Here is a 57,671-nt window from a genome sequence, read left to right on the forward strand (position 1 = left end):
TCGTCGCGGGCAGGAACCTGGTTCCAAGACCGGCAACAGGGAAAATCGCTTTGGTTACTTTACGGGACATAAAAAATCCTTCGAACTACACATTTATCAAAAAAGAAGCTGACTTTCAAAAACTGCGGGTCTGTTCCGGGAGCTGCTTTGGGGCGGCGGTTTTGGCTCCCTACCCGCGTCGGAAGATATTGCCAATGGTCTGGAACACTAAATCAAAATCGTAACACATATTCTGATGGCGCTGATAGATCAGGTCCAGCCGCGCCTTGGCCGGGATGCAGATGCGGGAATAGACCGCATCGGTCTCTTCCGGGGTCTGGCAGCGCGCCAGCAGGGACGCTTCGTGCCTGTGATAGCTGATCGAGGCCAGGCCCGTCACACCGGGGCGCGATTTCAGCACCTCTTTGTAGATTTCCGGATAGGTCTCAACATATTGGCGCAGCGGCGGGCGCGGTCCCACAAAGGACAGATCTCCCTTGAGGATATTCCACAGCTGTGGGAATTCATCCAGCCGTTTGGCCCGCAGCCAGGCGCCAGTCGGAGTGATCCGCGCGGTTTTGTCGCCGCCCGAAACACCAGTGTCCTCGTCCACCACCGTCATGGTGCGCAGTTTCCACAGCCGGAAGCTGCGGGTCGGGGTGGTCATCCGCTCGGCCAGATAAAACACCGGACGACCCTCTTTCAGCAACAGCCAGAGCAGCAGCAGCAGCAGGATCGGCCCCAGAATGACGAGCAGAAGGGTGACAAAGAACAGATCAAAAAGGCGTTTGCGCCAGGTCATGATTGGGGGGATTCCTTGGTGTTGAGAGAGGCGACAGCAGGCTCTGATCTGGCCCATTCGGTCAACATCCGGGCAGGATCAGCAGGAGGCAGAAGAGCTGCCGCACTGTCCGACAGGCACTGCCGCAGCTCTGTCAGATCCAGGTCGACCTCGGCAATCGCGGTCTGCGGCGCCGGGCGCCAGGCAAAGTCGCGCCCGGCCGCACGCAGCAGGGCCGCCATTTCCACCGGCCCGGGCTGGGCCAGGTTGAGCACCGCAGGCAGGTGCGGCCTGGCTACCAGAGCTGCGAGGACCCCGGCCAATGTCCGGACCCCGATATAGCTGCGGCGCGGGCTGCGCCCATCGCTGAACTGATCCAGGCTGAACCCGCTGCGCCAGCCGCCCAGAATGGCATCCAGCCCGGCAATATTGCCAATCCGCAGCACGGTGACAGGCACGCCAAGCGCGTGCGCTAGGGCCAGACTGCGCTGCTCCATGTCAACCTTGGCCCTGCCATAGGCATTTGTGGGCTGCAGTGGGGCATCTTCGCGCAGCAGTCCCGGTTGCGCACCGTAAACGGCCGCCGATGACGCCAACAGCACCCGCGTCGGCGGCCTTGCCTCCTCTGCTGCGGCCACAGCAGCGGCCCGGACAACCGCCTCGCCCAGGCGCCAGTTGTCGGCCAGATCGCTGTCGGCGCCTAATGTGGGCCGCCCGGGAACGACCCCCGCAAGGCACAGCACCACATCGGCACCGTGCAGCAGACGGGTGAGCGCCTGCGGCTGTTCCAGCGGGTCCAGAATTGTCCAGTTTTCCGCCGTAGCACTGGTCTCTGGTTCCGGGAGCTGCGCTGGCCGTCGCCTTGCCTGCCAGCGCAGGGGCGCTGCGGTGGGCAGCTGTTGCGACCAGCACTGGCGCAGCACCGTGCCGATCCGACCTGACGCTCCCAAAACCACTGTGACCGGAAAACCCATCTGCTGCCTCTGTTGCTGGCCGTCGCGCCCTGTTATTGACGCCTTGCCCAAGCGCAGTATCTTGCGGTGACTAAAAATCAAGCCCATTCCTGAAAAGAGCTTCCATGCGCCTATTGCTTTCCCTGATCGCCGCGACCAGCCTGATCCTGCTTCCGGTTGCCTGCAGTCGCCTGCCAGGCGGTGCCCCGGCCAGCGAGGAAATCATCAGGCAATCCGGCGAATCGGATGCTGATTTCGCGCTCTACACGGTCAATCGCGCCTTTCTGCCCACCGTCGCGCAATGGCCCGGTACCGGCACACAGGAGCATCTCAGCTGGCTTGGCGCCAGCCATGGGGCCAAAACCCAGATCATCCAGCCCGGTGACAAGCTGACGCTGCGGATCTGGGACAGCAGCGACAACTCGCTGCTGACCTCGTCGGAACAGAAAGCAGTGCAGCTGCAGGATGTGCGCGTGGCGGCAAATGGCACCATTTTCATGCCCTATGTCGGCAGCGTGAATGTGCTGGGGTTGACCCCGGATCTGGCCCGCGAAGAACTGCAGGTTGAGCTCGAAGCCATCGTGCCCTCAGCGCAGCTGCAGCTGGATATGCTGGAAGGGCGCAACAATTCGGTCGATCTGGTCTCGGGCGTGGCCCAGCCGGGCACCTACCCGATGCCAAACCGTAATTATTCGGTGATGGGGCTGATTTCAGCCGGCGGCGGCATCAGTTCCAATCTGAATAATCCGCAGATCCGTCTGGTGCGGGGCCGCAGTATCTACGGCACCTCGGTGGATGCGCTGCTGAACGATCCGAACAAGGACAGCCTGCTGCGTGGCGGCGACCGGGTCTTTGTCGAAGAAGACGAGCGCTACTTCCTGTCCTTTGGCGCCACCGGCACTGAAGATCTGCATATCTTCAGCAAGGATTCAGTTTCTGCCATGGATGCGATGTCGATCGCCGGTGGGTTTCAGGACAGCCGCGCAGATCCGCAGGGTCTGCTGATCCTGCGCGAATATGAGCCTTCTGCCGTGGCGCCCGGAGTGCGGGGGCCGCGCCAGACGCGAGTGGTCTTTACCCTTGATCTGACCTCGGCGGACGGGCTGTTTTCAGCCCGCAATTTCGAGATCAATCCCGGAGATCTGGTGATGGCAACCGAATCGCCGATCAATGATGCGCTGACCATCTCCAACCTGATCGGCAACTTCTTTGGCGTCTTCAGCCGGGCAGGTGTTCTTTAAAAGGCGCGGTCGCCTTTGACCTTTGGTGTCCCGAAAAACTTGCGGGGAAAAACGTGCCGGGATTAAAAAATACTTAAGGTTTTTCCCATTTGCCTCTACCGTGACGCGAAACAGGCAACGGCCTTGCTGAGATGACTTGCCTGGACCTTGCCAGATGTGCCTGTTTTTGTTCCGCAAAGGCGCACTGACGATGACAGAGACAAGAACCGAGACGAGAGACAAGACGATGACAAAAACATTGAGACCCCTTGCTCTGAAGAAACTGGTCCCGGCCTTTACCTTGGCCTTTACCCTGATCACCGCCATGACCGGTGCGGCCGCCGCGCTGACGGCTGATCCGGTACAGCAGTATAACTCCAATGCAGTCTGGTTCGAAAACTGGACTGGCCTGAGCAATGCCACCCTGGTGGTGGCGGCGCCCAACGGCAAGGTCATCGAGGTGTTTGCCGCCTCCGGCACACCGGTTTTTGAACTCTCGCGCGATCAGGTGCAGGACGGCATCTACCGATACGAGCTGAAGGCCGCCACCGACGAGGCGGTCGAAATCGTCAACCCCATCGACAATGGCCGCACCGAGGTGACCAGTTCCCGCGCCAAACCCTTCTATATGAACGGCTCTTTTGTGGTGTCCCGCGGGGTGATCACCATCCCCGAAGAGATCCGCGAAGATTGATCCAAAAGATAGATAACACTGACAGGCCCGGCAGGCAGGACTGCAGGGTTTCACAGAAAAGGAATTTTCCATGAGCATGAATATTCAACGCGGCCTGATCGCAGGCATCAGCACACTGGGCCTGATGACGGGCGCGGCGCAGGCCGATCAAGTCATCAACGATGATCTGATCGTCAACCAGAGCCTCTGTGTCGGCAATGATTGCGTCAATGGTGAGGCCTTTGGCTTTGACACCATTCGCATGAAGGAAAACAACGTACGCATCGGCATCAACGATACCTCCAATTCCGCCAGCTTCCCCCAGAATGACTGGCAGCTGACCTTCAATGACAGCGGCAATGGCGGGCAGAACAAGTTCTCCGTCGATGATATCTCCGCGGGCCGCACCCCCTTCACCATCGAAGCCGGTTCCCCGTCGCATGCGCTTTATGTCGATGACGGTGGCCGTATTGGCCTACGGACTGCGACTCCGGTTGTTGAAATGCACATGGTCAGTGGTGACAGCCCGACCATGCGTCTGGAGCAGGATGGATCGTCCGGCTTTACCCCGCAGACCTGGGATATGGCCGGCAACGAGACCAACTTCTTTGTCCGTGACGCCACCAATGGCAGCCGTATCCCGTTCAAGATCCGCCCCTCGGCGCCCACCAATTCGATCTATGTCGACACCGATGGCGATATTGGTCTGGGTACCGCCAGCCCGGATGCCGGGCTGCATGTAACCCGGGGGTCTTTGCTTGTTGAAGAGGGTGACAGCGGCGCGCCGGAAGCCATAGTGCATGTCAGACGGACGGGTGGCGGCGCGGGCCTTGATATCCTGAAACTGCAATCGGATAACTCTTTCGAGGTTCTGTTTCAGAACGATGCACCCTCAGCGGTTGTGGATGTCTTCAAAATCGCACACACCGGGAGCGAATTTCGCATCCTGAACCAAGACACGGCCGGCACCACCGAATTCTCCCTGGATGCCGATGGCAATCTGTCTTTGCTGGGCAATCTGACCGTCAACACCGGCGGAACCTCCGCCAGCTTCCCGGATTATGTGTTTGACCCGGAGTATGAGCTGATGCCTCTGGCCCAGGTCGAGGCCTTCATCCAGACCAACGGTCATCTGCCCAAAGTGCCCTCGGCGGAACAGGTGTCACAAGAAGGGATCAATGTCAGCGCTCTGCAGATTACCCTGCTGGAAAAGGTCGAAGAGCTGACACTCTACACGCTGGCCCAGCAGAAATTGATCGAAGAACTGACCAGCCGTCAGTAAGATCGACCCCGTAACACAAAACAGACTGCCTCCAGATCCTTGGAAGCAGTCTGTTTATCAAGGGCTTGTTGAAACATGATACCCCCGATTGCCATTGGCGCCGTAGGTGGCAGCGGCACCCGCGTCATCGCAGATTTCCTCATCAAGGCCGGCATCCACATGGGCCAGGAGCTGAATAGTGCCAATGATAATCTCTGGTTTACTTTTCTGTTCAAACGGCCGCGCTGGTTTGCCAGTTTTCCCGAGGCCGCCGAGATCCACAGCGCCATGGCCTTGTTTCAAAAGGCCTCAACAGTCGGCTTGCGGGGGACCATAACGGCCAGCGAAGAGGCCCTGCTGCAGCAGATCGCAGCAGAGTTGCGCAGCACGTCCCGCCCCATTGGTATCGGTGCAGACTGCATCGAAAGGCTGTTGGCGTCGCAGCGTGTGTCGGCCAAACCAGATGAGGCCTGGGGCTGGAAGGAGCCCAATACGCAGATATTTTTGCCCGAGCTGGCCCGTTGTGTGCCAGGTTTTCGCTACATCCATGTGCTGCGCAATGGGTTTGACATGGCGTTCAGCCGCAACACACAACAGGCCCGTAACTGGAGCGGGTCCCTGTTCGAAAGCCCCCTTGCAGGCGAGGCCATTTCGCAAGAACAGATCCTGGACTATTGGATCGCCGCCAACCGCCGCACCCTGTCCCAGGGGCAGAGCTTGCTGGGGTCACGTTTTTTCGTGCTCTGCTATGAGGCGCTCTGCGATCACCCGGAGCGGGAGATTCAACGCCTGTTCGATTTTCTCGACCGCCCAATCCCCAAGACGGTTCACCCCGATCAAATCAAACCCCGAAGCCGGGGGCGATATCTGGAGCAGGACCTGAGCCGGTTTACACCAGCCCAGAAAGATGCCGTTGCAGAGATCATGACGGCAGCTGAGACCTCGTAGAAACCGGGCAAAATTGGCCTCTCGGCTTCACATAGGTGAGCGCAATCTTTCAATTGTGCCACTCCTCTTCAACACAAGACGCTAAAGCGGCAGTCATGAAACCTTTTATTCTCCACAGTCGGTACTGGCATTTCTGTATTGCCTGCATGTTGGTGATGATCCTTGCTGTTCTGTTCTGGACCGGGTCGCGGTATCCGGCGCTGAATGAAAAGCTGATGATGTCGGGTGCTTTGCAGCTGGAAGATCCGCTCAGCTTTGAGGCGCGCTTTGCGATCTCTGCCTCAATGGGTACCGCAGAGCGGGTGTTTTATTCAACGATCAACTGGCTTTATACCAATAAACAAGGGATGACCTTCGGCATCCTTTTTGCCGCCGCCTTTATGACGGCGCTGTCCTATCTGCGTCAGCGCAGCTTTGCCAGCCCGCTGGCCAATTCCCTTTTGGGGCTGTTTTTGGGCGCGCCTCTGGGGGTCTGCGCCAATTGTGCCGCCCCCATCGGCAAGGGGCTTTATGCCTCGGGGATGCGGGCTGAAACGGCACTCGCCGCCATGGTGGCCTCGCCCAGCCTCAATTTTGTGGTGCTGACCATGCTGTTCAGTCTGGTGCCCATTTACATGGTGCTGGCCAAGATCGCGCTGAGCCTGCTGGTGATCCTGGTGCTGGTGCCACTGGTCTGCCGCAGCCTGTCCCCGGAACAGATACCCGTTCAGATACCCGCTCAGATACAGGCACAGATCACCTTCCCCGCAGAGGCCCCACAGCCCTGGAGTGCTGCGGAACTGGCCGCCAGCGCCCCGGAAACAGAAGGGCTGATCCGGGCCGTCCTTGGGGTCGGGCGCGCCTATCTGGGCAATCTGTGGTATATCATCCGTCTCACCGTGCCGCTGATGCTGGCGGCGGGGTTTCTGGGTGCGCTGGTGGCCACCCTGCTGCCGCCTGCCCTGATCACCGATCTGCCCTTTGGTCTGGCCGCGCTGGTCCTTATCGCCCTGGTGGGATTGTTCCTGCCGGTGCCCATGGGGTTTGACGTGGTGCTTTGCGGGGTGCTGATCGCCAGCGGGCTGGCGCAGGGCTATGTCATGGCGTTGCTGATCACCCTGGGCAGTTTTTCGATCTATTCCTTCTTTATCATCCATCAGATGCTGGGGCTGCGGCTGGCGGCGCGAATGGCGGGCGGCATTGCCCTGCTGGGTATCCTCGCGGGGGCCTGCGCCCAAGGCTATCACAGCTGGCAAAGCCAGCGTGCTCTGGACATGCTGCTGCACAGCAGTCTGGCGCCCTCTGCCGCATCCAACAGCTCGGCGCACACCCTGTTCTGGGGCGCAGCTCAGGCCGCCACGCTGGAGGATCCTGCCCGACCGCGGGTGATCAGCCCCGATGCGGGCCAGATCGAAATCATATCAACCCCCTTTGCGCCCCGCTCGGCCGCCGCCGACACTCTGTTTCAACGCACCGAGGCGAGCACCATTGGCATCGACAAGCCGCTGGAGTTTTCCATGCGCGACATGTGGCCGCCCTTCTGGGAGGGCCGCAGCCTGTCCTCGGGCGATATCGACGGCGATGGCGATATCGATCTGGCTGTCGCCTCGACCAAAGCCGGGCTGTATCTTTATGAAAACGATGGCAGCGGCCAGTTTTCCCGCGTCATTCTGGATCCCGGCGCGCTGAACAAACTGGCGGATCTGCAGATCTTCAATGCGGTGCTGGTCGATATCGACAATGACGGCTGGCTGGATCTGTTTTTCGCCAGCTACCTCAAAGGCAATTTCTGGTGGCGCAATGAGGCCGGGCGCTTTGGCACAGAGCCGCTGCTCCCGGTCAGAAACCGCGCCGATGCACCGCTGTCGATGGCACTCAGCTTTGCCGATCTGGATCGCGACGGCTATCTCGATCTGGCGCTGGGGAACTGGGCTGCGGGCTGGTATCGCCGCATTCCGGGCGAGGAGGCGCGCAACCGGGTGGTGTTCAACCCAGATGGCCGCCTTGATGGCGAAACATATCGCGACCTGCCCGGCATCCCCGGTGAAACACTGTCGGTGCTGTTCAGTGATTTCGACGGCGATGGCGCCCAGGATCTGATCATTGGCAATGATTTTGACATCCCCGATTATTTCTATCGTGGCGACGGCAGCGGCGGGCTTGCGATGATCACCCAGCCCGAAGGGCTGATCCCGCATACCACCACCACCACCATGGCGGTGAATGTGGCGGATCTGTTCAATGATGGTAGCCCCGAGATCTATCTGGCGCAGATCGCCGGGCGCTCTTCCGGGGTGTCGGACCGGCTGAAAATGCAGCCTCTGGCGCAGTATTGCGACGTGATCCGCGACCCGGCGGCCAAGGCGACCTGCCAGCAGAATATGGCGATCAAGCGCTGGTACAAATCCGGCAACCGCTTTGATCCCTCTTATGCGGCCAGATGTCAGGCGCTGAGCAAGGCGCAGGACGGGTCTCTGGCGGCCGAATGCAAGGCGATGCTGATCAAGGATCTGGCCATTCAGAAACGTGACCCTTCGATCTGTGGCCTGATCCCCGCCGACCAGCCGGTGCCGCGCGCCTATTGCGATCTGCATTTCAAACCCGGTCGCCAGCCACAGGCGGCGGAAATCGCCCTGACCCACCCGCAGATCCTGCGGGCCAATGTGCTGCTGGAATGGCAGGGGAAAGCCTATGCCGACAGGGCAGAGGCGCGCGGCCTCGAGGTGGGCGGCTGGAGCTGGGACACCAAGGTGGCGGATTTTGATCAGGATGGCTGGCAGGACATCTATATCGTCAATGGCACATGGGTTCCCAATGAGGTCTCGCCTTCAAATCTGTTCTTTCACAATACCGGCACCGGCACATTCCGGGAGGCCTCGGGGCCCATGGGGCTGGAAGATTACCTGATGACGGCGGCGGCCAGCCAGTTTGACATGGATGGCGATGGCGATCTGGATCTGGTGACCCATCCGGTCAACGGACCACTGGTGGTGTTTCACAACACCGGTCAGCAGCCGGGGCTGGCGTTTCAGCTGGAGGATATGACCGGTAACCGCGCCGCGATCGGGGCCCGTGTCACCCTGGAGATGGCGGATGGCAGCCGCCAGATGCGTGAGATCCAGCTGGGCGGCGGCTTCATGAGCTTTGACGCCCCGCGCCTGCATTTTGGCCTTGGTAAAACGGGACGAGGCAAAACAGGAAGAGCAGACGGCGCACATATCCAATGGCCCGATGGTAGCGAGACCCGGATTGCCGGCCCGTTGGAGCCAGGCCGTCTCTATCGGATCCGCCGTCACTGAAAAGTGGTGCGCGCAGCAGCACTGACCTTGATTCGCCCGCCCACAGTATTCGGCCAGCCTCCGACCGGACTCCAGCCGGGTTTTCCTGGCCGCCGGACAGGGCAAAATGTGCTCATTTCGCACCCTCTTTTGCGCTTTAGGATAAAACCACCTGAGGTTGCACCGGCGGAAAATGGCCAATCTGCGACAGTTGAAAAAAGTTTTGTCTTTTTGGAAATGTTCCATTGCTGTGAACAGCGCGCTCCCCCTAGCGTGTCACGAGCCCGTGAGCTGCCGCAAGCGGGCCTCTTGCATTTGAAAACCTTTCACATTTCCGGGATCGCCCATGACAAGCCTGCTGCGCCGCTTTTCACATTTGTTTCTTGCGATTCTTCTGGTCATGCTGCCCGGCCTTGCACTGGCCAGCCCTTCAGGACCGCCCTGGACGATGGCCTTTTCCCCGGATGCCATTGGGATTGGCAATGAAAGCAGACTGACCTTCACGATAGACAACAGCAGTAGCTCCGCCCCGGTCGATGATCTGGCCTTTAGCGGCACCCTGCCCACAGGCCTCGTCATTAGTTCTGGCGCCCAAAGCGACAGCTGTAGCGGCACGCTCACGGCCTCAGCTGGTGGCAGCAGCATCAGCTATAGTAATGGACGGATCAGTTTGGGTGCCTCTTGCACTATTTCGCTGATGGTGACCTCAAACGCTTCGGCACCCTATACCTTCACCACCGGCGATTTGACCTCGAGCTTCGGCAACAGTGGCGCCGCCTCCGCTAATCTGAGCGTGGATGCTACCCGGACAGGGTTTGGCAAGTCCTTCTCTCCCAGCAGTCAGAATCCGGGCAGCATCACCACGCTGACCTATACGCTGGACAATTCCGCAAACCCGTCGTTCGCTTCGTTGCGGTTTTCCGAGGTCCTGCCCGCAGGGCTCGAACTTGCCACCCCAGCTAATATCAGTAACAGCTGTGGCGGCACGGTCACTGCCAGCTCCGGTGGCAGCAGCATCTCGGCCAGCAGCATTTTTCTTGCCGCAGGCGCCACCTGCACCGTCAGCGTGGATGTAAAGGCGCTGACCTCGGGCGATTACGCGCTGACCAATGAACTGATCAGTTCGCCCACCATCGGCGAGGCAACCGCCACCCTGACGGTCAACAGCCCGCCATCAGGGGGAATCGGGTTCTTCAAAAGCTTTGATGTCGCGCAGGCAGCTGCTGGTGAAACGGTCACGCTCAACTTCGCGCTCAGCAATACCAGCCGCACCGGGGCGGCGACCAATATCGCCTTCACCGATGACCTGAATGCGATGCTGTCAGGATTAACGGCCACGGCACTGCCGGCAGATGGCTTTTGTGGTGTGGGCTCGACCATGTCTGGCAGCAGCAGCCTGACGGTATCTGGCGCCTCTCTGGCCTCTGCCGCCAGCTGTAACTTTGATGTTTCGGTGCTGATCCCGGTCAGTGCTGCCACCGGCAGCTATACCAACAGCACCAGCAGTCTGAGCGCCGATCTTGACGGCAGCGCCTATACTGGCAGTGCGGCCAGTACCACATTGCAGGTTCTGGGCGATGGCGGTCAGGGCGCGCACCTCAGCAAAAGCTTCACCGATGACCCGGTCGTCCCAGGCAACACCGTGACCGCCCGCTATACCCTGACCAACCCCAATGCTGCGGTTGCCATTAGCGGTATTACTTTTCAGGATACTATTTCGGCAGTTTCCGGCGCAACCATCAGTACTCTGCCCGCCTCCGGCAGCTGCGGTGGCAGCAGCGCCTTCAACGTCATCGATCCCAATGGTCTCGGTGAGAACGTCTTCCTTCTTAGCGGCGGCGCACTGGCTGCTGGCGCCAGCTGTAACTTTGATGTCGTGATCAATATCCCGAGCAGTCTTACCCCCGGCAGCTATCCCACCAGCACCACAGATGTCACCACCACGGTTGCAGCCAGCTCGGTGACCACCCCCGGGGCCAGCGACATCCTGACCGTCGCAGGCGGTGCCGATCTCAGCTTCCACAAAGAGTTCAGCGATGAAATCATTGGCGCAGGCGGCACAACGACGCTGACCTTCACCCTGACCAGTTCGGCGGAATCGCCCAGTACCGCCACCGGCCTCGCCTTTAGTGATGATATCGATGCCTTCCTCACCGGGGCCACCCTTGGCATCAACAGCAATACCTGCGGCGGCAGCGCCGGGCTTTATGTCGGCAATTCCCGCCTGGACTACACTGGCGGCACGCTGGACCCCGGTGACAGCTGCACCGTGGTGACCACAGTGTCGATCCCGGATGCAGCCACCGCCACACTGGGCGCCCATACCAATACCACCAGCACCCTGACCGGCACCGCCGGCGGCGAGGCTCTGGTGGTGCCGGCTGCCAGCGATACCCTGACAGTGCAGAGCGCCTTGCCGATGGTGACCACCAAAAGCTTTTCGCCCAGCACCGCGCTGCCCGGCGAGACCGTGACGCTGACCTATACGCTGACCAACCCGGACACCATCCGTGGCTATACCAACGGCACCCTCTTCACCGACAATTACAGCTCAGTGCTGAGCGGCCTGGCCATTGTGCCCGCCTCCCTGCCTGCGGGTGGGTTCTGCGGCGGCAGCAGTACGGCCAGCGGCACCACCTCCGGCACTTTCAACAATCTCTCCATTCCGGCAAGCAGCAGCTGCAGCTTTAGTGTCCAGCTGTTGGTTCCAGGTGGGGCAGCAGATGGTGACTACAGCTCTGCCAGCTCCACCATCACGTCAACCCTGTCGGATGCCAGTTTCGTTACCCTGCCAGCGATTGTAGCCAATTTCTCGGTTGATGCTGCACAGGTCCAGCTGACCAAAGCCTATGGCACGGATCCGGTGGGCCCCGGTGATACGGTCAGCGTCAACTATACGCTGATCAATCTCAGCAGCAGCAAGGCGCTGACCGCCATTGCCTTTAGTGATGATCTGGATACGCAGCTGGCCGGGCTGGCCTCTACCTCGGGGGCGCAGTCCAATCTCTGTGGCGCCGGATCCAGCCTCAGCGGCACCGGGACACTGAGCTTTGTCGGCGGCAGTCTGGCGGCAGGCGCAAGCTGTAGTTTCAGCGCCACGCTGCAGGTGCCGGGCGGCAGCACCGCCAGTATCTATTCCGGCACCACCAGCACGGTGAGCGCCGACGCCAGCGGGCTGACCGTCACCGGACCTGCGGTCGCGAGCACCCTGACTGTCAGCGCTTTTGAGCTGCCAAGCTTTGCCAAAAGCTTTGCGGATCCTGCTCTGGGTCCCGGAGGCAGCACCACGCTGACCTATGTGATCACCAATAACGACAGCACGACAACGCTCAACGGGCTGCGCTTTACCGATGATCTGGATGCCGCCCTCACCGGGCTTGCGGTCACCGCAGGCACCGGCAGCAATCTCTGCGGCACTGGCTCCGTGATCGCGGGCAGTGGCGAGGTCACCCTGACCGGTGGCACCCTGGCCCCGGGCCAGAGCTGCAGCATCCCGCTGACCGTCACGACTCCGGCCTCCGCCACCGATGGCAGCTACCCCTCCAGCAGCAGCACGCTGACCGAGAGTGGTGAATTTGCCGCCAGCGCCGCCAGCGCCACGCTGACCATCGATCCCGCGCCGCTCTTCAGCAAAGCCTTTGCCGCCAGCAGCGTCACCCGGGACAGCAGCACCACGCTGACCTTCACCATTGACAACAGCGCCGCATCGATCGCGGCCACCGGGCTGGATTTCACCGATAACCTGCCCGCCGGCCTCACGGTGGCCAGCACCCCCAGTGCCAGCACCACCTGTAGCGGCGGCACCCTGACAGCCGCCGCCGGGGCGGCCAGCATCAGCTATACCGGCGGCAGTATCGCCGGAGCCAACAGCTGTAGCCTCAGCGTTGATGTCACCGCCGGTGCTAGTGGCAGCCTGGTCAATACCTCTGGTGATCTCACGTCTTCTCTTGGCAATTCCGGCCCGGCCATGGCCACCCTGAAGGTGCCCAGTCTCAGCTTCGACAGCCCCCTCCTGGGCGATGATATCGCCAATTCAGCCGAGGCCGCTGCCGCCACCATCTCGGGCAGCACCGCGCTGATCGAAGATGGCCAGAGCGTCAGCGTCGTGGTCACCGACAGTGCCAGCGCGACGGCCAGCGGCACCGCCACGGTCAGCGGCAATGCCTGGAGCCTGACCCTCAATCTCAGCACCCTGGCGGATGGCGCCCTGACCCTCACCGCAGATGTTGCAGATGCGGCGGGCACGCCAACACCGCAGGCCAGTGCCAGCCTCAGCCTGGATACAGACAAGCCCTCGCTGGCCTTCGACAGCCCGCTGGCCACGGATGGTATCGTCTCTGCCGCCGAGGCCGCTGCCGTCACCATTTCCGGCAGCTCCTCCGGCATCGAAGATGGCCAGAGCGTCAGCGTCGTGGTCACCGACAGTGCCAGTGCGACGGCCAGCGGCAGCGCCACGGTCAGCGGCAATGCCTGGAGCCTGACCCTCAATCTCAGCGCCCTGGCGAATGGTGCCCTGACCCTCACCGCAGATGCCACCAACAGTGTCGGCAATCCGGTGGATCAGATCAGCACCACGCTGACCCAGGACCAGACCGCACCCGCAGGCTATAGCGCCACCTTTGATCAGGACCCGATTATCACCAGCACCGAGACTGCGGTCAGCTTTACCTTTGCCGGTGCCGAAACCGGGGCTCAATACGACTATACCATCGCCTCGGATGGCGGCGGCGCTGATGTGACCGGCAACGGCACCATCGCCACGGCCAGCGACCAGATCACCGGGATCGATATCTCTGGCCTCGGGGATGGCACCCTGACATTGTCGGTGGTGCTGACCGATGCGGCCGGACAGGCCGGATCGACCGCCACGGATACCAGCACCAAGGACACCGCTCGCCCCACGGTCACCCTCGCAGGGCCCACCGAGGCCCAGAGCGGTGCCTTCACGGTCACTCTGACCTTCAGCGAGAGCGTCACCGGCCTGGCCCAGAGTGATCTCAGCCTGGTGGATGGCACCGCCTCCGGGCTTTCGGGCAGTGGCACCAGCTATTCGGTCACCGTAACGCCGGATCACGATGGCACCGTGATCATCACCCTGCCTGAAGACAGTGCCATAAACGGCGGTGGCAATGGCAACCTGGTCAGCGCTGCGCTCGAGATCATCGCCGATCTGACCGGCACCCCCAATCCGACCCCGCCTGCCGATGCCGATGGCGATGGCGTGCCGGATAATCTCGAAAGCAGCACCGCGGACCGCGATGGCGACGGCATTCCCGACGCCGCCGATTATGACCCACAGGGCTATTTCTACTGCGAAGACGATGGCCGCATCCTGTCTGGTGGCGGCATCACCGTGACCGGCCCCTCGGGCTCCAACAGCTCGGTCGGGATCAGCAACAACATCAACATCGTGCGCGATGGCTCGACCGGGGAATACCAGTGGTTTGCCCTGGTGCCCGGCACCTATAGCGTCGCCTATAGCTATCCGGCCGGCGGTATCGCCAGCACCGCACGGCTGTCTTCGGGCAGCCTGGATGTGACCTCGCTGCTGCCCGCCAACCCGGCGGTGATCGGCTCCACCGAGGTGGGATCCACCGGGGTTCTGGCCGATGCCTCCCTGGCGGCGAACCCGGCCTTTTACGACAGCTTCGTGATCGAGGCCGGCGATCCCAATGTGCTGGCCAACAATATCCCGATGACACAATGTGCCCAGATCGAGGTCAGCGTCAGCGCCACCGATACCGGTGCTGAGGCCAATGGCGCCACCACCGACAGCGCCAGCTTCACCATCTCTCAGACTCTGGTGACAGCGCAGGACACGGTCCTCAGCTATACACTGGGCGGCACCGCCACCTCGGGCACGGATTTCACCGCTCCTACCGGCAGCATCACCATCCTGGCCGGTGACACATCGGCTCTGGTCGATCTGCCGGTGCTCGAAGACGGCCTGATCGAGGGCAGCGAAACCGTCACCCTGACGCTGACGGCCGTGACCTCCGCAAGCCCGGGTGTCATCCTGTCAGCCACGACGGCGGATCTAACCGGCAGCACCAGCATTGCCGATGATGATTTTGCCGTGGTCGCCGTCAGCAATGACGATCTGACCGCCTCGGAAAGCGGCAATGACACTGCCGCCATGTCCTTTACCCTGCTGGGCCAGCCCAGCCAGACCGTGCAGCTGGCCTTTAGTGGCGATGCCCAGTGTAGCGTCTCTCCGGCCGTGCTGAATTTCACCAGTGCCAATTATGCCAGTGCCCAGACCCTTACCATCACCGCCATCGATGATGAGCTGGTCGAGGGCAGCCACAGCTGTCAGCCCACCGTGGCCGTGACCTCGGCGGACACCGCCTTTGACGGCTTTGTTCTGGCGCTGGCGAGCGTGACGGTGACCGATGATCTGGTCGACCAGATCCGCGAACCGCTGACCCAGATCCTGAAAAACGATCTGGAAGAAACCGTCAAAACCCAGCAGCGCTATTTCAGCGATATGTCCAAGGGCGCTCTGTCGCGGCTGCGCGCCGGGGCTGAAGGGCTCGGCTGTGGCACCCTGGCGGGCTTTGATATCGACGGCACCGTCAATATCACCGGCGGCGAAGGCCAGACAGATGGCAGTTTTGGCTATGATGTCTACAATTGCCACAGTGGCAGCCGCGAAATCCTCGACGGGGCCTTCAGCCTGACCCGGACCGAAAACATCGGCACCCAGGCGCTGCTGCAATTCTCGCGCCAGCGCGAGCGTTTCCTGTCAGAGACCGATCTGCGCGGCAATTTCCTGGGTGGCTACCTCAGCCGGACCAATGTCACCGGTCTGGCCGATGGTGCGATCACCGGCATGGGCGTCAATGGCGGCATCTATGGCGCGCGTGAGCTGAGCGACGGGGTATTTCTGGATTACTACGCGGCGGGTGCCTTTGGCCATCATCGCTATGATCTCGATTTTGCCGCCACCCCCAGCGTGATCCGGGCCGAAGGCAGCTATGACTATGCCGCCGCCTTTGCCGGGGCTGCACTTTCCGGGCAACACCAGATGGACACCTTGCTGGTTACCCCGCGTGTCGGGGTTGATCTTGCCTATGCGCTGGCCAGTGATGCCGATGTCACCGCCACTCAGCTGGCGCAGAGCGATACCGGGCGCATCGATATTCCCGACTACAACGGCGGGCGCCTCTTTGCCGAGATCGAGTTCTCGGGCTTTGGCAGCAACACTGATCCGACCAATCCCAATGCCATCTCGTCGCGTATGGCCCTGGCCCCGCGCCTGGCCTGCGAAAGCTCGTCTTATGACACCAGCAGCAGCAGTGGCTGTGGTTTCGGGTTGTCCTTCAGCCGCGAGATCTTCAATCCGCTGACCGGCCTCAGCTACAGCTTCGAGATCGACTATGAGATGATCGACGAGACCGATCGCGTCACTGTCGACTTCCACCGCGAGCGCCGCTTTGCCGATGATCGCGGCGCTGTTGTCACCCGTCTGTCGATGCCAACAAGCGACAGCCTGAAGATCGAACACGGGGTGCGACTGGACTTTTAAATCGCAGAGACAGGTGATCAGACGGGCCCCCTCATCCACCCTCTCACTCACACGATCGTCGGCCCTGTCAGTTTTCTGACAGGGCCGATTTTCTGACAGGACATATGTTGTCTCTGCCGCTCGAGATCTGAAACGGGGCTAGTTTCCGGCCACCAGAACCTGCACCAATTCTTGGGCTCGTTTCTGGGCGTCCAGAACCTGAGCGGATGTCATCATACTGGCTAGGCTCGCCGCCAGATCTGCCGCTTCGGGCTGGCCTGCGCTGCTGGCAAGCAGCAGCCACATATAGGCCAGCACATAGTCCTGCGGCAGCTGCCGCCCTTCGACATAAAACAGCGCCAAATTGCCCATCGCCGCCGGGATCCCCGCATGGGCCGAGGCCTGCATCAGGGCCAGCACTTGCTGGCTTCTGGCCCGGTCCATACTGGCCTGATTAATACTGGCCTGGTCTACCCCGTCTTCGGCCTGCGAGACCGCATTCAGCAACACCCAACCCAGCAGAAACTGCGCCACCGGATCGCCGGCCCGAGCGCCATTTTCCAAAGCCTGCAGCCCGGCGGCACTGGTGTCAGGCGGGCGCAGCCGCGCATCAAACAGCCCGCCTGCGTGCCAGGCTGTGATCGCGCGACCGCCCGCGCTGCGCCCCAGATCCGCGGCCTGGCGATACAGCTGCTGGGCCAGGGCTTCGTCCAGCGCCACCCCAAAACCATTTTCATAAAGCGTGCCGAGATTGTTCAGCGCCACGGCCAGCCCCTGATCCGCCGCCGCCTGAAACAGCTGTGCCGCCCGGCCATAGTCCTGTGCCAGCCCGTCGCCGCGCACATAGATCAGACCAAGATTGTTCAGCGCCCGCGCATGGCCCGCAGCCGCCGGACCTTCATAGAGCTGGCGCGCCCGGGCCAGGTCCTGCGTCACACCAGTGCCGTTCTGATACAGCACGCCCAAGCTAACGGCCGCATCCACATGGCCTTGGGCCGCCGCCCGTTCATAGAGCTGCGCCGCGCGCAGCAAATCCTCTGCCCCACCTTCTGCCCCATCCTCTGCTCCGGTGGCCCGCTGTTCCAGCAAACGCGCCAGGTCAAACAGCGGCTCAGGGGCTTCCGAGCGCGCTGCCTGCTGCATCCAATAGAGTGCCTGATCCGGGTCACGTCTAACCCCCAGCCCGCTGTGATAGGCCTGCCCCAGACGGGATTGCGCCGCCGGATGGCCCTGCGCCGCAGCCCGGGCAAACCACTGGCTGGCCTCGGTGAAATTCAGCAAGACACCGGTGCCGCGCTGCAGTCGCAGGCCAAGATCGTACTGCGCCGTGGCCTGTCCGGCCGCGGCGCGCTGGCGCAGCACAGTCAGCGGTTGCGCCGCAACAGCTGCCGGATCTGGTGCCATAGCTCCCGTCTGACGCCCGGTTTGTACAGGGTTCTGGGCAGCGCTCTGGGCAAGGCTCTGGACCGGCAACATCAGCATCAACATCAGACCCGGTATCAGCAGGCCCCGCGCCAGTTCCGGCCTCATCGCGAGGCCCCCCCGGCCGCCGCAGCATCAAAAAAGCGGCGCGCGGCGCTTTGGGCGGTCGCCACCTGATCCGGGGTCATCAAATCCGCCACCACCGCGCGGGTTTCCAGCGCGGCACTGCTGCCACCGGCCGCCGCCACATTCAGCCATTTATGCGCTGAGACGTAGTCCTGCGCGACACCTGAGCCCTGAATATAAAGCCGCCCGAGCTGGTGCTGGGCTTCGGTCTCTCCGGCTTCAGCCGCCCGGCGCAGCCATTGGGCCGCCTCGGCCGGGTCGCCTGCGATCAGCCACTGCCCCAGCGCGCTTTGCGCCGGGCGCAGATCCGCCTCCGCCTGTTTGCGCAGCCAGGCGACAGCGGCCATATGGCCTGCTTCGGTCGCATCATTCTCGTTGGTCTGCTGTGCCAACCCGGCAACCCAGGGCACCATACGGTGCGGCGCCATCATGCCATCCAGCCTGCCCGTGATCGCCAACTGGCCCAGACGCTGTCCCGCCGGGCCATCCTGCCGTTGCTGCTGTGCCGTAGCCTGGCGATACAGTTTGACCGCCTGCTGCAGATCAGCCGACTGGCCAATGCCCTGTTCCGCCATGGTTGCCAAAGCATAGCTGGCCCGCGCCTGCCCCTGCCCCGCTCCGGCGGCGGCGACCTCTTCCAGCAAGGGGCGCGCCTGTTGCGGGTTGGCGGCCAGCACCTCTCCTTCGAGCAGGGCCAGCCCCAGAACCAGCATGGCCTCCAGGTTTCCGGCCTGCGCGCCCTGTCCCAGCCAGCGCAGCGCTTCGCCGGGGTTCGGCGCGATCCCGTCGCCTTTGAGGTATTTCTTGCCAAGCGCCACCTGCGACAGCAAAAAGCCGCCTTCGGCAGAGCGCAGCAGCCAGTTGAGCGCCTCTGCCCGGTTCTGTCTCATCCCCTGTCCGCTATCCAGCGCATAGGCCAGATAGAACTGTGCCTCGCCATGGCCTGCAGCTGCGGCCTCCTGTATCCACCGGGAGGCCTTTTGAGTATTCATCTCGGTGCCCTGCCCCCTGGCAAAGGCGCGGCTCAGCTCGAATTGGGCGGCGACATGGCCGGTCTCTGCCGCGGCCTGCAACCAGGTGAACGCCGCGACCGGATCAGCGGCAACGCCGACGCCCTTGCCATAGAGCAGGCCAAGGTAATACTGCGCCTCGCCATTGCCCCGCGCCGCCGCCGCCCGAAACAGCACCGCAGCGCGCCCCGGATCACGGGCAACGCCGCCTGCACTGGAACTGGCACTGAGATACAGCCGCGCCAGCAGCACCGAGGCGGCGACCTGGTTCTGGGCCGCGGCCCGCTCCAGCCAAAGCTGCGCCGCCGCCAGATCGCGCGGCCCACCGCGACCCTCCAGCAGCACCCGGCCATAGCGATACTGGGCAAAAGGCGTGCCCATCTCCTCTGCCTGGCGTTTCAGCCCCTGCCGCACAAAGACAAAATCCCCCGCCGCCCAGGCGGCTTCGATCTCATCCATGCCAGGAGGCGGTGTCTCAGGACGGCGCGGGCTGGTGTCGGCGGTGGACTGCTGGGCAGGCTCCATTGCAGACTCCGTGGCAGACTCCGTGGCAGGCTGGACGACAGGCGGCGCGGTGTCTGCTGCTAGTTCTTGTGCCGCCAGCCCTTGTGCCCAGAGTCCCTGCGCGCCTCCGGCAAGGGCTACAAGCAGCGCAAAAGACAGCGGTGAAAACGGCAAATCAGGCTTGAAAATCAGCATATCTCTCACGTTTGAATAGCTTTGCAACAAAGGGCGGGCCAACCAGTGTCCGGACCCTAAGCCCTGGCAAATCCAAGATCAAACACTCCCTTTGGTACCAGCCCCGACAAAAGCTCTATCCCGGCAACAGCCCCAGCGCGCGCAGCAGCCACAGCAGTGCCGCCGCCGCACAAAGTGCGGCCCCAAAGGGCAGCGCCTGCTGGCCAAGAGGCCGGCCCATCTGCTGATAGCCACCTCTTTTATCCGGTGATCGCAACAGCGGGCGCAGCAGGGGGCGCATCAGGGGCAGCAGCCCCCCGGTCAAACCGATCAGGGCGGCCAGCAGCACCAGCAGCGGCAGGTCGAAAACACCGGCATAGGCGCCCAGCCCTGCCATCAGTTTGACATCCCCCAGCCCCAGCCCTTCGCGACCGCGCAGCGCCCGATACCCCAGACGCAAAAGCAGAAAACTGCCAGTCCCAGCAACAGCACCAGCCCCGGCACCCAGCAGGGCAGACGTCAGATCCCCAATCTCAGCCCCGAGCCCGCCCCCAGGTCGGCCCCCAAGCGCGGCACACATCACCAGGGCAAACAACACCGCAGTCAACACATCCGGCAGGCGGAACCACAACAAGTCACAGACCCCAAGCGCCAGCAACAGCCAGAGAAACAGAGCCGAAAACAGCACCTGCTCCAGACCGCCTCCTGCGGCCAGCGCCAGCACCATTGCCCCGGTTGCGGCGATCTCAAGATACAGCGTCCAGGGCGGGATCTTTGCCTGACAGTGGCGACACCGCCCGGCGCTCCCGAGAAAGGACAGGATCGGCAGCAGATCCAAGGCGCGCAGGGTGCGTCCGCAGCTGCGGCAGTGCGACCTGCGGCGCAGCACGTCCTCGCCCCGTGGCAGACGATCCACCAGCACCGCCAGAAAGGAGCCGACGGCAGGGGCCAGCAGCACCAAAAACAGCACCACCGGAACCGGGATCGAAACTGACATCAAAACTGGCAGTGCCCCGCCTGCGGATCCCATGGCTATCTCCCTCTCTCTAGGCCTGCCGGTCTGCCTGCATTTCTCCCGGATCTTCGGCCTCAAACCTCAGCGCGATGATGGACAAGCCTCGCCCCCCTCCCTTATCATGCAGAGGTTCAAAAGAAAGATTTCCATGCCCTCCCTCAGCCGCGCTTTTCAGCCTCGCCCGCTTCTGCGGTCCAACACTCCGAAGACCCAACAGTCTGGGCAGACTGGACAGACCTTGCAGTCCGAGAAAAAGGACAGCGGATTTTCCCTGCTGGAGCTGATGGTGGTGGTGGTGATCCTGTCGATCCTGGCACTGGTGGTGGTGCCCCGGGTGATTGATCGCCCCGATCAGGCCCGCGCCGCCCGCGCCAAGGCTGATATCGCGGCGATTGCCAGCGCCGTGAATCTCTACCGGTTGGACAATTTCCGCTATCCCAGCACCGAACAGGGGCTGCAGGCGCTGGTCACGCGCCCCAGCAGCGATCCTCAGCCCGCCAACTGGGCCGAGAACGGCTATATGGACCGCCTGCCAGTGGATCCCTGGGGGCAGCCCTATCACTATCTCTCCCCCGGCGTGCATGAGGATTTTGATGTCTTCAGCTATGGGGCCAATGGCCTTGCCGGCGGCGAGGGGGTCGATCAGGATATTGGCTCATGGACCCTGAATTAGAGCCTGATTTCGCCCAGACGACTGCGGGGTTCACTCTCATTGAACTGTTGATTGCAGTGGCTGTTCTGGCCGTGCTCGCGCTGGGAGCGACCCTGGCACTGCCTGCCGGGGTCAGCCGCGCGGAAAGCGATATGGCGCAGTTCCAGCGCCAGTTTCAGAGCATGCGGCAACTGGCCATCACCGGCCAGCACACACGCGGCCTGGCGGTCACCCCGCGCGACCTGCGCCAGGCCAGAAAAACCCCCGAAGGCTGGCAGCTTTCTGATCGGGCTTTGCGCTGGCGTGGCCGCGTCAGCCTCGCCGTCCATGCCCCTGCACCCAGAGCACCTGAACCGAGAGCCCCTGAACGCAGTCGTAGCGGCAGAACCCCTGAGATCCTGTTCCTTGCCGATGGCCGCACCTCGGCCTTTGACATCACTTTTCAATCTCGATCTGGTCAGCCCCAATCTGATCAGAACTGGTCGGGTCAAAATCGGTCAGGTCAAAATCGATCTGGCGGCAGGCTGACGCGCTGTCGCAGCGACGGCTGGACAGGTCTCATATGCGGCGCTTCCTAGCCTTGCGGCCTGCGCGCCGTCCCAGCACCAAAGCGCAGGCCAAAATCCGGGCCACGCGGGGGCTGACCCTGCTGGAACTGGCGGTGGCAATCCTGGTGCTGGCGCTTGGCAGTCTGGCAGCGCTGCGCGCAACCGATCAATCCCGCCGCGCCATTGGCGGCGAGATGCCCCGCCTGCTGGCCCGCATTGCCGCGCGCAACCGCGCCGAAGAGCTGCAGCTTCATGGCTTCTCGGGCCCCGGTTTGCCCCGTGAGGTCCAGATGGGCGGGCAGCCCATTCACCTGCAGGTCACGCATGAGACCACCGCCGGTGGCCTGATCCTGGCCGTGGTCACTGCCCGCGCCAGCAGTGGCGAAGCTGCCCAGCTCAGCCTCTATCTCACAGCCGAGCCACGCCAATGAGCCGCCCCAGCCCAACCGACAGGTCCGGAAAAAGAAGCTCGGAGCGCGGTCTCAGCCTGATCGAGCTGGTGGTCGCCATGGCGATCTTTGCCCTGGTGGCGGTTCTGGGCACGCAGGCGCTCACCGGGATGATCCGGATGCGCGATGATCTGGCGGCGCGCTCGGATCAGGCCGCAACCCTAGCTGAGGCCACCAGCCTGCTGCGCGCCGACCTAGCAGCCCTGGTGCCGATGCTGTTTTATCCACCCGATCGCGCCCCGCCGCGCTCTGCGCTGCGGTTTGCCCGGGGCACTGGCCGCGCCAGCCTGAAGCTCTCGGTGGCGGGGCAGCCAGATTTTCACAAGGATGTGCCCCGACTGACAGCAGGGCAAACAACAAGACAAACTGGGCCCATTGGCCTGAGCACACAGCGGGTGGAATGGCAGCTGCAGGCAGGGGTTCTCAGCCGGGGTTTCTGGCCAACACTCACCCCGGCAAGATCCGCCTCCCGCAGTCCCTCGGTGCCGATACTGACGGGGGTGCAGGACCTGCGGCTGCGCAGTTATTGGCCCCAGATCGGCTGGGTCGACGGGGCCAGCACGCTCCAGGCCTCTGCCGCTGACACGGCCACGACGACGACTGCCGCGGATAGCGACAGCGCTGCTTTCGCGGCCGAGGTCTATTCCAGCAGTCTCCCGCTGGCGGTCGAACTCACCCTGATCAGCGATGAATTTGGCAAGATTTCCCTTGTGGAGAGCCTGAAATGAGCCTGCTGCCCCTGCCGCCCCTGTCGCACAACAGCTCAGATAAGACAGGTTCGGCCCAGATTGGTTCCGCCCAGGCAGGGTCGACAAGCGCCGGCTTCGTGCTGGTCAATGCTCTGGTGCTGGTCGCGGCGCTGGCCGCCGTCGCCACCCTGTTGCTGATGCGCAGCGAACAGGGGCGCGCCCGGCTGCAGACCGGGCTGGTGGCCGATCAGCTGACCCTGGGGCTTGATGCCTTTGACGCCCTGGCGCTGACCCGGCTGGCGCGCGATACCAGCGGCAGCGATCATTCCAACGAGGTCTGGGCCAGACCGCAGGCCCCCCTGCCTCTGGCGCGCGGCGAGGTCAACGGTCAGATCTCTGATCTGCAGGGGCGCTTTAACGTCAATTGGCTGAGTGACCCGGACAATCTGCTGGCGCAAAAGGCACTGCACAGCCTGCTGGCCAAGCTGGGTCTGGCGCCTCAAATCGCGCAGAATATCCAAAGCTTCGTGACCCCCGGCGGGCTGAGCCCGGCGCAGCGGGCCCGGTGGCAGCGCCAAGCCCCCCCGCTGGATCCGGTTGGCGGCCCGCTGTTCAGCGCCGACCAGCTGGCCGAGCTGCCAGGGCTCACCCCGCGCGCCTATGCCCGGCTGCGGCCCCTGATCACAGCCCTGCCCGCTGACAGCCGTCTCAATGTAAACACCGCGCCGCCGCAGGTGCTGGCGGCGTTCTTGCCACATCTGCCCGCCGCCAGCCTCATCCGACTGACCCAGCGACGCGACCGCAGCCCCTTTGTATCGGTCGAGGCCTTTCTGACCGCCGCCCGGCTGGACCAGCCGCCACAGCAGGCGCAAGAGTCCCCCCAGACGGAGGGGGCAAAGCCGACACACAACCAGCTGCAGCCCGACCAGATCTCGGTCAGCTCCGCCTGGTTTCTGGTCGAGAGCAGCAGCCAGCTGGAGACTGCCTTTGCCCACCGTATCACCCTGCTGCATCGCCCGCGCCCCGGACGACGCCCCGCGCTGATCTGGCAGGTCACTACCCGCCCCTGACCGCCCCTGAGCACGCCTGAGCACGCCGCGCGTGAACAGAAAGACGGGCAGAAAAACTGGTAGAAAGACCGGCAGCCAAAAGCAGCATTGCACTTCGCTCTGCATCCCGACATGCTGCAGCAGATCCGCACGACCCACCCCTAACTTTCCTAACTTTGCCGCGACAGGAGCCCGCCTAGATGCCCACAGCCGCCCGGAAACAGGACGCGCCCCGCATCGCGCGTCTGGGCAGCCTTGGCCCCCAGAACCATCTAGACCACCAGGACAGCATGGGCATCAGCGCAGCGGATCCTGATACCGTGCTAACGGTGCCGGGCTATCTGGTACCGCTGGTCGCGCTGGACCTGCCGACAGGGCTGCGCGGGCAGGCGCGTGAACAGGTGGCGCATCGCCAGTTGGCGGATCGCAGCGCGATACCCGAAACCGACCTGGCCCTGCGCCCTTTCCTGCCTAGGCCCCTGTCGAGAAGCCTGCCCAAAAGATCCGGGCAGAAAAACCTCGGCGGCGACAGCTGGACCCGGGTGCTGATGGCCGAAACCCGCTGGCTTCAGGGACTTGAAGGTCTGAATTGCCGGGCGGTGTTGCCGGATTATCTGTCTCTGGGCACCGCACCGGGCCTGTGGACCGTAACACTGGACACTCTACCCCCGGACACCGTAGCACCGGAACACCCTGAACAGGGGCCGGACGCCGCAGTCGATATGGCAGGCGATACCATAGTCGATACGGCTAATGTCACAGAAGCCGCCACAAGCTGTTCCCAGCTCATCGTGCGACTTGGCCCCGAAGACGGCTTTAGCGCCCTGCCCCAGATCGGCCTGGCGATGCTGACCCAAGCCCTGCACGCCTCCCAAAACCAGTCCCGGCCCGCGCCAAAAGCGATCCTCTGGCTGGGGCCGACAGAGGCCGCAGAGCTGACCCAGATCCGCAGCCTGGCGGCACAGTGTGACCTGCCACTGGTCACCAACCCCGAGGCTCTTGATACATTGGGTCTGCCGCGCCCCAGCGTGTTCACCCATGGTGAGCTAAGCTGCGATCTGCGCCATAACCCGCTGGCGGCGCGGGCGCGGCTGGCCCGTCAGGTGCTGCCCTGGCGCTGGCCGCTGCTCGCGGCTTGCCTCGCGGCGGCTCTCTGGGGGGCGGCGCAGATCCTCGCCTTTGGTCAGGTGCAGGCAGAGGTCGACGCAAGCCGGGCCCGCAGTGCGGCATTGGTCAAGGCGCATTTCGTGCCAGAAGGCCCGGTGCTGGATGCGCGCCTGCAAGTCAGCCGGGCGCTGGCGGATCTGCGCCGCACCGCCACCAAGAGCGCGCAGGACCAGGGGCCTCTCGATTTGATGCAACGTCTGGCCGAGGTGTTGAGCCGCGCCGATCTGCGGCCAGACCTGCTGAGCTATCAAACCGGTATCGGACTGGTTCTGGCGCTGCGGGTCGAGGATTTTTCCCAAGCCGATCATCTTGCCGCGGCCCTGCGCGATGCCGGGCTTGCGCTGACGGTGACGGACTCACGGGTCAGTGATGCGGCCTCCGGGGTGCGCGCTGAATTTGTCATCACCGATGCCGCCCCCGATCTCAGCACCGAGACCGCCATTGGGACCGGAGTACAGAAATGAGCCTGCGCCTGATTGATTATCTGCTGTCTCTCAGCCAACGCGAAAGACTACTGCTGGGGCTTGCCGCTCTGGTCGCGGTGCTGGGGCTCGGCCTCGGGCTGCTGCTGCCACTGCAGGAGCGGCGACACAGGGCCGAGACCACCTTGACGGAGGCCCTGGCGCTTGAGGTCTGGCTGCGCGAGAGAATTGCCGAAAAACAGAGCCTAAACGGCGCATTTGAGGCCAAATCTCCCGAGCAATCTCTTGGGCAAAATCTGGGGCAACCAATTGGCACCAGCGGCATCGAACAGGGCTTGATCTCGGCCCGTCTGCGGCCCGCGCTCAGCGCGCTTGCGACGCAGGCGGATGGTGTGATCGAGCTGCGCTTTGACCGGGTGGATTTCACCCGGCTGGCCAATTGGATTTCGAGCTCACATCCCGCATGGGGCTATCGCCTCGACAGCTTTCGGCTGGAGGCCCTGGAGGGGGCCGAAAACGCAGGCCGGATCGCCGCCTGGATCACGCTGACCCCGACACGAGACCCAGCAGAAGACTAGCCTGACCGACAAAAAGCTGACCGACAAAAAGCTGGGCAAGAAACCGGCGAAAGAGACAACTCCGCCAATTCCGCCGACCAGTTCCGCCGGTCAAGCCGGCAGCTCGTCAGGCGTGCAGACTGCAATGCAGATGGGGGGTCACAGTTTCTGCAGGCGGGCAGAAATGCTGGCGCGGCGGCCTGCCATCGACCCCAGAGGATCAAGATCCGCATGCGATTTCAACACTTCGGCCAAGGCAGCACGGGCCTGGGTCAGCTGGGCCTTTCCGGCCTCCCCGTCGCCTTCGGCCAACAGCATCAGGCCCAGCTCATGCTGCGCCGTCCCCTGCACCGCCAGGGCGGCGCCACGAGCTTCGCCGCTTTGGCCCTGCGCCAAATCACCGGCGATCTTGGCGGCCTCGGCGTAATTGCCTGCGCGCAATTCCGCATGGGCATATTCCAGGCGCAAGCGGGCGGCCAGCGGGCCGGCCTCGGTGATCAGTTTCTGATAGCTGCGTTTGGCACGGGCGTAGTCGCCGCTTTCCAGCGCATTGCGCGCCACCGCGTATTTTGAGTGAAAGCCGTGGCTTCCGGAACCAGAGCTTTCGCCGCAGCTTCCCAAAAGCAGCACCCCGCAGGCCATCAGCCCGCCCATCAGCCCACGTTTTGCAAAAGATATCGCCTGCATTGCCTGCTCTTTTCCTATTTAATTATTTCACAAAATTTACCATGTTCAACATAGCCCGTCTATCTGCCCGCCCCTGCTGTGGGTCAGTTGTACCGCCACCTGTGACCCATATGCGCCTGCCTGTCCGGCGTCTCAACGAAAGCTGAAAGACGCCGATGCGCCTGATTGCTGCGATATTGACCTGTGGTGCCCTGGCGCTGGCGGCGCTGGCCGGGCAGGAACTGTGGCTACTGCTGACTGCAGCACCGCAAAAGGACACTGGCGTACAAATCGCTGCCGTCTCGCAGTCTGACGCCCCGCGCCCACCACAGAAACAGGCACACCGCTGGCCCGCCCTGTTTGGGGAAAGGCAACCACCAAAGCCCACAGCCGCCGCCACGCCACAGGCTGCACCACAGCCACCAAAGACGCCAAAGCCTCCGATCGAAAGCCTAGGCTATGTGCTCAAAGGCCGGGTGCAGGCCGGCCCCGCGACCTGGGCTATCGTCTCGCATCCCAGCGGCGAACAACTGGTGCGTCAGGGTGATGCGCTGCGCGCGGGGATCACGATTGCCCGCATCGACGCCAAAGGACTGTGGATTTCGCGTGAAGGGGATGCGCCGGAATTGCTGGAATTCACGCAATAGCGCCCGCCCCTTTGGCTGCTGGGGCAGCAGAGGAGGTCAGCCTGCGACCACCGCCTGCAGATCAAAGATCGGCAGCAGTACCGCCAGAACAATCACCAGCACCAGCCCCCCGACAAGCATCATCAAAGCAGGCTCTAACAGAGCGGCAATGCGCTTTCTCTCGGTCGAGAGCCGGTGTTCCACCAGCGTCGCTGCGCGCTCAGACATCCGAGCCAGACGCACCGAGACCTCGCCGGCGGCGATCAGTTGCCGCGCCACCGGCGGCAGAAACGACAGCCGCTCCAGAGCGCTGGACAGGTTTTCGCCCTGACGCACCGCGGTTGCAACCGCGCGCCCCTCGGTCTGAAACCGGGCAATGGTCAGCACCTCAACGGCGCTGTCGGCCGCATTCAGCACCGCGTGGCGCGCGCCCAGCACCAGCGCCAGGGTGCGCAGATATTGCACCGCCGCCGAAAGCCGCATCAGCCGCCCCACCAGAGGCAGGCGCAGCAGCAGCCGGTCGCGCCGCAGCCGCAGCCCCGGCACCCGTGGCACCAGGACAAGAAACCCTGCCAGAAACAGCAGCCCGGCGCCAATCAGCAGGGCGTTGTCCCGGATCAGATCCGACACCGCCAGTACTGCCCGCGTCAAAGGCGGCAGGGGCCGCCCGGAAAGTTCAAACATGGCGACAATTTCAGGTGCGACATTGACCATCAAAATGGCGCAGACCAGCAAGGAGACCGCCGCCACAAAGCCCGGATAGATCAGCGCCGTGGCAATCTGCGCTTTGTCACTGCCCAGCTGTTCCAAATGATCCGCCAGAGCGTTGAACACCACTGCCAGCTCTCCGGCAGTTTCACCAGCGCGCAGGGCCGCCAGATAATAGGGCGCAAAACCTGCCCCCGCCTGGCTCAGCGCCTCTGACAGGCGGGCCCCATCCAGCAGGGCAGCGCGTGTTTCGGCCGCCACCGCATCCAGCGCCGAATGGCCGCCTGTGCGCACCGCTTCAAGGGCGGCTTCCACCGGCAGCTCCGCCCCCAGCATCACCGCCATCTGGCGGGTGAAGACCGCCTGCAGATCCGGGCTGAGCCGATGCCTGCGGGACGCAAACAGCCGCCGGGCGCTTTCACCGATACCCGGTTTCGACTCCGCTCCGGAAACTGGCCTGGAAGCGAGCGCGCGGGTCTCCTGCAGCTCGGCAACAAAAAGATCCTGCTCCGCCAGCTGGGCGCTGGCATCGCGTTCGGTTTCGGCCACCACAGTGCCACTGCGCCGCCGACCCGCGCTGGTATAGGCGATATAACGATAGGCCTTCACGCCACATCCCCGACCACGCGCAGGGCTTCCGCCAGGCTGACCTCGCCTGTGGTCACCGCCAACAGCCCCTGCCCGATCAGGCTCTCCTGCGCGCCAAGCGCCAGCGCCTTCAGCTCGGCCTCGCTGACGCCCCGATCGATGGCGGCGGTGACCCTATCGGTGACCTCTGCCATTTCAAAAATACCGATGCGCCCCGCATGGCCGCTGCCGTTGCAACTGGCACAGCCCTGTGGCGCCTGGATCTGCGCAGGCACAGAAACCCCGTGGCGCTGAAACAGCGCGGCTTCGTCCGGGGTTGGCACCTGCGCCTTGCGACACGTGGGACACAGCCTGCGCAGCAGGCGCTGTGCGATCACTCCGCGCAGGGTCGCCGCAATCAGGAAATTATCAAGGCCAAGGTCGCGCAGCCGCACGATGGCCCCGACCGAACTGTTGGCATGCAGCGAGGAAAACACCAGATGGCCGGTCAGCGCGGCCTGCGCGGCCGTCTGCGCGGTTTCCTGATCGCGGATCTCGCCGACCAGAATGACATCCGGATCCTGACGCAGGGTGGCACGCAGCCCGGCGGCAAAGCTCATGCCGATCTCGGCATTGATCTGGCTTTGACTGATGCCGGGCAGATCATATTCGATGGGATCTTCCACCGTGACGATATTGCGCTCGGCCCGGTCGGCCAGCTGCAACAGCGAATACAGCGTCGTGGTCTTGCCCGCGCCGGTTGGACCTGTCGCCAGGATGATACCGTTGGGAAACCCCGAAAGTCGCCGCAATAGAGCCTGTTGTTGCGGCGAAAGCCCCAGATCGCCCAGGGGCCGTAGCCCGGTAGAACGGTCCAGAATCCTGAGCACGATACGTTCACCGTAATGGCCGGGCAGCGAGCTGACCCGGGTGTCGATCTGACGGCCTGCCAGCGCCAGCGGGATACGGCCATCCTGCGGCAGCCGGGTCTCGGCGATATCCAGCCCCGCCATCACCTTGAGCCGCGACACGATCCGGCGCACCGGCACATCCGCGCGATCCATCACCTCTTGCAAAAACCCATCAATGCGCATGCGCACCCGCAGCCCGCCTTCGTGCGGTTCAATATGCAGGTCCGAAGCGCCGCTTTGCACCGCCCGGCGCAGCAGCTGATTGACTAGGGTGATCACCGGCGCATCGCCCGGCTCATCCAGCAGGTCGCGCTGGCGGCGGGCAAAGGCCTGCTCCTCAAGATCAAAGCACAGCTCCGGCGCGTCGCCGACCTCTGCCGCGCTTTGCTGATAGACCCGCGCCAGGGCCGCTTCAAAACCAGGCAGGTCCAGCGCCTGATAGGTCATGGCCGGGTTCAGCCCGATGCGGCGCTGCGCCTCGCGCAGCCCCAGCTGGGTGACGCCGGGCCCGGCCATCAGGCAGTCCCCTTCGAGCAGCACCTGCTGGTCGCGGGCAAAGGAGAAGGGCAGCCTAGTTGCCACTGCCAAAGCGGAGCCTGCTCGGGAGAGGGGGGAAATTGCGCCGCTGTGCGACATCATCAATAAACCCGGCATCAAAGGGCTGGTTCAGATCGGCGCCGTCAAAGGGCAGCGCGCCCAGCTGGTTGCGGGGGAACTTGCCATCATCGACCGGCGTGATCGCGGCACTGACGTTTTGCGCCTTGCGCGACAGCTGGCGGGTGATCCGCTTTGCCTCGGCCTCGCTTGACACCCCCTGCGGGCGCAACAGCACCAACAGAACCCGCTGATTGCTGTTGGCATTCTTGCCGCGAAACAGCCCGCCTACCAATGGCAGCTCGGCTAGGCCCGGCACCTTCTGGCTGACCCCGCCGGAGCCGTTTTCCAGCAGCCCGCCCAGCATGATCACATTGCCATCGCGCACCAGCGCTGTGGTCGAGAGCGAGCGCCGCGAGGTGATCTCTCCGCCCGAAGAGGCGGTGGTATTGGTCAGGTTAGAGACTTCCTGCTTGATCACCATGCGCACGGTGCGGTCGGCATTGATCTGCGGCGTCACATTCAGGGTGAGACCAACGTCCTGGCGTTCGATGGTCTGAAACGGGTTATCCACCGAGCTGCCATCGCTGACGGTGGAATAGCTGCCGGTGACAAAAGGCACATTCTGCGCCACCACGATTTCGGCTTCCTGATTGTTCAGGGTCAGGATCGAAGGGGTCGACAACAGCCGGGTGGAATTCACCGAGGCAATGGCAGTTAGCAGACCAACGATCCCATCGCCGCTGTCATTGCGTTTGGCGCCGCCAAAGACACCGCCGGACCCCAGCGCCGGGGTGGTGCCACTGCTGACAGAAGAAATCAGATTGGTCAGGCTGGACCGGCCCGGCAGATCAAACTGGGCGCCCCCCACCAGAGCATTGTTCAGAACCGCGCCGAACTGCACCGAAAGATCGGACAATCCTTCGACCGACATCTCGAAAATAACCGCCTCGACCAGAACCTGCGTCGGGCGCTGATCAAGATAACGCACCATCTGGACAATATCGGCAATGCGCTCCTGCGGGGCCGAGATCAGCAACGTATTGGTCTGCAGCTCTGGCACAATGCGCACCGGCGCGCGCACATCGCTGCCGCCATCGGTATTGAGGGTGCGCATCACCACATCGGCAATCGAGGCCGCATCGGCATAGTTCAGCGGCACGGTGCGCGACACCACGGTATTGCGCTGGGTGTCCAGCTCGTCCACCAGCAGCCGCACCCGGTGGCGCAGCGCCTCGGAGCCGGAAATCAGCAAGGCATTCGAGCGCCGGTCGACACTCACGGAGGATCCTGCCGGGATCAGATCCATCGACTGCACCACCTGCAGCACATCCGCCGCATTGGCGTTTTGCAGCCGCAGGATCTCGATCGGCGGCGCCGCACGCGGCTGGTCCAGCCGTTCGATCAGCCGGGTGATCCGGTTCAGGTTGGCACTGCGGTCGGAAATGATCAGCCGCTTGGCACCGGGCACCGGCGTCATCACCGCCTCGGCCGGCAACAGCGGACGCACCACTTCGATCACCTCCTGCAGCGGGATCTCCTTCACCGGGATCACCCGGGTTTCAAAGCCACTGGGCAGCCCGGCGCTGCCCCCCGTCGACAGCTCACGCGCGACATTCATCGGCACGATGCGATCCGCGCCCGCGCCTTCGATCAGGGTCAGCCGGTTGAGCTCCAGCACCGACAGAAAGACCTCAAAGAGATCCTGCGGCGACATCTGGTCCGGCGCCAGCACCGTCACGGTGCCGCGCACGCCGGGGTCCAGCACAAAGCTGCGGCCGGTGGCCTCTGAAACGATTTCGACAAAATTGCGCAGCTCCGCATCGCGCAGGTCCAGCGTCACCTGCGCCTGTATCGGCTGCCCCCAGAACAGGCTGAGCGTCAGGCAAAATACCAACCGCCCCAGCCAGAGCCGGAGGATCCGTGCAACAGTGGCCTGTACCGAAGCGACCTGTACCGGGTGCGTCTCTGCGAGCGATTTCATAGGCGGCTCTTTTACTGATGCGGACGGCTGCAGAGTTTTACAGAATCTGCAGCCGCCGCTGTCTTACGTGTTCACGGACACCATAAAGGAAATGCGCCCAAAACCCATGGTTTTCTGACGCATTTCTCAATATGTGCGGCTAAACAGCAAGGTCGCCACAAACTGTGCTATAGACGCCCGCCCAGAACTTAACCCGGCCTCTAGGCCAGCAAGCCCTCCAGGTAGCGGCCATAATCGTTTTTGGCAAAAAGCCGGGCGCGGGCCTGCAGCTGGGCGCGGTCAATCCAGCCCTGTTCAAAGGCGATCTCTTCCGGGCAGCCGGTCTGCAACCCCTGACGTTCCTGCAGGGTGCGCACGAAATTGCCCGCATCCAGCAAGGATCCATGGGTGCCGGTATCAAGCCAGGCATAGCCACGGCCCATGGTTTCAACCCGCAGATCGCCAGCATCCAGATACATCTGCAAAAGATCGGTGATCTCCAGCTCGCCACGTGGCGAGGGTTTGACCGCCCGGGCCCGTTCCGCCGCAGTGCCATCCAGGAAATAGAGCCCGGTCACCGCATAATTCGACGGCGGCACTTCGGGTTTTTCGATGATCTGGTGGGCGGTGCCATCGGCTTCGAATTCGACCACGCCATAGCGTTCCGGATCCGAGACATGATAGCCAAAGACGGTGCCGCCGCTGTCTTGCGCATCGGCTGCCGCCAGCAGTTTCGGCAAGCCATGGCCAAAGAAGATATTGTCGCCCAGCACCAGGGCAGAGGGTGCCCCTGCCAGGAAGTCTTCGGCCAGAATAAAGGCCTGCGCCAGCCCGTCGGGGCTTGGCTGTACCACATAGGTGAGCTCGACGCCCCACTGGCTGCCATCGCCCAGGGTGCGTTTGAACTGCTCCTGATCCTGCGGTGTGGTGATTACGCAGATCTCACGGATCCCCGCCAGCATCAGCACCGACAGCGGGTAATAGACCATCGGTTTGTCATAGATTGGCAGGAGCTGCTTCGACACGCCCATGGTGATCGGGTAAAGCCGGGTGCCGGATCCACCGGCCAGAATAATGCCCTTACGTGCTGTTTGTGCGGTCATGCACTCTCTCCCAAATCTTTCAAAATCGCATCCAGCCCGATCTGCCAATCCGGCGGATACAGGCCAAAAACAGTCTCTAATGTAGTACAATCCAGCCTGGAGTTCAGCGGCCGCTGTGCAGGGGTCGGATAGTCACTGCTTGGAATACCCGCCACCTCGCAAGCGATCCCGGCACGGCTGAAAATCGCTTCGGCAAAGCCCGCCCAGGAGGTCTCGGGACTGCCACCATAGTGATAAATCCCGGCCTTACCCGGATCCGATGCCAGCTGGCGCGCCACCTCAAGACAGGTGGCTGCAATATCGCGCGCCGGGGTTGGGGCACCGATCTGATCCGCCACAATGGTCAGGCGCGCGCGTTCGGCGCCCAGCCGCAACATCGTCTTGATGAAGTTCTGGCCATGGGCCGACACCACCCAGGAAGTGCGCAGCACCGCAAAGCTGCCCCCCGCCGCGACAACCGCCATCTCGCCGGCCAGCTTTGAGCGGCCATAGGCATTGAGCGGCGCCGGGCAATCATCAGGCCGCCAGGCCCGGGTGCCGCTGCCATCAAAGACATAGTCAGTCGACAGCGTCACAAAGGGGATGCCAAGCGCGGCACAGGCCTGCGCCATGGCCGCCGGAGCCTCGGCGTTGATCACCTGCGCCAGCGCCTCTTCCGTTTCGGCCTTGTCCACGGCTGTATAGGCAGCGGCATTGATCACCGCTGTGGGCCGCATCTCAGAAATCACTGCCGCGCAGGCTGCCGGATCGCTCAGATCCGCCTGCGTCCGGCCCAGGCAGGTCACGCCATCATGGCGCGCCAGCTCCTGCGCCACTTGACCGGTCTGGCCAAAAACGAGGATCATGCCTTGGTTCCCAGACGCTCGCCGACACCGGCCCGGTCCTGCAGGGCGCGCCACCAGGTCTCGTTGTCGAGATACCATTGCACGGTGCGCTCCAGCCCCTCTTCGACCGTCACCGAAGGCCGCCAGCCCAGCTCCTCGCGGATGCGCGAGGGATCAATTGCATAGCGGGCATCATGGCCGGGCCGGTCGGTGACAAATGTGATCTGATCGGCATAAGACTTACCGTCAGCACGGGGTCGCTTCTGATCAAGAATTGCACAGAGCGTCTGCACCAGCTCAAGATTGGAGCGCTCATTCTCGCCACCGACATTGTAGCTGCGTCCCAGCGCGCCCTTTTGCACCACCAGAAGCAGCGCATCGGCGTGGTCCTCGACATAGAGCCAGTCGCGCACGTTTGAGCCATCGCCATAGATCGGCAGCGCCTTGCCGGCCAGCGCGTTCAAAATCACCACCGGGATCAGCTTTTCGGGGAAATGGAAGGGGCCGTAGTTGTTGGAACAATTGGTCAGCACCACCGGCAGCCCGTAGGTCTCGGCCCAGGCGCGTACCAGATGATCTGACGCGGCCTTGGAGGCGGAATAGGGCGAGCGCGGATCATAGGCGGTCTCTTCGGTGAACATCACCTCGGGATCATTGGGCAGGGAGCCATAGACCTCGTCCGTGGAGATGTGATGGAACCGGAAGCTCTCGGGGCGCCCTGCATCCTGCCAGTATTTGCGCGCCGCCTCCAGCATCTGATAGGTGCCGGTGATATTGGTCTCGATGAAGTCCCCTGGCCCGTCAATCGAGCGGTCCACATGGCTTTCAGCCGCCAGATGCATCACCGCATCGGGCCTATGTGTCGCAAACCCCCGGTCCAGCGCGGCGCGGTCGCGGATATCAACCTGCTCAAACGTGTAATTGGCATTGTCCGCCACGCCCGCCACATTTTCCAGACAGGCTGCATAGGTCAGCGCATCCAGATTGACCACCTGGTGGCCATCCGCAATGGCGCGGCGCACCACGGCAGATCCAATAAAGCCGGCACCACCGGTCACAAGCAGTTTCATCTGTTATCCTTCCCACACAAACGGGCTGTCAAAATCAGCAAGCGCGGGCGCGGCGGCATCCTTGTCGCTCAACACCAGCTGGCTCTCAAAGCCCTGATCAAGACCCCAGTCGATACCGCAGCTGTCCCAGGCCACGGCCCCGTCGCAGTCCGGGGCGTAATAATCGGTGCATTTGTACAGGATCTCGGTATCGGGCGCGCGGGTGATGAACCCATGCAAAAATCCCTTGGGCACCAGCAGCTGTTTGCCGTTTTCGGCGCTGAGTTCAATACCGAACCACTGCCCATAGCTGGGTGAGCCTTTGCGGATATCCACCGCCACATCAAACAAAACCCCGCGCCCACAGCGGACCAATTTATCCTGCGCATGGGGCGGTGCCTGAAAATGCAGCCCCCGCAGGGTCCCCACCTGAGAGGACAGCGACTGGTTATCTTGGACAAAATCCAGATCAATTCCATGCTCGGACAACTGGTTCCGGTTCCAGCATTCGCTAAAGAAGCCGCGTGCATCACCAAACCGTCTCGGGGTCAGGATTTTCACACCCTGTAATGGAGTATCCTCAATCTGCAAAACCTGTTCCCAGCCTTTTTTCGTCAAAATCCTCGGCACCCTTAGCAATGCCCGGCTTGGTTGTCACCGTGAAGTTGCCCCCCTGAAGGTGTCACCGTGAAACAGAGGGGCAAACGCGCCATCCCCCACAACCGCTTGCCTCCTTCGGGCAGAGAAGCCAAAGATGCACATACCTGTCCCCAGATGAATGTGCCGATCCTCCATGAAACTACTTTTTGTTCACCAGAATATGCCCGGCCAGTACCGCGAAATGCTGGTCTGGCTGAGCCAGTTTGGCGGCCAGGAGATCGTCTTTCTCACCCAGCGCCGGGATGTGCAGATCAAAGGGGTGAAGACCCTCAGCTACCGCCCCCATCACAAGCCCGCAGCAGATGCCTATGGCCTGTCCAAGGATTGGGAGGCCGCCGCCGGCGCGGGCCTTGGGGCGGCCATGGCCATGCGACAGTTTGAAAAGGACCAGGGCTTTAAGCCCGATATCATCATTGGCCATACCGGCTGGGGCGAGCTGTTGTTCATGAAAGAGGTCTGGCCGGATGTGCCGGTGATTGGCTTTTTTGAATATTTCTACCGCACCAGCGGTGGCCTGGTGGGCTTTGATCCCGAAAGCCCCGCCAATGATCAGGCCGGCTTTTTTGCCCAGGCCCGCAACACGGTGCCCTATGCCAGCATCGAAGTGGTGGATCAGGGCCATGTGCCCACCCTGTGGCAGCGCGACCGTTTTCCCAGCTCCTTCCATGACCGCATGTATACCTGCCATGACGGCATTCGCTGTGACCGGCTGCTGCCGGATGAAAACGCCTCGGTCGGGCTGGGGCGGCTGGACCACCCTCTGACCCGCGACGACGAGGTGGTGACCTATATCGCCCGCAACATGGAGCGGGCGCGCGGCTTTCACATCATGATGCGCGCCCTGCCCCGGATCCAGGCCACCCGCCCCAAGGCCCGCGTGCTGATGATCGGCGGCAACGAGACCTCTTATGGTGCCGAGAGCAGCCACGCCAACGGGCTACGTGGTGAGATGGAAGCAGAGCTGGGCGATAGCGTCGACTGGAGCCGGGTGCATTTCCTCGGCAAGGTGCCCTATGACGATCTCTGCCGCATCATTCGCATCAGCCGCTGCCACATCTATCTGACCATGCCCTTTGTGCTCAGCTGGTCCCTCTTGGAGGCGATGTCGATGCAGGCCACCGTGGTGGCGGCCGATGTCGCCCCGGTGCGCGAAGCCATAAGCCATAATGAGACCGGTATGCTGGTGGATTTCTTTGACCCCGGCGCGCTGGCGGATCAGGTCACGGATGTGCTGGCCAATCCGGGCGCCTATGCCCATCTGGGCCCGGCGGCGCGGGCGCATGTCATGGCGCAGTATGATTTTCTCAGCCATTGCCTGCCCGAACATATCGCCCAGATCAATGCCTTGGTTCCAACCGCAAAACAGATCCGCATGTAACGGGGCCACAGGGGCCAAATGTTTCGCGCGCGAAACATTTGGCACAAAATCAGAGTCGAAACAAATCGCATTAGAGCCTGTTCAGGCGGGTCTCATTCAAGGCCGCGCTTCTTGACCCAGCCCAGGAAAGCCGCATCGGCCTGCCGCAGGCGCGGACGCCCCGTGCGCGCCCACATCGCCTGCCATTCGGCTTCCAGTGCATAAACATCTGCCCCCGGCATCAGATCACGGGCGCGCTCCAATGTGGTGGCTTTCAGCACCGGAGTGGCGGCGCCAGCCCCCCCACTGCCCGGTTCTGTCACCGCATGTTTCTGGGAAAACCGGATCAGGTCTCCGGGCAGCTCTTCCATGGCGTAATCCGGCAGGGGCTGGGCTGCGATCATGTCGCGCACCATCTTGCGAAACACCCGCCGCGGGCTGGCGGATCCGGATTTTTTCAGCAGGGTTTCCACCGAAATGGTCCAGGCCTGCTGGCGACCGCAGTGTTTGCGGGTCAGCTCGTAGATGCGGCGCTCCAGCGGTTTGCGCAGGCGGAAATAGTCGCGGCTGAGGGTCAGCACCGATTTCGACATCACCGCGCGAAACAACCAGTCCGACAGCGTCACCGCGACACTGACCATACGACCACCACGTGCCTTGCGCACGATCTCCCAGCGCTCGATCAGACCAAAGCCCGAGGTGACCTCCTCGCCGCCGGTGACGATATTGGTGGTGATGCGGGTGCCGGCGAGGCGCTCAAAACTTTCGCGCAAACGGCGATAGGCATCGCCAGAGGTTTCGCGATTGGTGGCCAGCAACAGATCATGCGCTTTCAGGTGCAGGGTGCGGCTGACCTGCCGCCCGGCATTCAATGCTGCCATCAGCTGGCTGACGCAAAAGATCAGGATGTCCTTGTCGTGGATCGTCGCCAATCCTTTAACGCTGGGCACCACGGTGATCTCGGCGCCATTGTGCTGATAGTTCAGAATGCGCCGGTCAGGCCGGGTCGCCAGCGAGAACAGCGGATGCTCCATCGAGGCCAGATCGTTCTTGGGAATGGCGTCAAAGATATCGCAGAGAAAAAAATCTCCCTGCCCTTCGGCCGGATAGGCTCCGCCTGTTACTGCTGCGCTCATCACTGTTCTGCCCGCTCTGCCTGTCCCCTGATTTGCCCTGATTGATCGGGTCTTTTCGGGGTGACTCGTTTTTCGTGGTTTTGATTACGCCCACCCTAGAGTTATCCACAAGCATTCTCAACGGGGTTCCGGAATCGCTGCTTCGGGGGTTTGGAGTCATTTCAACGGGGTTTCAGAGTCACCAGTGCTGAAAATATACCCTCCAAAGCCTTTTAAAAAAGGGGTTTGCAAGCACAGCCTTGTCCCCTTAACTTATATATAACTCATAAATAACAGAGCAGAAAAATTTCAACTGCCCCAAAGCCCCTGTTTTCCCCCTCTGCAAAAGCCTGATTTGCTTAGAAAAAGGAAAAGAGATGCGTGCATTCTTCCCATGTGCTGCCTTTTCTGATATCAGCCAATAAAGGCAATACATCGACGGTGTTGAGCCCAAAATCACAGGACCTCCTCAAGACCTGGGCAATCCAGGCCGCACAGATGGGCAGAGCATCATGGCAAAAGATATCCACAAGGCAGGGGCAGGCCTGCCCCCCTATTTCAACATTGATCCCGATGTGGCCCTGGCTGAACTGGATGACCCCACCAGCACCACGGGCTTTGCCGCAATCGCCGAAGGCTGTGCCCGGGGCCGAGAGGATCTCTCCAGCCGCGGCATGAACGAAGAGGGCCGCAAAGAGCTGCGCCTGTTTTCCACCTGGGAAATCACCCGTTATCTGATCCCGGTCGCTCAGGCGCATTTTCGCCGCGTGCTGAAGGCCAACCCGGAGCTGCCACAGGGACGGTCAGAAACCGAAGGGGGCGCCAAATGGTTCACCCTCGACGAGGTGCTGGTGCTGCGCGCACATTTTGGCGCGCAGGGCTCCAAGGCCAAGGACTACACCCCCTACCGCCCCAAGGGCCTGCCAGCCAAGCTGGTCTCTGTGGCCAATTTCAAAGGCGGCGTTGGCAAGACCTCAACGGCGGCGCATCTGGCGATGTCGGCAGCACTGGATGGCTACAAGGTGCTGGTGATTGATCTGGACAGCCAGGGGTCGATGACCTCGATCTTTGGCGGCAAGGTGGAGGATGAGTGGCAAACCGCCTTTCCGCTGCTGGCGCGCCACTACGGCGAACATCTGCGCGCCGACAACCAGCGCCGCCTGGATCGCGGCGAGGCCCCTCAGCCGCTCGAAGAAGCGCTCACAGCCGCCATGGAGATGACGTCTAGGGATGTCATTCAGGGCACTCACTGGCCCAATATCGATCTCATCGGCGCGCAGCTCAATCTGTACTGGGCCGAATTCCAGATCCCGGTCTGGCGGATGGCGGCGCGCAGCTGGAAGCTGTGGGATGCGCTCACCGACCGGCTGGAGGCAGACGGGGTGCTGGATGACTATGACATCGTGTTCATCGACACGCCCCCCGCACTTGGCTACCTCACCATCAACGGGCTGGCGGCCTCGGATATCCTGCTGGTGCCGATGGGGGCCTCGTTCCTGGAGTTCGACAGCACCGGGCGTTTCTTTGACATGCTGCATTCCACCTTTGCCTCGATCGAGGAGGGCGAGAACCTGGCAGCGCGCGCGCTGGGGCGGCCCGAGATGGGGTTTGAATGGGATGCGGTGCGCGCGGTGATCACCCGCTACGACGGCGCCCAGCAGGGTGAGCTGGCCGGTCTGATGCAGGCCTATATGGGGCCGGTGCTCAGCCCGCATAAACAGGACTACACCGCCCTGATCGGTCAGGCCGGCGAGCAGGTCTCAGGCATCTACGAGGCGGATTACCGCGACTTTAATCGCGAGACCTATGCGCGCGGGCGCGAAACATTTGATGCCACCTATGCGGCCTTCAAGCGGCTGCTGCTGGGGGTCTGGCGCCGGGCCGAGCTGGCCCAGCAGGCCGAAGCAGCTGAACAGCAAGACGCGCGTACGGAGGCTTAAGGCCTTCACAGGATCAAGGGCGCAGGATCACGCGCCACGATGACAGATCAAGACGAGATCACGAGGAGATTTGGCAGATGGCAAAACGCAAACGGCTTTCCCCCGCCCAAAGTGGCTATCTTTCGGGGGCGCCCGAAGGCAAATCCGCCCTGGCCGGACCCTTGGCAGCCCCGGTACAGACCACAGCGCCTATTGCACAGGTCGCTTCCGAGGCTTCGAGCCATGCAGCCTTGCAGGAATTGTCCGAGGTGCTGCAGACCGCCCGCGCCAGGGGGCTGATGATCGAAGAGATCGCGCTGGACGCCATCGACGAGACCCATCTGGTGCGCGACCGCATCACCCAGGACGAAGACGAGATGGCAGCGCTCATGTCCTCGATCCGCAGCCGCGGCCAGCAGACCCCGATCGAGGTGGTGCCGCTGCAGGGGCGACTGGATGGAAAAACCTGGGGGCTGATCTCGGGCTGGCGGAGATTATCTGCGCTGCGCAGGCTCTATACCGAGGATTCAGGGCCTGAATTCGCCACAGTCAAAGCCCTGGTGATCCGCCCTGAAAGCGCTGAAGCTGCCTATGTGGCCATGGTCGAAGAGAATGAAATCCGGGTCAATCTTTCGCATTATGAACGGGCCCGCATCGCGGTGCGCGCCCTCAAAGAGGGGGTTTTTCCGACGCAGAAAAAAGCGCTGCAGGGATTGTTTGCCAATGCGCCCCGCGCCAAACGTTCCAAGATCGGCAGCTTTGTCACCCTGGTCGAGGCGCTGGATGCCGTGCTGTATTTCCCGGCGGCCATCAGCGAAAAGCTGGGCCTCGCCCTGGTGCGCCAGATGACCGAGGACGCGGAGTTTGCGGAGCGCTTGATAATCAGCCTGCAAGAGAATGCACGCAGCACTGCTGCCGAAGAACTGTTTCTGCTCAACACGGCTCTGGAGGCATTAGAGCCGCCTCATCAATCTCCTGATAATGCGCCTCTGACAGGCAATGTAGAGCCTGAAATCCCCCTCCCCGCCGGGCCACGCCTGAGACCTGTTTCGGGGGCTGAGAATGCCGCAGGAGAACGGGTATCGATGCAGGTTGCGGCTGGGCTGCGGCTTGGCTTTACGCCGGATGCGCAGCGGATCGAGCTGAGCGGGACAGCAGTGGATGCAGCGCTGCTTGAGGATCTCAAGCGCTGGCTGAAGCAGCGCTGAAGGCGGGGCGAGCTGAAGTGAGGCTGAACGTATTGAAGAGAGGGAGGGCAGGGGCTCTCCCTTTTTTGTTTGTGCCTTGCCTTTCGTTTGTTGTGTATTCTGTCTCTAATCCTTGGGTTTGAGACCCTTGGCCGGATGATCTGCTGCTGTTCTGAAAGGGGGTGACAAGCGTGCCAAATGTTTCGCGCGCGAAACATTTGGCGTGATTTTACGTGACTTTTACGCGGCAACGGCAGCTCGGTTTTGCGCATGTTTTTGCGCATGACTGTGGCATAGATCCGCCAGTTGTGAGCTTCATGCTGTGGGGAAACAGTGGAACGCCGCGGGTAAAGGGTTTGACACGCGCCAGCATTTATGAGTTTTGCGCCCAGACAGAATGCTGAGCCTGCTGTCTCTGCAGGTTCTTTTACAGCCCCTTGTGAAATCCTCCGGGAAGATCCTCCGGGAAAATCCTCAGGGGATTTTGCGCTATCAGGAGAAGCCCCGCGTGAACCCGGATACCGGTCTCGATACAGAACTTGCGCTACCACTGGCTGATGCCTCTGCTGCTGCGGTGGCTGCCTGCCGTCTGGTGGCGGTGGTGGTGACCTTCAACCGGCTGGACAAGCTGAAGGCGACGCTGGCGCGTCTGCTGGAAAGCCCGGAGGCAGAGCTGGCGGCGGTGGTGGTGGTCGATAATGCTTCAACCGATGAGACTGCCGACTGGCTGGCCGGGCAGCAGGATGCGCGGCTGGATATCGTCACCAGCCCGGTCAATCGCGGTGGCGCTGGTGGCTTTGAGATGGGGATGCGGCGCGCGGTCGAAGCCCATGACCCGGATTGGCTGGTGGTGATGGATGATGACGCCCGCCCGGCGCCGGGGGCTTTTGCGGCCTTTCATGCCCAGCCGCGGCCGCTGGATACGGCGCTGGCGGCTGCGGTCTATTTCCCGGATGGCGGCATCTGCGAGATGAACCGGCCCTCGGTCAATCCGTTCTGGAACCCACGGGTGTTTCTGCGCACCCTGTTCAAGGCGCGCAATGGCTATCACATCCCCTATGACAGCTACGAGGCCACGACGCCGATGGCGATCGATCTCACCTCCTTTGTGGGTCTGTTCCTGTCGCGACGGATGATCGAAGAGGCGGGCTACCCGGACCCGGGCCTGTTTCTTTATGGCGATGACGTGATTTACACCCTGCGGCTGCGGCGCCAAGGGGAGAGGATCCTGTTTGACCCCGCTCTGCGGTTTGAGCACGACTGTTCGACTTTTCAAAATGATCATCACCGGGTGTTTCACCCGCTGTGGAAGGTCTATTACGCCTATCGCAACGGGCTGATGATGTATCGCGCGGCGGCGGGGCTTTTGTTCTGGCCCCTGCTGCTGGTGGTGGTGCTGAAATGGAGTTTCACGGCGCGACGCTATGGGGCAGAGCGTCAGTCCTATCGGCGGCTTTTGCGGCATGCTGTCTGGGATGCGCTGCGCGGCGATACCAGACGGACCCATGCACAGGTGATGGCCCTGGCCCAGGTGAAAGACTGAGCCGGGAGCAGACTGGGGGTCAGCGATTCAGAATGGTTCGGTGAAAACGTCCCATCAGGATCAATCCCAGTGTCAGCAGGCTCAGCGAAACAATCAGCACATAGGTGACATCGACATAGGAGGCGGTATAGGTCGGGTAGAACCCGGTGCGCATCATCCCCACGATATGGACCAGCGGATTGTACCAGAGCAGACCCTGAGCAAAGGGTGGCATTGAATCATACAGAAAAAAGATGCCCGAGGCGAGAAAGAGCGGTCGGGTGATGACAGACCAGATGATGCTCCAGAGCGGGAAAAGCCCGGACAGGACGCAATTCAGTGTCCCCACGCCCAGCCCCAGCAGCATGGCAAGCCCCGTGGCCAGAACGGCGGGAGCCATGTCGATAGTGGTGCGGTTGTCGATGGCGATCAGGATGCCGCCGATCAGCAGGATGGTGACCAAGATGCCAGTGAGACTGTTGAGCGCAAAGCGGGCAAGTATGGCGTCCAGCCAGGTCACGGCGGGGGATTTCAGCAGCGGCTTTGAAAACCCGATCGCACGGGCGGTTGTGTTGGAAATGCTCTGATAGATATCAAAGGGCATGTAGCCGGTGGCATAGAACAGCAGAAAAATGGTGCCGAGCTCCGGCGTTCGTATAACGAGCGAGAAGCCGATACTGAGAAACAGGATGGCGGCAAGGGGCTCCAGAATGCTCCAGAAAAACCCTCCGGGGGTCCGGCCGTAGCGAGTCGACATCTCGCGCAGGATCAGCGCGGAGACGGTGCGCAGCGTAGCGAAACGCCGGGTATGATTGCCGCGGGGCCGACCGGTTGGAAGAGCTGTCGTCATAATGTCCGACCGTGCTTGTATGATTGTGAGTTGAGCGTTTAGAAGCGATACTATGGAAGAAACAAAAGACAATTACAAACAGCAACAGAGCGGGACAGGCTGAAGTCATGGCGCAAGAGAGCCCGGATCGGGTCAGATCGAATTTGAGTGATGAGTTGCAAAACAAAGGCCCGGCAGCACCAGCGAAACCCGCGGCGGTCGAGCCCAAGAGTGACAACAGCACAAATGACGACGAAGTCAGCCGCAATAGAGCCCGCGGCAAGGCGCAAAAGACCCGTCGTGACGCCAAGTCGGCCACATCTGCAGCGGCACCCAAGAAGGATTTTGCCCTGGCGGGGCCAGCGCAGATGAAGCGACGTCACTGGGGGGTGGTCGGCAGTTTCGTGCTGTTGGTCCTGGCACCGCTGGCAGCCGTCATCTTCTATCTCGTGGTGATCGCCGAAGATCAGTATGTTTCAACCGCCGGCTTTACGGTGCGTAGCCAGGAAAACAGCAGTGCCAGTGATTTTCTGGGGGGGTTGGCCAGTTTTGCCGGGACGACGTCGGCTTCGGACAGCGACATTCTCTATGCCTTCATCCAGAGTCAGGAAATGGTCGAGGCGGTGGATGAGGCGATTGATCTGCGGGTCCGCTACAGTGCGCACTGGCCCCGGGACTGGGCCTTTTCAATCTGGCCGGATGCCACGCTGGAAGAGCTGATCTGGTACTGGCAGCGCATTGTCAGCATCTCCTATGACAGCGGCTCCGGTCTCATTGAGGTGCAGGCGGTGGGGTTTGATGCGCAGGTGGCCCGGGCCATCACGCAGACCATTGTTGATGTCAGCCAGGTGCAGATCAATGCCCTGAACGAGCGCGCCCGCGAAGATGCCATGGGCTATGCCCGCATCGATCTTGATGAGGCGGTGGTGCAACTGAAAGCGGCGCGTGAAGAGCTGACCAAGTTCCGGACCCGGACCCGCATTGTCGATCCGGAGGCCGATATTCAGGGTCGCATGGGGGTGATGAACAACCTGCAGCAGCAGCTGGCCGAGGCGCTGATCGAACATGACCTGCTCGAGGGCACGGTGAGCGCGAGCGATCCGCGCACCAAGAAGTCGCAGCAGCGGATCGAAGTCATCCGGGCCCGGATCGACAGCGAACGGCAGACCTTTACCTCGGACAATACCGATACCGGCGCGGTCGGCGAGGACTATCCCTCGTTGATTTCGGAATTCGAGAGCCTGAGCGTGGATCGTGAATATGCCGAAGAAACCTACCGTGCGGCGCTGAGGGCCCTGGAGGTGGCGCGCGATAATGCCACCCGGCAAAGCCGCTATCTGGCGACCTATATCAAGCCAACCCTGGCCGAAGAATCGGAATATCCCCGGCGCCCGCTTCTGATGGGCCTCACCGCTCTGTTTCTGGTGCTGGGCTGGTCCATCGCGACGCTGATCTATTATTCCATTCGCGACCGCAGCTAGGTCGGAGGAGGGGAAGCACATGATCCGGTTTGAAAACCTGACCAAGAGTTTCTGGCTCAAGGGCGAGCAGAAGGTGGTTATCGACAATCTGAACCTCACCCTGCCGACGGGGCGGTCGCTGGCGCTTTTGGGGCGCAACGGGGCGGGAAAGTCGACCCTGCTGAAGATCATTGCCGGCACCATGCGCCCCGATTACGGGCGGGTGGTGAGCGATGGGACGATGTCCTGGCCGGTGGGGCTGGGGGCCTCTTTCCATGGTGACCTGAGCGGGGCGGAAAATGTCCGCTTCATCGCTCGCATCTATGGGGTGAGCACCGATGAACTGGTGGCTTTTGTCGAAGATTTTGCCGAATTGGGAAAATTCTATCACATGCCGATGCGCAGCTATTCCAGCGGCATGCGCTCCCGGCTGACCTTTGGCGCCTCGATGGGGATCAAATTCGACACCTATCTGGTGGATGAGGTGACGGCGGTGGGGGATCGCTCTTTCAAGCTCAAGAGCCGAGAGGTTTTTTCTGCCCGCATGCGGGATGCAAGCGCCATTATGGTGAACCACTCGATGAGCCAGATCCGCAAGTTTTGCGATGCCGGCATCGTGCTGGAAATGGGCAAGATGCAGTATTTCGATGACCTCGAAGAGGCCATCGCAGTGCATGAGGACATGCTGTCCTGACATCCGGTCAGGATGGTGGACAGGAGGACGGGATATCAGGGGGACGGAGGGCTGCCCTTTGCAGCCAGATCTTCTGGTGCATGCTCTTCTGGAGAGAGGTCTTCGGCTAGGACACGCTGCCAATAGCTGCGCTGGGTCATCGCCTCGTATCCTTTGCGATAGCTGGCTTGCAGGGCGCTGTAATTGCGCTGAAAATCCCGAAAGGTGGTGATCATGCGCCAAGCCAGGGAAAAGAATTTCTGCTTGGACTGGCGCACCGTGTAACATTTGTCGCGCCGAGTGTTGTAATAGGTCAGCTCGGCGCTGCCAAAGGCCGGCAAAACCAGACCGCGGTCCCCGATATCCAGCGTCTTGTGATCCCCCAGCAGGCTCCAGAAAGGGATCAGATGGCCGTTGAGGCTCCAGATCCCGAAATAATGCCGCAGGCGCCGCGGCATCCTGCTGAAACGGTGGCGCTCCTGCGGGGGCTGCGGTGGTGCTGCGACCCAGGCTTCGTCGCTGATCAGTGCTTTGATCCGCGCCCGGCGTTCGGACATGTCGATGTTTCGGTCAAAGAATTCCGGTCCCTGCATCACATCCTGCCAGGCCAGGAGCTGTGCCTCGGCGCTGTCGTATTTGAAGCGCAGCATCGAGCGCATCATGAAACGCAGCGCGATCTTGGCCGTACCCCAGGCACTGCGTTGCAGTTTTTCAAAGACCAGATGATGCATCAGGTGATTGCGCAGATCGAGATAGAGCGTCTGCGCGCTTTCCTTTTCGGTGAAGTCATCCTGAAAGGAGACCACGCCGTTCAGGGTGAAGATCTTGAAATCATTGGCCAGAGAGAAGCTGATATCATCGCCGCGCACAAAGAACGGAAAGGGATGATGGCGCACCTGCGCGATCGGGAAGGCAAAGAACCACCAGCCGCCATAGAGGGTCTCGGGCTGTGGTCTGCTGGAAGAGACGAGCGCCATTTCGATGACATCATCAAGCTCGCGCAGGTCGGTGCCATTATACAGGGGATGGCAGGAGCCATCAAAATAGGCGCCACTTTCCCACATTGCCCATTTATGGGTGTTGTTGATCATGGCGCCGGCAATGGCCGTGTTCTGTGCCTTGGCCAGGGCCAGGAACATATAGCTGCGGGCGATGTTTTCCATATGGAACGAGGCATCATCATCCATGAACAGACAGTGGCTGTAGCCGCCTTTTTCGGCTTCCAGCAGGCCGCGGGCAAAACCGCCCGCGCCACCGAGATTGCTGTTGGGATAAGAGGTGACCTTGGCGCTGTTGGGGATCTCGGCGCTTTTGCCATTGTCCACCACCTGCACAGAGATGTTGTCTTGATGGGGGGTGTCTTTCAGGAAGCCTTCAAGGCGTTCCACGGTTCTGCGCACATCCTTTTCGCGCTTGAAGGTGGTGATGCTGACCGCCAGATGCGGCCAGGCGGCAGGCTGGGTGTCGGTTGCAAAACGGCCCCCGGTTACGGTGACCTCATCCCCCAGTGCCAGCAGTTCGACCCAGAGAACCCCGTCCCCCAAATACGCGTCGTGGCCTGTCCCTGCGCCTGTCCCTGCGCCTGCGAATTCCGACAGATCAATCAGATGCGGTCTGCTTGCCTCCAGATCCACCACTTCGCTGTAGACCACTTCCCCAGACAGGGTCGGCAGGGCCAGCTGCACCCGGATCTCGACCTTGCCGCTGCCGGTGAGCTCGGCAAAAAGACTGTCGAGCTGGCAGCCCCGGTTCCAGTTCCCCAGATTGAACAGGTTGAAATAGGTGCCGAAATTGATGCGGCTGCCCCGTGGCATCAGATAGCAGCCTTTGCTTTGCGAGAACCCGACTGCGCCCTCGGTCTGGTAATAGAGCGCGTGTTCCGTGCAGATTTCACGTTCGGGGGAGATGAAATTCTGAAGAGTAAGCATCACGAAAAACCTTTTGGGACCCGTTGGGAGCAAGGGCAGGGGCAAAGGGGGCGGCGCCCCTGAGCGGCCGGGGATCAGAGTGTCTGTTGCAGTTTTGAGATGTAATCGGACAAAACGGAGCTCTCCATTCCGGCAGGATCCAGACTGGCCAGCAGTCGCCGCGCCGCCTCCTGGTCTGACAGCGGGCGGGTTCTGTTCATCTCGTCGATATCGGGAAAGAAGGCTGGCTGGTTGGTGAGCTGGCTCAGATAGGCATGTATCGGGGCAAATTCCTCGGTCAGCTGTGCCCGGCGTTGCGCTCCGAACAGCTCCACATCGCCGTTCTTGACGGGGATCTTGTGGGGCGGCAGTTGCAGGAAGACTTCGCGTAGATCCTGGGCGTCTTTGTCTGGCAGGTCATGATTGGCGCGGCGGATGATTTCATAGCTGGCACGGGGCAATCCTTTGTTGACGGGACCCTGTTCCGGCAGGCGGTTGGGGAAGGGGGCGCTGACCTGGGTGATGAAATCCTGAACAGAGCCGCCGGCCTTGAGGATATCGGCGTAGTTGCGCAGATGCAGCCGCGCGCCGTCAAAGGACTGAACCCAGGGTTCGACCATCTTGCGATAGTTGAAATGGATCGACTTGGGTTTGATGGCGCTGCCTTCGCTGAGCGGGTCCAGCTTGCGGCCAAAGCGCAGCAGCTGACCGTACCAGGAGGCCATATATTCATCGGGGCGGCGCAGGGCACAGTAGAGCTCCTGCTCGGCGTCCGGAAACAGGGCGCGCAGCGTGGCAATCAGATCCGCATGATCGGCGCCAAAATTTGCAAAAACCTCGGAACACAGGACAACCGTTTCCGGTTGCAGGATTTCGACCTGATGGCGCAGCGTGAGCAGCATGGCAGGCAGGCCCGGAAGTATGCCATGCCAGGGAGGTGTCTTGCCCCCTGGTTTCTTGCTGGCGAGCATGCGAAATCCAAGCGCGTTGTGAGGCTCGCGCAGGTTCATGCAGTCCAGCGCGGGTTTGCTTTTGCGACCGAGGGCCTGGGCCAGCAGGTGAGACATGCCTTCGCTTTCCACTGCGGGGTAGAGGATGCCCTGTTGCAGCAGCGCCAGAGCATTGCGGGCCAGATAGGACTGAAGGGCGGTGGAGCCAACTTTGTGATGGCCGAAATAGATGATGAATTTCATGCGGAGCCGATACTGAGTTTTGCTGTTCTTCCGGAAGGATGCGGTTATTGCGATGGGGCGGAGATGCGGGCCTGCTCGACGTCACGGATCCGCTTTCTGTGCAGGAAAGCGGGCCAGTTCACGCCTTCTTTCTCCAGCAGGCCTTTCACCATGCCCGAGAGAAGTTCCAATGAGCGCAGCTCGGACGCGCAGAGGTAGTCGGACGGGGCGGTGGATTGCGGCCGGGTGCGGGCTGTTTTCACCGCATCGTGCAATTCGTTTTCCATCAGCGGGGCGCCGCCAAAGAAGGCCTGGTCCAGGCTGCGGGCATCTTTCATGTAGCTGGCGCGAATATCCCGGGCGAGGCTGCGGTGCAGCTGTATCTTGGTGCGCGTTGGTGGCGGCGGCATATGACTGACAAGCCGGGCGAATTCCCAACCGACCTTGAGGCGGATATTTGGTTTGACCGCAAGATGGCCCTGCATAACCTTCAGGCGCATCAGGTCTTCCAGGCAAAGAGATTCATTGGCCTGTGCTGTCTTACTTGGGCTGTCGGCGACGGTGAAGGGGATGCCGCCAAAGGCGTGATGCAGGAAATCATCCACCACAGACCCCTGATGAAGCTGGCTGCGAATCATCGGGCGCAGGATGAACTTGTCTGCGAAATGGTCGCGCCAGGCGGCGAAACGGGGCAGGTAGATGAACTCTTTGGCGGATTTGCGCCGGGCGGCAAACCCCGCGAGATCGTTGGTCAAAGTGGTCGGGATCCCGATCTTGGTGCGTTCTGCAAAACTGGAGATGATGCGGGCAGCATGGGGACGGACATAGCCGATGATCCGGATCTCATCGACGACCTTGGCAAAGAAGGTTTCAACAATCTCGTGAAACAGGGCTACGGGGACGCCCTCAAAGTCTTCTGCCGAGATCAGCACGAAATCCGCATCTGATTGCTGGATGCGTTGCACCAATTTTTCCAGTGGCTGTGCGGTCGCGCGGCGCTCCTGCTCTGTCTTGGCCTGGCCATAGGCGGTGAACTGACCTCCGAGGGCATTCATCGCCAGTTTGGCCGGGTAGAACAGGCTGTGCCCCTGCAGGACAACCCGGTGTTGAGCGAAAGCCAGTTGAATGGAGGTGGAGCCTGTCTTGTGATCCCCGATATGGAAAACCAATGTCTTACGTTTGTCGGGTCCAGGCATATTGGAGAGGCCTCTTTACGTCTTATGTCGAAAAGTACAAATTTCTGTCCCTGCTTTAGGGGATTTCGCCCATCCAGACAATCATTTGCATCGGGCCTGTGTTCGGGCCTGTGCATCGGGCTGTCCCCCGGCTCCCTGGCGCGCTGCGCGGGGGAGCAGATTTGCTTTCCCTCGTTGTGTCACGGGTCGGCGCGGATCTGCGCAAAGCGTGGGCGCAGAGGGCAGCCAAACCACATCAGCGGACTTGTCGCGGTCTTGTCTGTTGTCGCCCCCTTGCGACAGGCGCATGTTCCCGTTTAAGAAACGCATGTTTGGACAGGGAATTGAGCTCGATGGCGGCAGGCAGGTTTTTGATGGTGGGCGCAGGCCTGTCCGGGGCAGTGATCGGGCGCCATCTGGCCGAGGCGGGGCATGAGGTCACTGTGATCGACAGTCGCTCCCATATCGGTGGCAACTGCCATACGGAACGGGACGCGCAGACCGGTGTCATGGTGCATATCTATGGTCCCCATATCTTCCATACCGATGACGCCGAAGTCTGGGATTATGTGAACCGGTTCGCCCGCTTCATGCCCTATAAAAACCGGGTCAAGACCACCAGCCTGGATCCAGATGGCAAGCGCGGCGTCTTTTCGCTGCCGGTCAACCTGCACACTATCAACCAGTTCTTTGGCAAAACCCTGCGCCCGGATGAGGCCCGTGACTACATCGTCAATGAGCAGGCCGATACCAGCATTGACGATCCGCAGACCTTTGAAGACCAGGCGATGCGCTTTGTCGGGCGCGACCTCTACGAGGCCTTCTTCAAGGGCTACACCATCAAGCAGTGGGGGTGCAGCCCTCGGAGCTGCCGGCCAGCATCCTGAAACGTCTGCCGGTGCGGTTCAACTATGACGACAACTATTTCTTTCACAAATTTCAGGGTATGCCCGAAGAGGGCTATACCGCGATGATCGAAAAGATCCTCGACCACCCTGGCATAACGGTCAAGTTAGAGACTGTTTTCGACCGCGCCATGGCGGCGGATTACGATCACGTCTTCTATTCCGGGGCGCTGGATGGCTATTTCGACTTTGAGTTGGGCCGCCTGGGCTACCGCACCCTTGATTTTGAACGCTTTACCTATGAGGGTGATTATCAGGGCTGTGCGGTGATGAACTACGGCGAAGAAAGCGTGCCCTATACCCGCATCACCGAGCACAAGCATTTCAGCCCTTGGGAAAGCCATGACGGATCGGTCTGCTACCGCGAATTCTCTCGCGCGGCCGAACCGGAAGACATTCCCTATTATCCGATCCGTCAGGTGCAGGAAAAAGCCCTGCTGGCCGATTACGTCGCCCTGGCTGGGCAAACCGGCGGGGTCACCTTTGTGGGGCGTCTTGGCACCTATCGCTACCTCGATATGGATGTGACCATCCGCGAGGCGCTGGATACTGCCCGCGGCTTCGTGGCGGCAATGCAACAGGGAACACCCGCTCCGGCCTTCTTTGTGGCACCACTCTGAAGGTTGAGGGATTTGGACCTGAAAGATCCGGGCAGTTCCGCCCGATAGACGATATTAGCGAAGGCACCCCCCCAGGAATGTCCAAGAAAAAAACCACTTCAAAATCCCGTCACGCAGTTGTCGTTTTAGGCATGCATCGCTCTGGTACCTCTGCTCTGGCGGGAGTTCTTGCGCGGCTCGGCTGCGATCTGCCGGCCGCGATCATGCCCCCCAATGCCGTCAATCCCAAAGGGGTCTATGAATCCCTGAAAATCTGCAAGATGAATGATGCCATCTTGGCTTCGGGGGGATCAAGCTGGGACGACTGGCAGGCGTTCAATCCAGGATGGGTCAAGTCTCCCAGAATGGAAGAGTTTCTGGAACGTGGCGCTGAGGTGCTGTCAGAGGACTACGGTAAATCGCGCCTGTTCGTGCTGAAGGATCCGCGTATCTGTCGGCTGATGCCATTCTGGACGCAGCTGTTTCAGGAGCGCAAGACCCAGCCCGTTTACGTGCTGACCCACCGCAACCCGCTGGAGGTGGCGCGGTCTCTGGAAAAAAGTGAGGGCTGGCCGTTGGCGACGGGGCTGTTGCTGTGGTTGCGCCATGTCCTGGAGGCCGAGTCGGGATCGCGCGGCGCGCGGCGCTGCTGTACCAGCTATGACCGGCTGCTGACGGACTGGAGCGGGGTGGTCTCGACCCTCCAGAGCCGCACGGGTCTCAATTTTCCGCGCGTTTCCACCCGTGTCGGGGCAGATGTCGATGCCTTCCTGAGCCGGGATTTGCGCCACAGTGTCGAGCAGGCCGAGGCGATGGTCGACAATCCGCTGGTTTCCAAATGGGTCCGGGGCACCTTTGAAATCATGGAGCGCTGGACGGAGCAGGGAGAAAATGACGCCGATCATGGCGTGCTGGATCAGATCCGTGAGGAGTTCGAAGCCAGTGCTCCTATGTTTGATCAGCTGATCCAGGCGATGCAGGCCCGCATCACCAGAGACGAGGTCGCGCTGGGAGAGTTGCAGAGTTCTGTCGAGAGCCGCACGGCCGATCTGACCGCCCTGACCGGACAGCTTGATCAGGCTGGCAAAGACGTGGCCCAGCTTACCTCTCGCCTGCAGGAGGGCGACGAGCGCCTGCAGGAGCTGCAGAAAACCCTGCAGGAGGTTGAGCAGGACCGCTGGCAGATCCGCAGCGCGCTGGAACAGCGCAGTCAGGAGGCCGAGGATGTCGGTCGTGAAAACAAGGAAAACGCGGCGCAGGTCAAGGATCTTGAAACACAGCTGGAGGCGCTCCGTGCAGATCAGGCGGGCCTGATCGCCGAGCGGGACCAGGTCGGCAAGAGCGCCCGGATGATGCGTCTCAAGCTGCAGGACGAATTCGAGGTGCAGCTGAAAGAGGTTCTGACCGCGCAGCGGCGCCACGCGGATGGGCACAGCGCCGCGCTGGACGCAGAGGTTCAGGGGCTGACAGCCGCGCTGGCCAAGGCCCGGCAGATCGAAGAGCATAAGGCCGAAGAGCTGCAGCGGCTGACGGCGGATCGCGACCGGAGTGTGTCCGAACGCGAAGCCCAGGCCGAGACGCTTGGTCAGCTGCAGCACCGGATTGGCGAGCTGGAACAGATGGCTGCGGCCTATACCAACAGTACCTCCTGGAAGATCACCGCACCGCTGCGCCGGATCGTGACCCTTTTGCGGGGCCGAAGCTGAGTTGTTATGGGGGTGTGGGGCGACAGGTCACGAAGATGCTATACATGTGCAGTTCAGGTCTGATGATCTGCCTGATGGTCTGCAAAGAATAGAGAACTGAAACCCATGTCCTATATCGAAGCCCTTTTGTCGCCGGCCTGGTATTTCAGCGAGAACCCGGATGTTGCCGGTTTTTCGGGGGGCGCGCTCAAACACTATAGCCTGTTTGGCTGGCGCGAGGGACGCAGCCCGCATCCGCTGTTTGATCCGGCCTGGTATCTGCAGCAGAATCCGGAGGTTGCGGATGAAGGGATCGAGCCAAGCCAGCATTACCTGACGCGGGGCTGGCGCGAGATGCGCAGCCCGCACCCGCTGTTCAACCCGGCCTGGTATCTGTTGCAGAATCCGGATCTGCTCAGCGCCGATGTCGACCCCTGGTGGCACTATCTGCAGACCGGCTGGCGTGAGGGGCGCAGCCTGCACCCGCTGTTTGATCCGGCCTGGTATCTGGACCGCAACAAGGATGTTGACGCGGCGGGGGTCGACCCTCTGACGCATTATCTGCAGGTCGGCTGGCATGAGGGACGCAGCCCGCACCCGCTGTTTGATCCGGTCTGGTATCGGCAGCAATATGCGCAGGACTATGATCTGGCGGAAACGGTGGACCCTTGGCGGCATTATCTGCAGATTGGCTGGGTCGAGGGCTGCAGCCCACATCCCCGCTTCGATGCGGCCTGGTACCAAGCCACCTATCTGGATGCGATTGCGCTGCCAGTGGAGCCCCTGGAGCATTATCTCACGGAGGGCTGGCGCGAGGGGCTGTTGCCCTGTGCCGAAGAGGGGCTGTTGCCCCATGCTGGATATGTCGCCAAAGGTGGCGCGCAGGCTGAAGATCAGGCGCCACTCTATCAAGAGCTGCGTGGCGCTGTCGGCGGGGCTTGACTGCCCCCGCGCAGGGCAGCGGGATATGGGGCTGGCCGGGGAACTGGCCCGGAATTGGCCCGAATGATTGAGCGCGTGGCAGATATGATCGAGGTGGGGCGAAGAAGTACAATTGGTCGAGTGATCACAGGCAGCGGGGAGGCTACATGAGCGAGCAAGGGAGCCCTTCCGGCCTGCCGGATCTGCATGGAGATGTTTCGCACGATGCTTCAGGGCGCGCTTTTGGGGCAGCTGGACCAGAGATTGCACCAGAGACTGTGACTTCAGAGCTGGAGGCGCTGGCGCGTCAGCATTTTGATGCGCCCTTCTACCGGGCGACAGTTGCGGCCTGTGCTGCCCAGGCTCTGCCGGGCGAAAGATTGGCAGAAGATGTTCTGACCGAAGAGATGCTGGCGCAGGATCTGGATGCGGCGACACATTTCCTGACCCATGGCTGGCGTCTGGGCCTGTCACCAAATCGCTGGTTTGATACATTGGGGTATCTGGCGGCCAACCCAGAGGTCGCAGCCATGGGGATCAACCCCTTTCTGCATTACCTGGAGGTGGGCTTGCCGGAGGGCCGCCGGGCGATGCCTTTCTTTCTGGACCGGACCTGGCACCCGGCGGCGCTGCATCGCTTTGGCCGCTGCGAATACGGCCCCATTCGCCATATCCTGCGCTTGAATGGCCCAGGTCTGAATGATCTCGACCTGCATGAACCTGTGGATGTCGAGCCGCCGGAAACTTTGCCAGAGACGGTGCCGCAGCGGCTGGCGGTGCATCTGCATCTGTTTTACCCGGATATGGTCGGGCGCTGCATCCGGTTACTGCAGCGGCTGCCGGGGAATTTTGACCTGCTGGTCTCGGTGCGCGAGGACGCCGATGTCGCGGGGCTTCAGCGCCGTCTGGCGCAGGCGCTGCCGCGGGCGCGCCGGGTGATCCTGCGTCCGGGGCCGAACCGGGGGCGGGATGTGGCGCCCTGGCTGGTGACCTTCCGCGAGGAAATCCGCCAGTCGGATCTGTTTTTGCATCTGCACAGCAAGAAATCCGCTCATGGCAGCTATCACGCAGGCTGGTTCGACTTCCTTGGTCATAGTCTGTTGGGGTCAGACGCGGTGGCCGCGCAGATGCTGGATCTCTTTGCCGCCGACCCTGGTCTTGGCATGGTGGCGCCGGGCTATTGGCCCCTGCTGCGCCGGGCTCCGAATTATGGCAAGAGCCGCGATCTCTGCGCCCATCTGGCGGCCCGTATGGGGCTGCCGGATCTGCCTGCGGTCTGCCCGGATTTTCCGGCCGGCGCTTTTTTCTGTTGTCGCAGCAGCCTGCTGGCGCCGCTGCTGGATCTGGAGCTGACCTATCGGGATTTCCCGGCCGAGGCGGGGCAGATCTGCGGCACGCTGGCCCATGCGGTGGAGCGCCTCTTGGGCTACTTGCCGCAGGTCGCGGGGCTGCGGTTCGACATGGTGGCGGTGGATGTGCCTTTTGAACAGGCGGATCAGCAGCCGGTTGTCTGCAAGCCCTATCCTGCCGGGTCTCTTTCTGCGGGGCAGGGCGGCATAGCTGCCGCACAACAACAACGGCTGCCTTCTGTGTCGGTGATCTGTACCGTGACACAGGAGGACGGGACGCGGGATGGGCAATCCGTAGGTGACACTCTGGCCGCAGCCCTGACGCAGAGCCACGCGCCGCTGGAAGTGCTGCTGGTCGATGTTTCTGGAACGGATGCGGCTCTGGCGCAGGTCACGGCTGGTTTTGGCGCCGAAATCGCCGCAGGGCGGCTGCGGCTGCTGGCGCTGACGGCGGGGGATGTGGCTGCGGCGCGCAACGCCGCGCTTGAGGTGGCGCAGGGCGAGGTCATCGCCTATCTGCCGGGCGATACGCTCTGGGCGCCGGGCTATCTGGCGCAGGTGGCTGCCGCCCTGACAGCGCATTCCGACGCGGGCTGTCTCTATTCCAATCTGGTGCAGGAGTCGGCTTCTGCCCGCAGCTCTGCCCGAACTTCTGCCCGCACTTATGATCGGGCGGCGCTGGTGGCAGGGGATGGCATTGATCTTGCGGTCTTTGTGCATCGGCGCAGTCTGACGGATGCCGGGCTGCGCTTTGCGCCGGGGCTCGGGGCGGCGACGGCCTGGGATTTCATCCTGCAGGCGACGGCACAACAGGCACCGCTGCATCTGGAGTATGCGGGCTGCGCCCGGACAGCGCCTGCGCAGGTCTCCGCCTCACCGCCCCCTTCCTCACTGGTCAGTTCCTCGCAGGCGGCCTTACCGGCGGCGGCGCGGGCGCTGATGCGCAGGCATCGTAACGAGCGGCTGTATTGGGGGCAGGAAGGGCTGCAGATCGCGCTGAAAGTCCCAGCGCCACGACCCGAGTTCAAACACCGCTGGGGGGATCTGCATCTGGCGGCGAGCCTGGCGCGGGCGCTCGAGAGGCTGGGCTGCCGCACCCGTGTCGATATCCTGCCGGACTGGTATGATCACCACCCCGAAGATGATGTCACGCTGGTGCTGCGCGGGGTGACCCCCTATGAGCCGGATCCCAGGCATATCAACCTGATGTGGCACATCAGCCATCCTGCGCGGGTCTCGCTGGAGGAGATGCGCGGCTTTGACCATGTCTTTGTCAGCGCCTACCCGGAGGCCGAGCAGGTGATTGACGCTCTGGGGATGCAGGCCTCGGCGATGCTGCAATGTGCCGACCCCGAAGTGTTTCACCCGCAGGTGGATCTGCGCGATGTGCCGCGCCATGATCTGCTGTTTGTCGGCAATTCCCGCAAGGCGGCGCGCTGGATGCCGCAGGCCTGTGTCGAGCGCGACCTGCCGGTGGCGGTCTATGGGGCCGAATGGGAGGGGCTGATCCCGCCCCAGTATCTGCACGGCACTCATGTGCCCAACGACAGGCTGGCGGCCTACTATCGGGCCTCGCGCATCGTGCTGAACGATCATTGGCCGGACATGGCAGACCGCGGCTTCGTGTCGAACCGGATCATGGATGCCGGGCTGTCCGGTGCACTGGTGATCTCGGATCATTTCAGGGGCGAAGAGATCTTCATGGGGCATGTGGTGACCTGCCGCACCGCCGCTGAGGTCGAGGATGCCGTGCGATATTATCTGGCCGATGAGGAGGCGCGAAAGGAAAAAGCCGCGGCCCTGCGCCAGCTGGTGCTGCTGCATCACCGGGTGGAGCTGCGCGCACAGCAGGTTCTGCAGGT

41 protein-coding genes and 1 pseudogene (1 of these 42 running past the window's edge) are annotated in these 57,671 nt (G+C 62.1%); 24 read left to right on the top strand and 18 right to left on the bottom strand.

Annotated elements, in window-relative coordinates:
* Window positions 1-169: 169 nt before the first annotated feature.
* Both PH5382_RS16125 and PH5382_RS16130 read right to left on the bottom strand, forming a co-directional pair.
* Window positions 170-781 (bottom strand): sugar transferase, encoded by a 612-nt coding sequence (locus PH5382_RS16125; protein WP_058335429.1) that lies wholly within the window; start codon window positions 779-781, stop codon window positions 170-172.
* On the bottom strand, window positions 778-1,734 hold the full coding sequence (locus PH5382_RS16130; RefSeq protein ID WP_058335472.1) for an NAD-dependent epimerase/dehydratase family protein: 957 nt from the start codon (window positions 1,732-1,734) through the stop codon (window positions 778-780). The genes PH5382_RS16125 and PH5382_RS16130 overlap by 4 nt, the downstream gene beginning before the upstream one ends.
* A gap of 104 nt (window positions 1,735-1,838) precedes the next feature.
* Here PH5382_RS16130 and PH5382_RS16135 point away from each other — a divergent pair, with 104 nt between their 5' ends.
* The 6 genes from PH5382_RS16135 to PH5382_RS16160 all read left to right on the top strand — a co-directional run bounded on the left by PH5382_RS16135 (window position 1,839) and on the right by PH5382_RS16160 (window position 16,600).
* Window positions 1,839-2,954, top strand: a complete 1,116-nt coding sequence (locus PH5382_RS16135) for a polysaccharide biosynthesis/export family protein (protein ID WP_058335430.1) — start codon at window positions 1,839-1,841, stop codon at window positions 2,952-2,954.
* A 226-nt stretch (window positions 2,955-3,180) separates the two neighbouring features.
* The gene (locus PH5382_RS16140) at window positions 3,181-3,627 is read left to right on the top strand and encodes a hypothetical protein (RefSeq protein WP_156414945.1); all 447 of its coding nucleotides are present in this window, start codon (window positions 3,181-3,183) and stop codon (window positions 3,625-3,627) included.
* Window positions 3,628-3,697: 70 nt separating this feature from the next.
* Window positions 3,698-4,888, top strand: a complete 1,191-nt coding sequence (locus tag PH5382_RS16145; RefSeq protein WP_058335432.1) for a hypothetical protein — start codon at window positions 3,698-3,700, stop codon at window positions 4,886-4,888.
* 75 nt (window positions 4,889-4,963) lie between these two features.
* Window positions 4,964-5,815 (top strand): sulfotransferase, encoded by an 852-nt coding sequence (locus tag PH5382_RS16150; protein WP_058335433.1) that lies wholly within the window; start codon window positions 4,964-4,966, stop codon window positions 5,813-5,815.
* Window positions 5,816-5,970: 155 nt separating this feature from the next.
* On the top strand, window positions 5,971-9,093 hold the full coding sequence (locus PH5382_RS16155; RefSeq protein WP_231751909.1) for an FG-GAP-like repeat-containing protein: 3,123 nt from the start codon (window positions 5,971-5,973) through the stop codon (window positions 9,091-9,093).
* 325 nt (window positions 9,094-9,418) lie between these two features.
* The gene (locus tag PH5382_RS16160; protein WP_058335435.1) at window positions 9,419-16,600 is read left to right on the top strand and encodes a DUF7933 domain-containing protein; all 7,182 of its coding nucleotides are present in this window, start codon (window positions 9,419-9,421) and stop codon (window positions 16,598-16,600) included.
* Window positions 16,601-16,738: 138 nt separating this feature from the next.
* On the opposite strand, the gene PH5382_RS16165 is transcribed toward PH5382_RS16160, so the two are convergent.
* The 3 genes from PH5382_RS16165 to PH5382_RS16175 all read right to left on the bottom strand — a co-directional run bounded on the left by PH5382_RS16165 (window position 16,739) and on the right by PH5382_RS16175 (window position 20,845).
* Window positions 16,739-18,109, bottom strand: coding sequence for a tetratricopeptide repeat protein (locus PH5382_RS16165; RefSeq protein ID WP_058335436.1), 1,371 nt, complete (start codon window positions 18,107-18,109; stop codon window positions 16,739-16,741).
* Window positions 18,106-19,836 carry an SEL1-like repeat protein gene (locus tag PH5382_RS16170; RefSeq protein WP_058335437.1) on the bottom strand — a complete coding sequence of 577 codons (1,731 nt, stop codon included), beginning with the start codon at window positions 19,834-19,836 and terminating at the stop codon, window positions 18,106-18,108. Before PH5382_RS16170 ends, PH5382_RS16165 begins: the two co-directional genes overlap by 4 nt.
* Before the next feature lie 115 nt (window positions 19,837-19,951).
* Entirely contained in the window at window positions 19,952-20,845 is an 894-nt protein-coding gene (locus PH5382_RS16175) for a prepilin peptidase (protein ID WP_058335438.1), read from the bottom strand.
* Window positions 20,846-21,068: 223 nt separating this feature from the next.
* Between PH5382_RS16175 and gspG the strand changes: the two genes are divergently transcribed.
* The 7 genes from gspG (at window position 21,069) to gspM (ending at window position 26,384) form a co-directional block, all read left to right on the top strand.
* Window positions 21,069-21,503 carry a type II secretion system major pseudopilin GspG gene (gene gspG, locus PH5382_RS16180; protein WP_255354110.1) on the top strand — a complete coding sequence of 145 codons (435 nt, stop codon included), beginning with the start codon at window positions 21,069-21,071 and terminating at the stop codon, window positions 21,501-21,503.
* Window positions 21,488-22,060 (top strand): prepilin-type N-terminal cleavage/methylation domain-containing protein, encoded by a 573-nt coding sequence (locus PH5382_RS19540; RefSeq protein ID WP_082645725.1) that lies wholly within the window; start codon window positions 21,488-21,490, stop codon window positions 22,058-22,060. Before gspG ends, PH5382_RS19540 begins: the two co-directional genes overlap by 16 nt.
* On the top strand, window positions 22,045-22,461 hold the full coding sequence (locus PH5382_RS16190) for a prepilin-type N-terminal cleavage/methylation domain-containing protein (protein ID WP_058335440.1): 417 nt from the start codon (window positions 22,045-22,047) through the stop codon (window positions 22,459-22,461). Before PH5382_RS19540 ends, PH5382_RS16190 begins: the two co-directional genes overlap by 16 nt.
* Window positions 22,458-23,207 carry a type II secretion system protein GspJ gene (locus PH5382_RS16195; protein WP_058335441.1) on the top strand — a complete coding sequence of 250 codons (750 nt, stop codon included), beginning with the start codon at window positions 22,458-22,460 and terminating at the stop codon, window positions 23,205-23,207. The genes PH5382_RS16190 and PH5382_RS16195 overlap by 4 nt, the downstream gene beginning before the upstream one ends.
* Complete coding sequence (gspK, locus tag PH5382_RS16200; RefSeq protein ID WP_058335442.1) at window positions 23,204-24,238, top strand: type II secretion system minor pseudopilin GspK; 1,035 nt, start codon at window positions 23,204-23,206, stop codon at window positions 24,236-24,238. The genes PH5382_RS16195 and gspK overlap by 4 nt, the downstream gene beginning before the upstream one ends.
* Window positions 24,239-24,417: 179 nt before the next feature.
* On the top strand, window positions 24,418-25,848 hold the full coding sequence (gene gspL, locus PH5382_RS16205; protein WP_058335443.1) for a type II secretion system protein GspL: 1,431 nt from the start codon (window positions 24,418-24,420) through the stop codon (window positions 25,846-25,848).
* Window positions 25,845-26,384, top strand: a complete 540-nt coding sequence (gene gspM / locus PH5382_RS16210) for a type II secretion system protein GspM (RefSeq protein WP_058335444.1) — start codon at window positions 25,845-25,847, stop codon at window positions 26,382-26,384. The genes gspL and gspM overlap by 4 nt, the downstream gene beginning before the upstream one ends.
* Before the next feature lie 138 nt (window positions 26,385-26,522).
* Here the strand turns inward: gspM and PH5382_RS16215 are convergent, their stop codons facing one another.
* Window positions 26,523-27,050: an outer membrane protein assembly factor BamD gene (locus tag PH5382_RS16215; protein ID WP_058335445.1), complete on the bottom strand. Its 528-nt coding sequence runs from the start codon at window positions 27,048-27,050 to the stop codon at window positions 26,523-26,525.
* Window positions 27,051-27,205: 155 nt separating this feature from the next.
* Here PH5382_RS16215 and PH5382_RS16220 point away from each other — a divergent pair, with 155 nt between their 5' ends.
* Window positions 27,206-27,676 (top strand): type II secretion system protein N, encoded by a 471-nt coding sequence (locus tag PH5382_RS16220; protein ID WP_058335446.1) that lies wholly within the window; start codon window positions 27,206-27,208, stop codon window positions 27,674-27,676.
* Between the two features lie 36 nt (window positions 27,677-27,712).
* Here the strand turns inward: PH5382_RS16220 and PH5382_RS16225 are convergent, their stop codons facing one another.
* The 7 genes from PH5382_RS16225 to rfbC all read right to left on the bottom strand — a co-directional run bounded on the left by PH5382_RS16225 (window position 27,713) and on the right by rfbC (window position 35,965).
* Window positions 27,713-28,972, bottom strand: a complete 1,260-nt coding sequence (locus PH5382_RS16225; RefSeq protein WP_058335447.1) for a type II secretion system F family protein — start codon at window positions 28,970-28,972, stop codon at window positions 27,713-27,715.
* Window positions 28,969-30,423: a GspE/PulE family protein gene (locus tag PH5382_RS16230; RefSeq protein WP_058335474.1), complete on the bottom strand. Its 1,455-nt coding sequence runs from the start codon at window positions 30,421-30,423 to the stop codon at window positions 28,969-28,971. The genes PH5382_RS16225 and PH5382_RS16230 overlap by 4 nt, the downstream gene beginning before the upstream one ends.
* Window positions 30,413-32,419 (bottom strand): type II secretion system secretin GspD, encoded by a 2,007-nt coding sequence (gene gspD, locus PH5382_RS16235; protein WP_082645721.1) that lies wholly within the window; start codon window positions 32,417-32,419, stop codon window positions 30,413-30,415. The genes PH5382_RS16230 and gspD overlap by 11 nt, the downstream gene beginning before the upstream one ends.
* Before the next feature lie 200 nt (window positions 32,420-32,619).
* Window positions 32,620-33,501 carry a glucose-1-phosphate thymidylyltransferase RfbA gene (gene rfbA, locus PH5382_RS16240; protein WP_058335448.1) on the bottom strand — a complete coding sequence of 294 codons (882 nt, stop codon included), beginning with the start codon at window positions 33,499-33,501 and terminating at the stop codon, window positions 32,620-32,622.
* Entirely contained in the window at window positions 33,498-34,346 is an 849-nt protein-coding gene (gene rfbD, locus PH5382_RS16245) for a dTDP-4-dehydrorhamnose reductase (RefSeq protein WP_058335449.1), read from the bottom strand. Before rfbD ends, rfbA begins: the two co-directional genes overlap by 4 nt.
* The gene (rfbB, locus tag PH5382_RS16250) at window positions 34,343-35,395 is read right to left on the bottom strand and encodes a dTDP-glucose 4,6-dehydratase (protein WP_058335450.1); all 1,053 of its coding nucleotides are present in this window, start codon (window positions 35,393-35,395) and stop codon (window positions 34,343-34,345) included. Before rfbB ends, rfbD begins: the two co-directional genes overlap by 4 nt.
* A gap of 3 nt (window positions 35,396-35,398) precedes the next feature.
* On the bottom strand, window positions 35,399-35,965 hold the full coding sequence (rfbC, locus tag PH5382_RS16255) for a dTDP-4-dehydrorhamnose 3,5-epimerase (protein WP_058335476.1): 567 nt from the start codon (window positions 35,963-35,965) through the stop codon (window positions 35,399-35,401).
* A 202-nt stretch (window positions 35,966-36,167) separates the two neighbouring features.
* Here rfbC and PH5382_RS16260 point away from each other — a divergent pair, with 202 nt between their 5' ends.
* Window positions 36,168-37,412, top strand: a complete 1,245-nt coding sequence (locus tag PH5382_RS16260) for a glycosyltransferase family 4 protein (protein WP_058335451.1) — start codon at window positions 36,168-36,170, stop codon at window positions 37,410-37,412.
* Between the two features lie 92 nt (window positions 37,413-37,504).
* Here the strand turns inward: PH5382_RS16260 and PH5382_RS16265 are convergent, their stop codons facing one another.
* The gene (locus PH5382_RS16265) at window positions 37,505-38,527 is read right to left on the bottom strand and encodes a replication initiator protein A (RefSeq protein WP_058335452.1); all 1,023 of its coding nucleotides are present in this window, start codon (window positions 38,525-38,527) and stop codon (window positions 37,505-37,507) included.
* A 491-nt stretch (window positions 38,528-39,018) separates the two neighbouring features.
* Between PH5382_RS16265 and PH5382_RS16270 the strand changes: the two genes are divergently transcribed.
* From PH5382_RS16270 to PH5382_RS16280, 3 genes are all read left to right on the top strand, one after another.
* On the top strand, window positions 39,019-40,446 hold the full coding sequence (locus PH5382_RS16270) for an AAA family ATPase (RefSeq protein ID WP_058335453.1): 1,428 nt from the start codon (window positions 39,019-39,021) through the stop codon (window positions 40,444-40,446).
* A 77-nt stretch (window positions 40,447-40,523) separates the two neighbouring features.
* Window positions 40,524-41,633 carry a ParB/RepB/Spo0J family partition protein gene (locus PH5382_RS16275; RefSeq protein WP_058335454.1) on the top strand — a complete coding sequence of 370 codons (1,110 nt, stop codon included), beginning with the start codon at window positions 40,524-40,526 and terminating at the stop codon, window positions 41,631-41,633.
* A gap of 487 nt (window positions 41,634-42,120) precedes the next feature.
* The gene (locus PH5382_RS16280) at window positions 42,121-43,155 is read left to right on the top strand and encodes a glycosyltransferase (protein WP_231751910.1); all 1,035 of its coding nucleotides are present in this window, start codon (window positions 42,121-42,123) and stop codon (window positions 43,153-43,155) included.
* Window positions 43,156-43,174: 19 nt separating this feature from the next.
* Here the strand turns inward: PH5382_RS16280 and PH5382_RS16285 are convergent, their stop codons facing one another.
* The gene (locus PH5382_RS16285) at window positions 43,175-43,984 is read right to left on the bottom strand and encodes an ABC transporter permease (protein ID WP_058335455.1); all 810 of its coding nucleotides are present in this window, start codon (window positions 43,982-43,984) and stop codon (window positions 43,175-43,177) included.
* Between the two features lie 107 nt (window positions 43,985-44,091).
* Between PH5382_RS16285 and PH5382_RS16290 the strand changes: the two genes are divergently transcribed.
* Window positions 44,092-45,444, top strand: a complete 1,353-nt coding sequence (locus PH5382_RS16290) for a KpsE/RkpR family capsule polysaccharide export protein (protein ID WP_231751911.1) — start codon at window positions 44,092-44,094, stop codon at window positions 45,442-45,444.
* Window positions 45,445-45,463: 19 nt separating this feature from the next.
* Entirely contained in the window at window positions 45,464-46,117 is a 654-nt protein-coding gene (locus tag PH5382_RS16295) for an ABC transporter ATP-binding protein (protein WP_058335456.1), read from the top strand.
* 35 nt (window positions 46,118-46,152) lie between these two features.
* On the opposite strand, the gene PH5382_RS16300 is transcribed toward PH5382_RS16295, so the two are convergent.
* The 3 genes from PH5382_RS16300 to PH5382_RS16310 all read right to left on the bottom strand — a co-directional run bounded on the left by PH5382_RS16300 (window position 46,153) and on the right by PH5382_RS16310 (window position 50,371).
* Window positions 46,153-48,024 (bottom strand): glycosyltransferase, encoded by a 1,872-nt coding sequence (locus PH5382_RS16300; protein ID WP_058335457.1) that lies wholly within the window; start codon window positions 48,022-48,024, stop codon window positions 46,153-46,155.
* Between the two features lie 74 nt (window positions 48,025-48,098).
* On the bottom strand, window positions 48,099-49,196 hold the full coding sequence (locus PH5382_RS16305) for a hypothetical protein (protein WP_058335458.1): 1,098 nt from the start codon (window positions 49,194-49,196) through the stop codon (window positions 48,099-48,101).
* A 44-nt stretch (window positions 49,197-49,240) separates the two neighbouring features.
* A complete protein-coding gene (locus PH5382_RS16310; RefSeq protein WP_058335459.1) occupies window positions 49,241-50,371 on the bottom strand; it encodes a hypothetical protein in 1,131 nt (376 codons plus the stop codon).
* A gap of 332 nt (window positions 50,372-50,703) precedes the next feature.
* On the opposite strand from PH5382_RS16310, the pseudogene glf reads away from it, so the two are divergent.
* The 4 genes and pseudogenes from glf to PH5382_RS16330 all read left to right on the top strand — a co-directional run.
* Window positions 50,704-51,875: pseudogene (gene glf / locus PH5382_RS16315) on the top strand (UDP-galactopyranose mutase).
* A 77-nt stretch (window positions 51,876-51,952) separates the two neighbouring features.
* Window positions 51,953-53,560, top strand: a complete 1,608-nt coding sequence (locus tag PH5382_RS16320; RefSeq protein WP_197410065.1) for a hypothetical protein — start codon at window positions 51,953-51,955, stop codon at window positions 53,558-53,560.
* Between the two features lie 105 nt (window positions 53,561-53,665).
* Window positions 53,666-54,481 (top strand): hypothetical protein, encoded by an 816-nt coding sequence (locus PH5382_RS16325; protein ID WP_058335461.1) that lies wholly within the window; start codon window positions 53,666-53,668, stop codon window positions 54,479-54,481.
* A 146-nt stretch (window positions 54,482-54,627) separates the two neighbouring features.
* On the top strand, window positions 54,628-57,671 hold the 5' portion of the coding sequence (locus tag PH5382_RS16330; protein WP_058335462.1) for a rhamnan synthesis F family protein. It continues 43 nt past the right edge of the window; only the first 3,044 of its 3,087 coding nucleotides appear in the window; it begins with the start codon at window positions 54,628-54,630; the stop codon falls past the right edge of the window.

Origin of the sequence: Phaeobacter sp. CECT 5382 (assembly GCF_001457775.1) — a bacterium.
GTDB lineage: Bacteria > Pseudomonadota > Alphaproteobacteria > Rhodobacterales > Rhodobacteraceae > Pseudophaeobacter.

What these genes read in the sequence shown, in the direction of transcription:
- gspK (WP_058335442.1), top strand. Translation starts at nt 23,204, where the DNA reads ATGAGCCTGCTGCCCCTGCCGCCCCTGTCGCACAACAGCTCAGATAAG.
- PH5382_RS16300 (WP_058335457.1), bottom strand. Translation starts at nt 48,024, where the DNA reads ATGCTTACTCTTCAGAATTTCATCTCCCCCGAACGTGAAATCTGCACG.
- rfbA (WP_058335448.1), bottom strand. Translation starts at nt 33,501, where the DNA reads ATGACCGCACAAACAGCACGTAAGGGCATTATTCTGGCCGGTGGATCC.
- PH5382_RS16215 (WP_058335445.1), bottom strand. Translation starts at nt 27,050, where the DNA reads ATGCAGGCGATATCTTTTGCAAAACGTGGGCTGATGGGCGGGCTGATG.
- PH5382_RS16130 (WP_058335472.1), bottom strand. Translation starts at nt 1,734, where the DNA reads ATGGGTTTTCCGGTCACAGTGGTTTTGGGAGCGTCAGGTCGGATCGGC.
- gspD (WP_082645721.1), bottom strand. Translation starts at nt 32,419, where the DNA reads ATGAAATCGCTCGCAGAGACGCACCCGGTACAGGTCGCTTCGGTACAG.
- PH5382_RS16265 (WP_058335452.1), bottom strand. Translation starts at nt 38,527, where the DNA reads ATGAGCGCAGCAGTAACAGGCGGAGCCTATCCGGCCGAAGGGCAGGGA.
- PH5382_RS16140 (WP_156414945.1), top strand. Translation starts at nt 3,181, where the DNA reads ATGACAAAAACATTGAGACCCCTTGCTCTGAAGAAACTGGTCCCGGCC.
- PH5382_RS16135 (WP_058335430.1), top strand. Translation starts at nt 1,839, where the DNA reads ATGCGCCTATTGCTTTCCCTGATCGCCGCGACCAGCCTGATCCTGCTT.
- PH5382_RS16150 (WP_058335433.1), top strand. Translation starts at nt 4,964, where the DNA reads ATGATACCCCCGATTGCCATTGGCGCCGTAGGTGGCAGCGGCACCCGC.
- PH5382_RS16155 (WP_231751909.1), top strand. Translation starts at nt 5,971, where the DNA reads ATGATCCTTGCTGTTCTGTTCTGGACCGGGTCGCGGTATCCGGCGCTG.
- rfbB (WP_058335450.1), bottom strand. Translation starts at nt 35,395, where the DNA reads ATGAAACTGCTTGTGACCGGTGGTGCCGGCTTTATTGGATCTGCCGTG.
- gspL (WP_058335443.1), top strand. Translation starts at nt 24,418, where the DNA reads ATGCCCACAGCCGCCCGGAAACAGGACGCGCCCCGCATCGCGCGTCTG.
- PH5382_RS16325 (WP_058335461.1), top strand. Translation starts at nt 53,666, where the DNA reads ATGTCCTATATCGAAGCCCTTTTGTCGCCGGCCTGGTATTTCAGCGAG.
- rfbD (WP_058335449.1), bottom strand. Translation starts at nt 34,346, where the DNA reads ATGATCCTCGTTTTTGGCCAGACCGGTCAAGTGGCGCAGGAGCTGGCG.
- PH5382_RS16305 (WP_058335458.1), bottom strand. Translation starts at nt 49,196, where the DNA reads ATGAAATTCATCATCTATTTCGGCCATCACAAAGTTGGCTCCACCGCC.
- PH5382_RS16220 (WP_058335446.1), top strand. Translation starts at nt 27,206, where the DNA reads ATGCGCCTGATTGCTGCGATATTGACCTGTGGTGCCCTGGCGCTGGCG.
- PH5382_RS16190 (WP_058335440.1), top strand. Translation starts at nt 22,045, where the DNA reads ATGCGGCGCTTCCTAGCCTTGCGGCCTGCGCGCCGTCCCAGCACCAAA.
- PH5382_RS16175 (WP_058335438.1), bottom strand. Translation starts at nt 20,845, where the DNA reads ATGGGATCCGCAGGCGGGGCACTGCCAGTTTTGATGTCAGTTTCGATC.
- PH5382_RS16310 (WP_058335459.1), bottom strand. Translation starts at nt 50,371, where the DNA reads ATGCCTGGACCCGACAAACGTAAGACATTGGTTTTCCATATCGGGGAT.
- PH5382_RS16270 (WP_058335453.1), top strand. Translation starts at nt 39,019, where the DNA reads ATGGCAAAAGATATCCACAAGGCAGGGGCAGGCCTGCCCCCCTATTTC.
- PH5382_RS16295 (WP_058335456.1), top strand. Translation starts at nt 45,464, where the DNA reads ATGATCCGGTTTGAAAACCTGACCAAGAGTTTCTGGCTCAAGGGCGAG.
- PH5382_RS19540 (WP_082645725.1), top strand. Translation starts at nt 21,488, where the DNA reads ATGGACCCTGAATTAGAGCCTGATTTCGCCCAGACGACTGCGGGGTTC.
- PH5382_RS16290 (WP_231751911.1), top strand. Translation starts at nt 44,092, where the DNA reads ATGGCGCAAGAGAGCCCGGATCGGGTCAGATCGAATTTGAGTGATGAG.
- PH5382_RS16285 (WP_058335455.1), bottom strand. Translation starts at nt 43,984, where the DNA reads ATGACGACAGCTCTTCCAACCGGTCGGCCCCGCGGCAATCATACCCGG.
- gspM (WP_058335444.1), top strand. Translation starts at nt 25,845, where the DNA reads ATGAGCCTGCGCCTGATTGATTATCTGCTGTCTCTCAGCCAACGCGAA.
- PH5382_RS16145 (WP_058335432.1), top strand. Translation starts at nt 3,698, where the DNA reads ATGAGCATGAATATTCAACGCGGCCTGATCGCAGGCATCAGCACACTG.
- PH5382_RS16195 (WP_058335441.1), top strand. Translation starts at nt 22,458, where the DNA reads ATGAGCCGCCCCAGCCCAACCGACAGGTCCGGAAAAAGAAGCTCGGAG.
- PH5382_RS16170 (WP_058335437.1), bottom strand. Translation starts at nt 19,836, where the DNA reads ATGCTGATTTTCAAGCCTGATTTGCCGTTTTCACCGCTGTCTTTTGCG.
- PH5382_RS16275 (WP_058335454.1), top strand. Translation starts at nt 40,524, where the DNA reads ATGGCAAAACGCAAACGGCTTTCCCCCGCCCAAAGTGGCTATCTTTCG.
- PH5382_RS16125 (WP_058335429.1), bottom strand. Translation starts at nt 781, where the DNA reads ATGACCTGGCGCAAACGCCTTTTTGATCTGTTCTTTGTCACCCTTCTG.
- PH5382_RS16160 (WP_058335435.1), top strand. Translation starts at nt 9,419, where the DNA reads ATGACAAGCCTGCTGCGCCGCTTTTCACATTTGTTTCTTGCGATTCTT.
- PH5382_RS16320 (WP_197410065.1), top strand. Translation starts at nt 51,953, where the DNA reads ATGTCCAAGAAAAAAACCACTTCAAAATCCCGTCACGCAGTTGTCGTT.
- PH5382_RS16165 (WP_058335436.1), bottom strand. Translation starts at nt 18,109, where the DNA reads ATGAGGCCGGAACTGGCGCGGGGCCTGCTGATACCGGGTCTGATGTTG.
- PH5382_RS16260 (WP_058335451.1), top strand. Translation starts at nt 36,168, where the DNA reads ATGAAACTACTTTTTGTTCACCAGAATATGCCCGGCCAGTACCGCGAA.